Raw genomic sequence first — 57,671 nt, forward strand, 5'->3', positions numbered from 1 at the left:
GCACGGCAAGGACGTGCGCGGCATCCTGCGTGTGCACCAGTTCGACAAGGTGGAGATGTTCTCGTTCTGCCGTCCCGAGGACGCCGCCGAGGAGCACCAGCGGCTGCTCGCGATGGAGGAGGAGATGCTGGCCAAGGTCGAGATCCCGTACCGGGTGATCGACGTGGCGGCCGGTGATCTCGGGTCGAGCGCGGTCCGCAAGTTCGACTGCGAGGCGTGGGTGCCGTCGCAGCAGCGGTATCGCGAGGTCACGTCGACGTCGAACACCACCACCTTCCAGGCGCGCCGGCTCAACGTGCGGTACCGGGACGCGAACGGCAAGCCGCAGATCGCCGCCACCCTGAACGGGACGCTCGCGACCACCCGGTGGCTGATCCCGATCCTGGAGAACCACCAGCAGCCCGACGGCTCGGTGCGGGTGCCGAAGGCGCTCCAGCCGTTCCTCGGCGGCCGGGACGTGCTCGAACCCGCTTAATCAACAGGCAACCGGTCGGCTACCAATTGTCATAGATGCTGGTAGCCGATCGGGTGTACCGTTCTCCTTCCGCCCTCCGCGGGGGTCAGCAGACCCACGGAGGTTTCGATGAAGCCTGGTCTCCCCAAGCTGATCGCGACAGACCTGGACGGCACCCTCGTTCGCAGCGACGACACCGTCTCGGCGTACACCCATGAGGTCCTCGACCGGGTCCGGGCCGCCGGTATCCGGATCGTCGCCGCCACCGGCCGCGGCCCGCGTCTGACCTCGCTCACCCGCAACGACATCCGCGTCGCCGACTTCCTGGTCCTCGCCCAGGGCGGCTGGGTGCTCGACCTGGAGGACTCGCGCTACCTGCGTCAGGCCCGGCTGCCCGGCCGGGCGCTCGGTGAGGCGCTGGGCGCTCTCGAGTCGGTGGCCGGCCCACTCTCGGTGATGTTCGAGGCTCTGGAGCACGACGACTCCCCACTCTGGGGCGACTACGACCCGACCTGGCGTTATCCGGTCACCGTCGAGTCGAGGACCCGCGCCGAGTGCCTGTCCGGCGAGGTGATCAAGGCGTTCGCCCGTTCCTTCCAGCTCGACGTCGACGCACTGCTGGACCTGGCCCACCGGGTGGTGCCGGCCGATCTCGCGACGGTCACCCAGGCCGGTCTCGACTACGTGGAGATCTGCCCGGCGGGCGTCGACAAGGGCAGCGGCCTGTCGGTGGTCGCCGAGGCCGTCGGCGTCGACCCGTCGGACGTGCTGGTCTTCGGTGACATGCCCAACGACCTGCCGATGTTCGCCTGGGCCGGCTGGGGCCGCGTCGCCGTCGCCAACGCCCATCCGACCCTGCTCGCGGCCGCGGACGATGTGACGCTCGCCAATGACGAGGACGGGGTGGCGGTCTACCTGGACCGGCTATTGTCGAGGTGATGGGATCCTTCCGCCCGGTCGCCGCCGACACGTTCCGGCTCGTCGCCTCCGACATCGACGGCACGCTGATCACCAGCGAGCGCACCCTCAGCCCGCGCACCCTCGACGTCCTGAGCCGGGTCCCGGTTCCGGTGGTCGTGGTGACCGGCCGGCCGCTGCGATGGCTCGCCCAGCTCTACGACCAGTTGCCGGCCCCGCTCCCCGCGGTCTGTGCGAACGGTGCGGTCATCTACGACCCCCACACCGACGAGGTGCTGCGGGCGTCTCCGCTCCCGGTCGAGCTGCTGCTCGAGGTCACCAAGACCCTGCGTGACGCCGTGCCGGACATCTCGCTGGCCGTCGAGGTGGAGGACGGCCGCGCCTTCCTGCACGAGGACACCTGGACGATCCGCTGGGAGCACGACCACCGGGTGCGGGTGATCGCCTCGCCGGAGGAGCTCACCTCGGTGCCGGCGGTCAAACTGCTGGCCCGGTCCTCGACCGCGGACCCCGACGACTTCCTGGAGCTGATCAGCCGGACCCTCGGGGACCAGGCCGAGGCCACCCGTTCGTCGTCGTCCGCGCTGGTCGAGATCTCGGCGGCCGGTGTGACCAAAGCGGCCGGCCTCGCCTGGTATTGCGAGCGGGCCGGCATCACCGCCGACCAGGTCGTCGCCTTCGGTGACATGCCCAATGACATTCCGCTGCTGAGCTGGGCCGGGCGCGGGGTCGCGGTCGGCAACGCCCACCCGGCGCTGCGCGCGGTGGCCGACGACACGACCGGCACCAACGATGCCGACGGCGTCGCCGCATACCTGTCGTCCCTGTTCAACCTCTGATTCGGTACGGCCGCCGCCTGATCCAGTACGACCGGGCCACCGGTTCGCCTGATCTGTTGCGAACTGGCCGCCCGTCGCCGGACTTCCCGTCACCCCGCGCCTCAGCCCGGCGCCCGCGTTGCGGTCCCGGCTCCCGCGGATGTCGCGCGGGAGCTACGGGACGGCGATGGTTCGGCGGGTGACCAGTGACTCGTACCAGATCAGAGGTATTGACCGGTATTGCCGAGGATGTCGGACGGGCCCTGCTTGCCGGGGATGACGCCGCCGACCGGCAGGGCCGGGCGACCCGGGACGCCGCCGCGCATCTGCTCCAGCTGGAGGCGGGCGGCCATCTGCTGGGCGACCAGCGCGGCCTGGATGCCGTGGAAGAGACCCTCCAGCCAGCCGACCAGCTGGGCCTGGGCGATCCGCAGCTCGGACTCGCTCGGCGGGGTCTCGCCCTCGAAGGGCAGGGAGAGCCGTTCGAGTTCCTCGCGGAGCTCGGGGGCGAGGCCGTCCTCGAGCTCCGCGATGGAGCGCTGGTGGATCTCCCGCAGCCGGCCGCGGCTGGCCTCGTCGAGCGGAGCGGCCCGCACCTCCTCGAGCAGCTGCTTGATCATGCTGCCGATGCGCATGACCTTCGCCGGCTGCTCGATGAGGTTGCCCGGCTCCTCCGGCGTCAGTGAGCCGTCCGATTCGACCGTGCCCATCGGGCGGCCGTCGGGGCCCACGACGATGACGGAGCCGTCTTCCTTGTGCTCAGTAGTGCGGGTGTCGTCGGTCATGCGATCCATCTTTGCGCACGCCTTCGACCGATGCTCGTGTGGTTGGTGAGTTCAGGGACGCAGTTCGGCGACGGCACACTTGACGCTTCCGCCACCGCGCTTGAGCTCGGACAGGTCCACGTGAACCGGGAGGTATCCGGCGTTGCGCACCTTGCGCCCCATCGCCACGGCCTCGGTGTTGAGGATCACGTTCCGGCCGTCGCTGACCAGATTCAGGCCGAAGGCCTCGGCATCCTCGCGGTCGGCCAGCACCGCATCCGGGAAGAGCTGGGCCAGCACCCGCTGAGAGGCCGGGGAGAAGGCGCCGGGGTAGTAGGTGACATGCCGGTCATCCAGGGCGGCGAGCGCGGTGTCCAGGTGGTAGAAGGCCGGGTCGACCAGGCGCAGCGAGACCACCGGGCGGCCAAGCACCTCCTGGGCCTCGGCGTGGGCGGACGGCTCGGTGCGGAAGCCGTAGCCGGCGAGGACGATGCCGCCGTACGCGCCGGGCAGGTACGCGAAGTCGCCCTCACCCTCGTTGACGTGCTCCGGGGCGATGAACTTCCAGGTCTCCTCGGCCAGGTAGAACGCCTGGTGCGCAACGGCCTCGGCGGCGCGCTGCGGGTAGAGGAAACGGGCGCCGTAGACGGTGCCGTCGACGGAGAAGGCGCCGTTCGCGGAGTAGACCATGTCCGGCAGGCCCGGCTCCGGGTCCAGGACGTGCACGACGTGACCGAGGCCGGTGAGCGTGGTGCGGAGTTGCTCCCACTGCTTCAGCGCCAGGCCTGCGTCGACCGCGACAGTGGTGTCCATCCAGGGGTTGATGGCGTACTCGACCGTGAAATGCTCCGGGGGACACATCAGATATGTCCTGGTTCGCGGCAAGCGCTCCGTGTAGCTCATGAGGTTAAAGAGTAGGTAGGCTGCGTTGCAGCAAACAGCTCTGAATATTGCTCCTCGGAGGCGAATCGTTGCAGATGGACGCCGTCGACCAGCGAATCATTGCGCTGCTCGTCGCCGATGCCCGCGCTTCGTATGCCGAGATCGGCGCCAAGGTCTCGCTGTCGGCTCCCGCGGTGAAGAGACGTGTCGATCGACTTCGATCCACCGGGGTGATCAAGGGATTTACGGCCGTCATCGAGCCGTCCGCGGTCGGCTGGACCACCGAGGCGTTCGTTGAGCTCTTCTGCACCGGGCGGACCACACCGGCACAGATCACCGTGGCCACCCGCCGGCACCCCGAAGTGGTCGGCGCCTACACGGTCTCCGGGCAGGCGGACGCGCTGGTACACCTGCGGGCCGCCGACATCGGGCACCTCGAGCAGGCACTGGAGCGGCTGCGGGCGGAGCCGTTCGTGACCTCCACCCGCAGCATGGTCGTGCTGTCGCGGCTGGTCGAGACACCGACCGCGATCCCGCCGGTGACTCCCTAGAGATACATCCCCGGGCGGTGACCCTCGTTGTCCTCCGCCTTCGGGGCGGCCGGCTTGTCACCCTCGCCGAAGAACCGTTTGCCCCCGAACTCGCCGTGCAACCGGTCGTCCAGCTCGTCGGCGAGCCCCGTCATCACCTGCACCGCCAGCATCAGATGGGTCGGCTGGAAGTTGCGGCCGAACACCGGGATCGACGCCCACACCGTGTCCTGCGCGCAGTAGAGCCGGCCGATCGGCATGCGATTGGTCAGCTCGGAGAGCTTCACGTAGAGCTGCTCGGTCGGCTCCACCTCGGTGAGGATCGGGGAGAAGACGTCGACCAGGGGCGGGTTGTCACGCACCCGGACGAAGACCATCGCCGAGCCGGCCCGGATACCGATGTCACCGTCGGTGTCGACCTGAAGCTGGTCGACGGTGGTCTTGGACATGGTTGCCACCACCGTACGGACCCGCTCGTCCAGCGGCACCACGTCCTCGGCGACGCCGGCCAGCGCCCGTTCCAGGGCATCGCCGTCACTCAGCGCGTCCAGGGCGAGCTCGATGCTCGGCTCGTGCCGGGCGGTGCCCAGCGGGCTGGCGTCGATCGGCTCGTCCTCGTCGTCGTGCACCAGGTAGACGAGGAACGCCGGGTGCGGCGCGCCGTAGACGTCCCGCAGCGTCCGCGTGACGGCGGTGGCCAGCGGGGTGACCTTGTCCTGCGAGGTGCGCATGCCGAACGAGTCACCCGACCCGGCCAGCACACCGGGCGGCGACCAGCCGAGCGCGACCAGGTCGGCGACGGCCGCCCGATCCATCCGATACTCCTGGGGGAGAGCCGCGTTGCCGACCGCGAGTGCCTCGACGACACCGTCGGCCAGAACCCGGATGCTCACCGAGTAGACCGCCGTACCGGTACCGGAAGCGGTGGGGTCGAGGGTCACGTCGACATATGACCCCGGGGCCAGCGTCGGCAGCAGCCCGGCCAGGGCACTGGCGAACTCCCGCCAGGCCTGGGTGACCTTGGCCCGTAGGTCGGCCGTGGTCGGCTCGTCGAGCAGCACGCCCTCGTGTGTCTCGCCCGCGGCGCCTTCTGCCGTCATGATCGCACCTCCGTTCCCGTCACCCTATCGAGCGGCGACGGGCCGTGGACGCCCGTCCCATCCCTATCCCGAATGTCCAGGGTGGAAGCCGGATCGGCGGCCCTTCGACATCAGGTGCCGGGCTCGGCGCGGCGCAGAGCCAGAGCGCTGATCCGGGCCGCTGCCTCGCCCGGGTCCGCACCGGCGCCGACGGCGAGCCCCAGCAGGTACGCCGAAACCGGCGCCCCCGGCCGCAGGACGTTGTGCGCCACATCACGGGCCACGTCGAGCACGTCTTTCACCGGCACCGCGACCCCGTCGAGCCCCAACTCGGCGCTGACCTCGGCGACCCAGTCGTCCATCTCGCTCATCGGGCCCACTCCTCCGCGGTCCGCAGGTCATCGTCGGTGTCGCAGTCGAACCACGGCGGCGGTCCCGGCCGCCGCCAGGACACCTCGGCCACCCGGGCGTGCTCCAGCAGCGCACGGACCGGTGCGCCGGTCAGCCCGCCCCGCGCCTCGGCGACCCGGCCGAGTGCGGCCCGCAGCCCGGCCGTCCGCCACACCCCGCAGAGCGTCTGGAGGTGCCCGTCGGTGTCCCGGTAGACCGCGCCCTCCATCGGCGCCGACTCCAGAGTGAGTCGGAGGACATCGACCGCCTCGCCGGTCAGCAACGGCAGGTCGGCGGCGAGCAGAGCGGTGTAGGTGATGTGCGGGGGCACCAGGGCCAGGCCCGCGGAGGCGGCCGCAACCGGCCCACCACCAGCGGGTTCCTCCCTGGTGACGTGCACCGGAACCGGGAAGTCGGCAGGTATTCGCCCGACCACGATCCGGGGGTCGGCGTCGTGCACCGCCGCCAGGACCCGGGTGAGCATCGATTGGCCGGCCACCGTCAGGGTCGGCTTGTCGGCACCGCCCATTCGCCGTGCCGCACCACCGGCCAAGACCACCGCCGCGAATCCCCCCACGTGAGTACCGTATCCCGAGTGGGTGGCGGGTGTGACCACGCGTTCGGTTCGACGCCTTCGGGGGACCCCGTAAGCTCCCGCTATGAGCAGGACCGCCACTCGCCGCACGGTGGTGACCATCGATGTCACCACGCCGTCCGGCAGCCGGATCCGCCAGGATCACCTCGCCGCCGAGGAGCCGCTGGAGATCCGGGTGCGCAAGCGGCCGCTCGCAGTGACCATGCGCACACCCGGTCACGACATCGATCTGGCGATGGGGTTCCTGCTCAGCGAGGGCATCATCGGCGAGGCCACGGACGTGACTACGGCACAGCTCTGCGCCGGCACGGACACGCCCAACACGCACAACGTGGTGGATGTGGTCCTCGACCCCGGTGTGCCGCCGCCGGAGACCGATCCGAGCCGCAACTTCTACACCACCAGTTCGTGCGGGGTGTGCGGGAAGGCCAGCATCGACGCGGTGCGGACCCGGTCGCGTTTCGACGTCGCCGGTGACCCGCTGGAGATCCCGGCGATGACGCTGGCCGGGTTGCCGGCCAAACTCCGCGCCGCGCAGCGCACCTTCGACCGGACCGGGGGCCTGCACGCCGCCGGCCTGTTCACCGCGGCCGGTGACCTGCTGGTGCTGCGTGAGGACGTGGGCCGGCACAACGCGGTCGACAAGGTGCTCGGCTGGGCGCTGCGGGAGGGCCGGCTGCCGTTGACCGGGCACGTGCTGCTGGTGTCCGGCCGGGCCAGTTTCGAGCTCACCCAGAAAGCCTGGATGGCCGGGTTGCCGCTGCTGGCGGCGGTCTCCGCGCCCAGCACCCTGGCGGTGGAGCTGGCCGAGGAATCCGGCATGACACTTGTCGGATTCCTCCGCGAACCGAAGATGAACATCTATTCCGGGGCTCATCGCGTCACCGTCTGACCAGTTGTCGTTAACCCGCGTCGCCAACGCTTCGACGCATGCCGATCTCTCGCCGCACCCTGCTGACCTCGGCGGCCGGTGCCGCCACCGTCATCCCGCTGTCCGGCGCCGTCACGCCGAGCCGGGGCCCGCTACAGACCGACCCGTTCACGCTGGGCGTCGCCTCCGGTGACCCGTCCCCGGACGGTTTCGTGCTGTGGACCCGCCTCGCCCCGTCACCACTGGCCGAGGACGGTCTCGGCGGCATGCCGTACCGAACCGTGCCGGTGATCTGGGAACTCGCCGCCGACGAACGGTTCCGCAAGGTCGTCCGCCGGGGTGTCACCACGGCCCGGCCGGACCGCGCGCACAGCGTGCACGTCGAACTGGACGGGCTCGCGCCGGGCCGGGAGTTCTTCTACCGGTTCCGCGCCGAGCGCTGGATCTCGCCGGTGGGCCGGACCCGTACCGCGCCGGCGCGGTGGGCCCGTGAGGCGGCTCTGTCGATGGCGTTCGTGTCCTGCTCCCAGTTCGAGCACGGATACTTCACCGCCTACCGCCGGCTGGCCGAGGACGCACCGGACCTGATCCTGCACTTGGGCGACTACCAGTACGAGTACGCCCCCGACACCTACAACATCCCCGGCGGCAATCCGCGCGACCACCAGGGCCCGGAGACCGTGACGCTGGCGAACTACCGGCAGCGGCATGCCCAGTACAAGACCGACCCGGATCTTCAGGCGGCACACGCGGTCGCTCCGTGGGCGGTGGTGTGGGACGACCACGAGGCCGAGAACAACTGGGCCGACGAGGTGCCCGAGCAGCCCGACCCGAACTTCCTCACCCGCCGTGCCGCCGCGTTCCAGGCGTACTACGAGAACATGCCGCTGCGCCGGACCTCGGTTCCGAAGGGCATCGACATGCAGCTCTACCGGCGGTTGCACTGGGGCCGGCTGGCCACCTTCCACATGCTCGACACCCGCCAGTACCGCGACGACCAGGGCTGCGGTGACGGCTACAAGGACTGTCCCGCCGCCTCCGACCCGGCCCGCACCATCACCGGCGCCGAGCAGGAGGCCTGGCTGCTCGACGGTTTCCGCCGCTCCACCGCGCGCTGGGACATCCTCGGCCAGCAGGTCTTCTTCGGGCAGCGGGACAACGCCTCCGGCCCGCAGAAGGTGCTCAGCATGGACTCGTGGGACGGATACCAGGCCTCCCGGGACCGGATCACCCGTGGCTGGGTGGACGCCGGTGTCCGCAACCCGGTGGTGCTCACCGGGGACGTGCACGCGCACTGGGCCGACGACCTCAAGCTGGACTGGAACGACCCGACCTCGCGGACGGTCGGCACCGAACTGGTCTGCTCGTCCATCACCTCCGGCGGTGACGGGGCCGACGTGGCGAGCGGCAACCACAGCTGGGCGGCGTGGAACCCGCACCTGCGCTTCTACAACAACCAGCGCGGTTACGTCCGTACCCGGATCACCGGGGAGTCGCTGACCGCCGACTTCGTGGTGCTGCCGTACGTGACGACGCCGGGTGCCGCGGCACACACCCGGGCCACCTTCGTGATCGAGGACCGGGTGCCCGGCCTGCATCAGATCGCGGACAGCCCGACGCCGTCGGCGGCGCTGCGCTCGGCCGGTGAGCCGGTCGATCTCGGGGCGGAGACGGTCCGGCAGGAGACCGAGCGTCCCTGACCCTCCGGTCATCGCCGCCACCGCCGCACCATGTCCGGGGAGATGGCGAACCCGAGCAGTTGGTGCAGCATGCCGGCGAGCTGGTGGCCGGGCTCGGCGTCGAGGGCCCGGTCCACCGCGACCCGGGCCAGCGCGCCACGCCCCAGCTGCCAGGCGGTGAAGCCGAGCAGGCAGGCGGGCGCCGGAACATACACCGGCTCGACCCGGCGCAGCACGTCGGTCCAGAGGCCGACCCGCCACTCCTGCGGGCCGGCCCGGTCGACGGCGTAGTCCTCCACCGCGCGGTCGGTCAGCAGCACCCCGAGCCAGGCCGTCTCGGCGTCGGTGAGGACACCGCCGGAGCGGTAACGCTTCTCGGCCTCACGGACGGCGAGACGGCCGGCCTGCCGGACCCGTTTGGTGACCCCGTCGCCCTCCAGGAGGCCGTTGAAACGGCTGCGGGCGTGCTCGGTGGCGACGACCATCACGGCGCGCGCCGGCCCGTCCACCGGCGACAGCTGGGCGACCAGGTCACGGCGACTGGGCAGGGCCACCTGACCGAGGTAGGTCGCCTCGGCCGCGATCACGCTGTCCGACGGCAGGCAGGGTGTGCCCTCCGCCGGGCAGCAGGCCGGGTCGTCACACACATACGACCACCAGCGCCCCTCATGCACCCGGAGCACGTCGTCGATCTCGACCCCCACGGCCCGCAACGCCTCGGCGACCCGTACCACGGTCGGGGTGACCTGCTCCCGCGGGCCGTAGCCGACGATCACCACGAGATCCGGCTCCTGCCGCAGCACCCCGGCGGCCACCTCGCGCACCCCGGTCCGGATGTCCGTCTCGTCGAAGCCGGGCGGCGGGAGGTCGAAACACGCGCCGAAGTCGAGCTGGTGATCGCGCATGCCGACCACCGCGACGGTCTCGTGCGGGTGGTAACCCATCAGGTACGGCAGGACCGCGACGAGTTCGGCGGAGTTGCGGACGACGAGGGTGGTGTCGGCTCTCATGCCGGCCAGCGTGGCCGCCCGGCGAACCTCGCCGCAGGGCCGGATCCGAACCTGTGGACGACACGCCGGTTCGTCCACAGTCTCCGAACGGGGAATCCCTGGTGAACGGTTTCTACGACGCGGTCCTGCGACGCGTTTCTCTACGACGCGTTCGCTACGACCGGAAGGGCAACTCGTGCAACTCCAGGCCGTGGTGCCGGGGGTGGGTGTGCCGTTCCAGATCCATCGTCAGCTCGATCGACGAGACCACGTCGTACCCGGCCGCGTGCAGACTCCGGATCGCGTCGATGTTGCGCGACTCCGGAGAGATGGTCAGCGCGGTCATGTTGCGGTGCTTCGCCTCGGCCGCGACGTGTTGCAGCAGCTTGCGGCCGACGCCCTTGTGCCGGTGCGTGATGGTCACGACGACCGGGTCCACTTCGCCGGCCCGGCCCCGCATGATCAATCCGACCATCCCGATCACCCCGTCGTCGGCGTGGTCGGCCACCCACAGTCCGGAGAGGTCCAGCCGGGTGAGGTACTCCTCGAACCCGGCGCCACCGTCGTCCCGATGCTCGCCGTACATCTCGTTGTGTTGACGGGAAAGCTCTGCCCACAGACGCCGGCACGCGGAGTGATCACTCGGCCGGTACGAGCGCACGACGACAGGGGTCATGTCGCCATCTTGCCTCTAAATGGAGACGTACGTCACGGGAAGCGCAAGATAACCGGGTGGACATGGTGTACCTGCGCACGCACCCCCAGCATCTCCCGACATTTCTGACACATCAGCGCATTCGCGAGACACCCGTGCACTCGGGAGTCTGCTCGGCGAGCCGGCTGACCCTCGACGACGGCGCGTCGATCTTCGCGAAGACGTGGCCGTCCGGCCCGGCCCCGAACGGCATGTTCGCGGCCGAGGCGGCCGGTCTCGGCTGGCTGCGTGAGGCGGGGACGGTGCCGGTGCCCGAGGTGCTGGTCGCCCTCCCCGAGATTCTCGCGATGGAATGGGTCGAACCGGGCGAACCCACGCGGGAGGCCGCCGAACGCTTCGGCCACGACCTGGCCCGGCTGCACCGATCCGGCGCCGACGGCTTCGGGGCTGAGCTGCCCGGATACATCGGGCCACTGCCACTGGACAACACCCGCGGCGACTCCTGGGCGTCCTGGTTCGCGGAGCGGCGGCTGAGGCCGTACCTCAAGATGTCGGTTGATCGCGGAGCGCTCGAAAGCTCCGACCTCGCGTCGATCGAGAAGATCATCAACACCCTGCATCGGTACGGTGGAAGCGAACCGCCCGCACGCATCCACGGCGACCTGTGGCCGGGAAATCTCCTGTGGGCGGCGGACGGCCGTGCCTGGCTCGTCGACCCGGCAGCGCACGGCGGCCATCGCGAAACCGACCTGGCCACACTCGCCATGTTCGGCGGGGCCCCGCACCTGGCCCCGATCCTCGACGCATACCAGGAGGAATGGCCGCTGTCCGACGGCTGGCGGGAGCGGATCCCGCTGCATCAACTGCATCTGTGGCTGGTGCACACCGCCGCCTTCGGCAGCGCATACGGCTCCGGGGTACGCGCGGCGGTCGCCACGTTGTCCACAGGACGATATGGGTAGGGGCGATACGGCCCGCGAGCGGCTAGATTCGATTGGTGCGCATGTCCCGGAGACCAGCCGAGCCGCCCTGGGGGCACGCGTGACCGTGCTCGCTGACCGATTCGGTCGCATTGCCACCGATCTCCGGGTATCCCTCACGGATCGGTGCAATCTGCGCTGCACCTACTGCATGCCCGCCGAGGGCCTGGCGTGGATGCCGCAGCCGCAACAGCTCACCGACGACGAGGTGAAACGGCTCGTCCGCATCGCGGTCGAGCAACTCGGCGTCACCGAGGTCCGGTTCACCGGTGGTGAGCCGCTGATCCGGCGCGGCCTGGTGAGCATCATCGCCGATGCGGCCCGACTCGACCCCCGGCCCCGGCTGTCGGTCACGACGAACGGGATCGGCCTGGACCGGATCGCCGTGCCCCTGCGCGACGCCGGCCTGGACCGGGTCAACGTCTCGCTCGACACGCTCGACCCGGCCCGGTTCCACACGCTCACCCTGCGCGACCGGCACTCCGACGTGCTGGCCGGGCTGCGTGCCGCGGCGGACGCCGGTCTGACCCCCGTGAAGATCAATACGGTGCTGATGCGCGGGGTCAACGACGACGAGGCCCCGGCGCTGCTCCAGTTCGCGCTCGATCACGGCTATCAGCTGCGCTTCATCGAGCAGATGCCCCTGGACGCCCAGCATCAGTGGGACCGGCACGAGATGGTCACCGCCGAGGAGATCCTGGCCGCGCTGGAGCCGTTCGGCCTCCAGCCCGACAATGTTTCACGTGGAACAGCGCCGGCCGAGACGTGGCTGATCCCCGACCGTGTTGACGCCGCGGGCGAGCCGGCCCGGGTCGGCGTCATCGCCAGCGTGACGCGCCCGTTCTGCGGCGACTGCGACCGGACCCGCCTCACCGCCGACGGTCAGGTCCGCAACTGCCTCTTCGCCACCGAAGAGAGCGACCTGCGCAAAATCCTCCGCGCTGGTGCTCCCGACGAGGAGATCGCCGACGCCTGGCGGGCCGCCATGTGGGGCAAACGTGCCGGTCACGGCATCGACGACCCGACGTTTCTCCAGCCCGTGCGCCCCATGTCCGCGATCGGAGGCTGACCCGTTGCTCACGGTCCGCTACTTCGCCGGAGCCCGGGCAGCCGCCAACGGCACGTCCAGCGAGACGGTCGAAGCCGCCACCCTCGACGACCTGACCCGGGTGCTGAGCGAGCGCCACGGCGAGCGGCTGTCCATGGTCATGAAGGCCGCGAGCTTCCTCGTCGACGGCCTCACCTGCCACGACCGCGCGGCGCGGCTCCCGGCGGGGGCCACCATCGACGTCCTGCCACCGTTCGCCGGCGGCTGAGCCTCGGGCTTCGCGGAATCCGCTCCCGGCGCGGGCCACCGTCAACGTCCTAGTCTCATTTGTCGGCGGCTGAGCTTCCCGGCGCCGCGCCCCTCCTCCCGGCGCCGCACCCCTCCTCCCGGCGCCGCACCCCTCCTCCCGGCCGGGGCACTCTTGGTGTCCTGCCTCCTTGCTAGGGCGGCCGAGATCCCCGGGCTGCGGCCCTCATCCCCGATCGCAACGCCATCGATGTCTCGCCTGCCTGCCCGGCGGGCCGAGCTGCCGGGCGGTGGCCCTCATCCCGACCGAGGCAGTATCGGCGTCCTCCCTGTCTGCCCGGTGGCCGAGACTGCGGAGCTACGGGCCTCCTCCCGACCCAGGCGCCATAGATGTCCCCGCTGCCTGGCGGCAGCCGAGATTCCGGGGGCGAGCGGCACCGCAACGTCTCATCCCCGGCGCGAGCCTCTCGGAGCCAGGCGGCACCGCAGCGTCTCACCTTCGGCGCGAGCCTTTCGGGGACCAGGCGGCGGCGCAGCGTCTCACCTTCGGCGCGAGCCTCTCGGAGCCGGGCGGCAGCGCAGCGTCTCATCCCCGGCGCGAGCCTCTCGGAGCCGGGCGGCAGCGCCGCGTCTCATCCCCGGCGCGAGCCTCTCGGAGCCGGGCGGCAGCGCCGCGTCTCACCTTCGGCGCCCAGGCCTTAGTGGCACAGGCTGGCACTGTGACGTCTCGTCTCAGGGATCCTGACCTCCCGGGGTTGGGCGGCACCACGGCGTCCCATCCCCACCGGGGTCGTCTGTGCGCACACCCTTGCGGACCAACAGCCGCTGCTTTACCCCTCGGCACCGGGCCGACCTGGCGTCCATCAGAGGGTGTTCGGTGGCGGCGGTTTTGTCGTACCCCTCGGGCAGCATGTCGGGCGAGGCCTGAGGAGGTTGGGATGCTGGTTCATGTCGCGAGCCGTCGGCGGAAGCCGGAGTCGGTGCGGGCTGCGTTCCCAGGCGCCACTGTCATCGACGTGACCTCCAGAGGCCCCGAACCATGGGTGCGGCTGAGCCCGTTCTACCCGCACGGCGGGATCCCGGTGCCTCTCACGCCAGGGGCCGTCGCCGCCTCGGTGGAGGGCATCTGGCAGGCGCTGAAGGTCTTCGAGGAGGCCGACATCGACCCGGCCAAGCTGTCGGTCACCTCGATGACCGGGTTGAAGCGCACGGTCCGCCGGTTCGGGCCGGTCCGCGGGCACCGCGCCGGGCTGCACGGCGAGACCCTGCTGGACTATCCGACGGCCCGGCGGCAGATCTACCTCCCGGCCTATCGATGGGTCCTGGAGCATCGCCTGTCCGACCTGGTCGACCGCCTGCGCGAGCTGGCCGGTGGCGGTGTGGTCCTTCTCGACTACACCACCAACGGCGACCCGGCGGACACGTCGAGCCCGCTCTCCCACGCCGCGCTCCTCGCCCGCCACCTCACCGGCCGATGGCCCTCCGAAAGCCCGTCATGAGCCCGGTGAAGCAACCGTCATGGGCCCGGTGAAGGCACCGTCAGAGCTCGATGAGAGCACCGTCATGGGCTTGGTAAAGGAAGCACCATGAACCAGGCGGCGCACCGTCATCAGCTCCTCGCTGGAGGCGCTCATGAACCCGGTCAGGGGTCCCGGCCCTGCCAGGTGGTCACGCAGACCTCGTTGCCCTCACGGTCGGCCAGGACCCAGAAAGCGGGCGCCCTCTCGTCGGAGACCAGGTGGCCTCCGGCGGCGAGAGCCGCAGCGATGCGGTCCCGTGCCTCGTCGTGCGGAACGCTGATGTCGAAGTGGATGCGGTTGCGCTGGGGCCGCGGTTCGGTCATCCGCTGGAACCAGACGGCCGGCCCTTGGCGGAACGGGTCGATGAGCCGGTCCTCGGGCCCATGCCTGCCGGCTTCGTCGGCGTATCCGAGCACCGCCTTCCAGAACGGCCGCACCGACGAGATGTCCCGGGCGTCGATGGCGACCTCCCATTCCTGCACCGACCGCGCCGCCGCATCGGGACTCGGCGTGGTCGTCCGACCGAGGGCGTGGAGGGCGGCGGTGATCAGGCGGGCCAGCTCGGTATCGCGGGCGGTGACACCGCCGAATGCGCGGGGTCGCAAGGTCAGGATGACGTGGCCGGAGCGCAGGTCGATGCGCAGGTGCTCGTCGGCGTCGGCGTCACAGGCCTCGACAGCGCGGGTGGCCACATCGGCGGCCTCGGCCAGCGAACCGACCGGCACGCAAGTGCGCAGGGTGCCCAGCACGAAACGCCAGCCCTGGTCACCGACGGCCTCGGAGGCTTCACGCCGGCTCAGGAACCGTTCCATGCGGCCAGGCTTCCAGACCGGCCGCTGTCATGTCACCGGGCGGCCCCGCGAGGCCGGAGAGGCATACCGATGCTGAGACACCGCTGAGGACCGGGTGCGCCGCCGATGCCGGGAGATTCGGGCGGTGGAGGACACTTGGACGGGCAAGCTGAGGGGCACGGCCACGGGAGTGGGCGGCGGGGGAGGGTCTGGGTTGTTGGTGTTCTTCGCGGTGGTTCTGCTGGGCATCGGGCTGATCCACTACTACCTGTGGAAACGGCTCGTTCGTGATCCGCTGCGACCGGGGTGGGGCCGCCGTGCCGGGACGATCGTGGCGGTGGTGCTCTGCGCTCTCGTGCCGCTGACGCTGATCGGGGTCCGCGCCGGATACTTCACGTGGCTCTCGTGGCCCGGCTATCTCTGGGTAGCCGTGATGTTCTACCTGCTGGTGACACTTCTGGTCCTGGAGATTCCGCGACTGCTGCTGATGCGTCTGTGGGCGGGCTCCGGGCGTACCACCGGGAAGTCGCCCATCGAGACCAGCGGGGAGCCGGCACTGATCGGCACCGCCGGCGCGGCTGGCGGAGCCGGGGCGGGCGCGACGACCGCGACCGAGGCCGCTGCCGCCACACCGACCGCAGCCGAAACGCCGTCGCGGTCCGGAACCGAAACGTCACCGCAGGTGGTAACCGATACGCCGTCGCGGTCCGGAACCGAAACGTCACCGCGGGTGGTAACCGATACGCCACCGTGGGCCGGAACCGAAACGCCGCCGCGGGTGGGAACCGATACGCCGCCGCGCGCTGGAGCCGATACGCCCGCGAGCACCGGGTCGGTGGCCGGGGATCCGTCGCCGACCGAGAGGCAGGGGATCGAGCGGCGACTGCTCCTGGCCCGCGGCACCGCGATCTTCGCGGGCCTGACGGCCGCGGGCATCACCGGGTACGGGGTGAAGACCGCGACCAGTGCTCCGCAGATCGATCGTGTCCAGCTCCCGATGGCCAAGCTCCCCCGCGCGATGGACGGCACCCGGCTCGCGGTCGTCTCGGACATCCACATCGGCCCGCTGACCGGCGTGAACCATGCGCAGCGCATCGTCCAGGTGATCAACTCGGTCAACGCCGACCTGGTCTGCATCGTCGGCGACCTGGTCGACGGCAGTGTGGCCGAGCTGGGCCGGTTCGCCGCGCCGCTGGGCGGCATCGAGTCGCGGCACGGGGCGTTCTTCGTGACCGGCAACCACGAGTACTACTCGGGCGCCGAGGAGTGGATCAACGAGGTGTCCCGGCTGGGTATCCGGCCGTTGCGCAACGAGCGGGTGGCGATCAACGGGCTGGACCTGGCGGGTGTCAACGACCTGAGCGGCGAGGAGCAGGGCGACGCCCCCGATTTCGCCCGTGCGCTGGGCGACCGGGACACCGCCCGGCCCGTGGTGCTGATGGCCCACCAGCCGGTGGCGGCCGTGGAGGCGGCTCCCTACGGGGTGGATCTGCAGGTCTCGGGTCACACGCATGGTGGTCAGATGGCCCCGTTCAACCTGCTCGTGAAGCTTCAGCAGCCGGTAGTCTCCGGCTTCGGGGAGGTGGACGGCGTGCCGGTTTACGTGACCAACGGCGCGGGTTTCTGGGGCCCACCGGTGCGTGTGGGCGCGCCCCCGCAGGTCACGGTCATCGAATTGCGTGTGGCGTAACCCATCAAGATCGGTAAGTGTGTTTGAGCGTGGCGAAGCTTGGCGAGACCGACAGCCGTGACAGGATGCGGGGTGTGGAGGTCAGCACGGATACATATGTCGCGGACCTGCACATTCATTCGCGCTTTTCGCGGGCCTGTAGTCGTGATCTGACGCTGCCCAACCTGGCCTGGTGGGCGCGGCGTAAGGGCATCGCTCTTCTGGGCACAGGGGATTTCACCCACCCGGCCTGGTTCGAGCACCTCAGGGAGAGCCTGGAGCCGGCGGAGCCCGGCCTGTTCCGGCTCGTCGACGAGAAGCCGGTCACCAGGCGTCTCCCCGGGTCGTTGCGCGGCAGCACGCCGGCCCGGTTCATGTTGAGCGTGGAGATCTCGACGATCTACAAGCGCGACGACAAGACCCGCAAGGTGCATCACCTGCTCTACGCTCCGGACTTCGCGTCGGTGGAGAAGATCAACACGGCGTTGTCCCGGATCGGGAACCTGACCGCCGACGGCCGGCCGATCCTCGGGCTGGACTCGCGCGATCTCCTGGAGATCACCTTGGAGGCCGGCGGCTATCTGATCCCGGCGCACATCTGGACGCCGTGGTTCTCGGCGCTGGGCTCGAAGTCGGGGTTCGACGCGATCGCCGACTGCTACGCCGATCTGGCCGACCACGTGACAGCGGTGGAGACCGGCCTGTCGTCGGACCCGGCGATGAACTGGCGGGTCTCCGGCCTCGACCGGTACCGACTGGTCTCGAACTCGGACGCGCACTCGCCGGCCGCCCTGGCGCGTGAGGCCACCCTGTTCACCGGCACCCCGGACTACTTCGCGGTGAGGGACGGCATCGGTCTGGCCGGGACCCTCGAGTTCTTCCCGGAGGAGGGCAAGTATCACGCCGACGGCCACCGGGCCTGCGGCGTGAATTGGGAGCCCGCGAGGACACGCGCCGCGAACGGCCGCTGCCCGGAGTGCGGCCGCCCGTTGACGGTCGGCGTGCTGAGCCGCGTCGAGGACTTGGCCGATCGGCCGGAGGGCTTCCACCGCGACGACCACGTCGAGCACCTGATCCAGCTGCACGAGATCATCGGTGAGATCCACGGCGTCGGCCCGAAGTCGAAGACTGTCGAGTCCCAGCTGAACCACCTGGTCGCGACGCTCGGCGCGGAGCTGGACATTCTGCGTAAGGTGCCGGTCGACGAGATCGGTAAGGCCGGCGGCGACGAGTTGCGTGAGGCGATCACCCGGCTCCGGCGCGGCGACGTGCGACGGGTGCCCGGTTACGACGGCGAGTATGGCGTGATCACTCTGTTCGACCCGGGTGAGCTGCGCAACCGCAGCAGTGCCCCGCAGGTGGAGACGCTCTTCGACTTCCCGGCGGCTCAGCCGAAACCCAGGGCCGAGCCGGTGAAGGAGAAGGCGAAGACGAAACCGGCGAAGGAGAAGCCGGCCCCGCCGCCGCTGGCTCCGCCGCCGAGCCCGCACGAGCCGTTCGAGCCGATGCTCGCCGGGATGGAGGAGGTCGGCACCGGCCTGCTGGACCGTCTGGACGCGATGCAGCGGGTGGCCGCGTCGGCGCCGGGCGGGCCGCTGCTGATCGTCGCGGGGCCGGGCACCGGCAAGACCCGGACGCTGACGCACCGGATCGCGTACCTCTGTGCCGAGCTGGGGGTCTTCCCGGAGCGCTGTCTGGCGATCACGTTCACCCGGCGGGCCGCCGCGGAGCTGAAGGAGCGCCTGGAGTCGCTGCTCGGTGACGTGGCCGAGGACATCACCGTGGGCACGTTCCACTCACTGGGCCTCACCCTGCTGAAGGAGAATCCGAAGGCTGCCGGGCTGGGTTCGGGTTGGCGGATCGCCGACGAGCAGGAGCAGGCACAGGCCCGTGAGCAGGCCGGTGACGATGACACGGCGTACCGGAAGCTGCTGCGCCAGCAGGATCTGGTGGACCTGGACGACCTGATCAGTGTGCCGGTGACCTTGCTGCGCGAGGACCCGGCGCTGGTCGAGAAGTACCGCCGGCGCTGGCAGTGGATCTTCGTGGACGAGTATCAGGACGTCGACGATCTGCAGTACGAGTTGCTGCGCCTGCTCAGCCCGGCGGACGGCAACCTGTGCGCGATCGGCGACCCGGACCAGGCGATCTACTCGTTCCGTGGCGCCGACGTGCAGTACTTCCTCCGCTTCAACGCCGACTTCGTGGACGCCCGGCTGGTCCGGCTGACCCGCAACTACCGGTCGTCGGCCCCGATCCTGGCCGCCGCGGTGCAGGCGATCGCACCGACGACGCTGGTCAGTGGCCGTCGTCTGGACCCGGCCCGGCTTGATCCGGAGGCGTCACTGGTCGGGCGGTATACGGCCCGCAGTGTCGCCGACGAGGCCGACTTCGTGGTCCGGACGATCGACGAGCTGGTCGGTGGCCTGTCGCACCGTTCGCTGGACTCGGGCCGGATCGACTCCCGGGCCGCGGTCGCCGGCAACCTGTCGTTCTCGGACATCGCGGTCCTCTATCGCACCGACGCGCAGTCCGGTCCGATCATGGACGCGCTGTCCCGGGCCGGTATCCCGGTGCAGAAACGCTCGCACAACCGGCTGCGGGACCGTCCCGGTGTTCCGGAGATCGCCCGGGAGCTGCGGCACGCCGGCGGTGCCGGTGGGTCGCTGGCGTCCCGGGTGCGGGCCGCCGGCCAGGCGCTGGCCCAGCGGGTTGTGGCGCCGACCCTGGACGGCGAGCAGCTCGCCCCGGAGGACGTCCGGCTCGCCGCCGAACTGCTGTTGCCGCTGGCCGACCGGGTCGACGACGACCTCCCGCTCTTCCTTCAGCAGCTGGCGACGGGTGCCGAGGTGGATGCGCTGGACCCGCGCGCCGAGGCGGTGAACCTACTGACCCTGCATGCCGCGAAGGGCCTGGAGTTCCCGGTGGTGTTCCTGGTCGGGTGCGAGGACGGGCTGCTGCCGCTGCGCTGGCCGGGTTCGACACCGTCGGAGGAGGAGGTCGCCGAGGAGCGGCGGCTGTTCTTCGTCGGCCTGACCCGTGCCCAGGACCGTCTCTACGTGAGCCATGCGGCGAAGCGGTTCCGCCACGGCAGTGAGCGGGAGCAGTCCCCGACGCCGTTCCTCGACGTGATCGATTCCGGACTCTTCGAGAAACTGGGCGAGGCCACGCCCGCTCGTCCGAAGGACCGGCAGCTCAGGTTGCTGTAGCTAGAAGGAAGCCGACCAGCAGGGCGGGCCCGAACGGGATCGGCCGCCCTTTACGGGTCACCAGCAACCAGGCGGCGATCGAGCCGTTGAGCAGGTGGGCGGTGCCGAGGCAGACGGCCACCGCCGGCCAGCCCGCGAACCCGAGCAGGAACGCCAGTGCCGCCCCCAGTTTCACGTCGCCGAGGCCGAGTCCGTGCCCGGGTAACAGGGCGATCGCCAGATAGGCGGCGCCGACCAGCAGGCCTGCGGCCAGTGCCGGAACGATCCGGTCCGGCGCGAGCAGGGCGAGCGGGATTCCCCCGGCCAGCGCGAACATGCCGACCAGCCGGTCGGGCAGCCGCAGGCAGCCCAGGTCGATCATCGCCAGCAGCAGCCCGGGGATCGCCGCGAGCAGGTGCACGGGCAGTTGCGGCACCGGACCGAGAGCGGCCGCCAGCACGCCGGCGGCCAGCGCGAACGTCACCGACGGCCAGTGCCCACCGGCACCGCAGGCCGGTCCGGCGTGGATCCATCCGGCTGCTCCCGCTGGGTACGCCCGCCCGCACCGGCCGCACGCGGAGCGGGCCGGCGTTCCGAAGGGGACGGTCAGCCGATGGGCGATCCGGGGCAGGAAGGCCCCGGCCGCCGCACCGAAGAGCATCGACAAGATCACCAGTTGTGACGACACGAAGGTGAAAGGTATCCGATCGTCCGCCGCACGCTACGGTGGCAGGCGGCGCAGACCGCTCCCGGAGGGACCCCCGATGTCGCAGAACGGGCCGCACTCCGGCCAGTCATGGTCGAGCGGCGCCCCTGAGCAGCCATACGCCGAGCCGTCGGATCCGTGGGGCGGCCATGCGCAGGAGATCCCCCAGCAGCAGGCTTTCGCGCCGCCGCCGGAGTGGCAGAAACCCGAGTGGAAGAAGCCCCCGGCCCGTCGCGGGTTCGCGATGGGTGCCACGGTCGCCGCGCTGAGTGTGCTGATCGGCGGCGGCGTGGCCACCGCGGCCTGGTTTCTGCTGGGCAGCGAGAAGGAACCGGCGGACGGTGGCATGGCGGTGGCCACCACACCGGCCGTGCCCGGGGCGCGACCGCAGCCCAGTGCGGACGCCCGGTTCGCGGCGAAGGGTCAGTGTGTCCGCAACGAGGGCACGAACACGGAGCCGAAGCTGCGGATCGTGGTGTGTACGGCGAACACGTACGAGATCTTGAAGCGCGTCGACGGCCGTACCACGGGGGAGAGGGACGCGGTACGAAAGTGCGCGACCGTGCCGAAGTATACGAAGTGGTACTACTACGACACTGAGTACGACGACGTCGATTTTGTCCTCTGCCTGCGCGAGTATGAGCCCCTCTAGCGCTTTCTAGCGGCACAGCTAGACCAGCTTAGAGGGTGATATCGAGCGGACTCTAGCGCTGACGCTAGACAGCCCGATACGGTGCTACGTCATGGATCCGGTACGGAACCCGTACGCTCCCGGCGCTGGTCAGCGCCCGCCCGAGCTGGCCGGACGCGGCCGTGAGCTGGACGCCTTCGACGTGGTTCTGGAGCGGGTGGCCCGCGGCCGGCCGGAGCGGAGTCTGGTCCTGACCGGCCTCCGTGGCGTCGGCAAGACGGTGCTGCTCAACACGCTGCGGTCGGCCGCGATCGGTCGCCTCTGGGGCACCGGCAAGATCGAGGCACGACCCGATCAGTCACTGCGCCGCCCGGTCTCCGGCGCGCTGCACATGGCGATCCGGGAGCTGGCTCCACACCACCGCGATCCGGACCGGGTGGACGAGGTGCTGGGCGTACTCAAGGCGTTCGCGCTGCGGGCCAACGACGGCAACAGCAAGCTCCGCGACCGGTGGGCACCCGGCATCGATGTGCCCGCGGCCCGGGGGCGTGCCGACTCCGGCGACATCGAGATCGACCTGGTCGAGTTGTTCACCGACGCGGCGTCTCTGGCCACCGACGTGGGCACCGGGATCGCCCTGTTCATCGACGAGATGCAGGACCTGAGCGCGACCGACGTATCGGCTCTCTGCGCGGCCTGCCACGAGTTGTCCCAGCTGGGCGCACCGTTGATCGTGGTGGGCGCCGGGCTGCCCCACCTGCCGGCCGTGCTGTCGGCGGCCAAGTCCTACTCGGAACGGCTCTTCCGCTACGCACGGATCGACCGCCTCGACCGGGACGCCGCCGACCTGGCACTGGGCGTGCCCGCCGAGCGGGAGGGCGTGGAGTACGACCAGGAGGCGCTCGACCTGCTCTACGAGAAGTCCGGCGGGTACCCGTACTTCGTCCAGGCCTACGGCAAAGCCACCTGGGATCACGCGCCCCAGACGCCGATCACCGCGGACGACGTGCGGGTGGCCGCGCCGGAGGCGGAGGGTGAGCTGGCGGTCGGCTTCTTCGGCTCCCGGTTCGAGCGGGCCACCCCGGCGGAGCGGGAGTACATGCGGGCCATGGCGGCGCTCTCCGACGATCCGGGTAACGACATGGACGCCGCAGTGCCGACCTCCGAGATCGCGATCTCCCTCGGCCGCAAGCCGGCCAGCCTCTCCCCGGCCCGGGACGCGCTGATCAGAAAGGGACTCATCTACTCCGGCGAGCGGGGAACCGTCGCGTTCACCGTCCCGCACTTCGGCCGCTACCTCAGGACACAGCCGGTATGAGGGCGAGGTTGTGGGTATAACCGGGTGATGAGGCCCGTACGCACCGCAGCCCGTGCCCTGCTCGCGTCGATCTTCGTGGTCGACGGCATCCGCACCCTGAACCAGCCGGAGACCCGCGCCGACGCGGTCCGCCCGCTCACCGACCGGGTGACGCCGCTGTTGGAGCGGACCGATCCACGCCTGCCGACCGACCCGCTCACCCTGGTCCGGGTCAAGGCGGCCGCCGACGTGGTGGCCGGTCTGGCCCTCGCCACCGGGCGGTTCACCCGGCCGGCCGCGGCGGTCCTGGCGGCCGGGCTCATCCCGCACACCCTGACCGAGAAGGGCGACCGCGACAACCTGCTGCGCAATCTCGGCCTGCTCGGCGGGCTCCTGCTGGCCGCGGTCGACACAGAAGGTCGCCCCAGTCTTCATTATCGGACATCGCATGCGATCGACCGGAGCCAGCGGACGATGCGGCGCGCGGTGCGGACCGCCCGCCGGGAGGCCAAGATCGCCGCCGCCTCCGCCGTTGCAGCGCGCAGATTGCCCGGCTAACAACCTTATTGCGGCCTTTGCGTTAAAGCGGACGAGGGGCCGCGCGGTCGGTCAGCGCCTTCTAAGCTCGCTTCCGCTCGGCAACGCCCTGCCGCCGTTCCCTACCGCTGCGCTCTTCGCGTACGCGGGCGGGTCGATCGGCAGGACGTGCCGTGCCCGGGGACGAGACGGGGGTCGCGCCATGCCGGCAATCAGGAGAATCGCGCACAACGCCGCGCGCATGCGGTCCGGACTGTTCGCCGTCGGCGTGCTGGTCACGGCCGCGATCATCACCCATTACATCGAGCGGTACGGCCTGAGCACCCTCGCCGTCGAACACGAGGCGATCCGGGGCTGGCTGGCCGGGGACGGGCTCTACGCGTACCGCTCCCCGAAGAATGAAGCAGGCGCCGCCCTGCCCCCCGCACTCGCGCTGCTCATCGCGCCTCTCACCTTGTTGCCGTTGCGCACCGCCGGTGGGCTGCTCGCCCTCGGCGGACTCGCCGCACTCCTGCTCACCACCCTGGTCGTCGCCGGGCCGGTCGCCCGCCGGCATGGGCGGCGCCGCACCCCGTTCGTGCTGGCCGTGGCCGCCCTGGCGCTACTCGCCGAACCGGTCCGCGCCGCCGTCGGTCTCGGCCGCCCGGAACTCCTGATCCTCGCCCTGCTCGCCGCCGACCTGGTTGGGCTGCGCCGTGCGGCCCGGGTCCGAGACCGGTCCCTGGCCGCCCTTCTGCGGTCCCGCCGCTCCCCCCGCGCCCGCTCACCGCTCACCGGCCGCCGGTTCAGCGCGAGCCCGTTCGCCGACGGCCGCCCTCGCGGCTCCCGGATCGTCCACGCATTCCGGGCCACCCTCCGGCCGCACTGTTCGGGCGATCTGTCGGAATCATCGAAGCGCTCCGAGTCGACCCGGCGCGAGATCGGCCTGTCCGGCGGCGGCACCCTGCGCCGTCTCTGGACGAGCGGATCCTGGGCCGGCGCCGGCACCGGACTCGCCGTCACCTTCAGCGCGACGGCCCTCCTCTTCGTCATCTACCTGCTGGTCACGCGGCAGCGCCGGGCCGCGCTCACCGCCCTGACCACCGCGGCGGTGGTCACCCTGGGCGTCCTGGTCGCGGCTCCCACCGAAACCCTCACGTGGTACGGGACGACGATGTGGGAACTGGCCCGCCCCGCCCCGGTCAGCGACCTCGACAACCAGTCCCTGGCCGGCGTGATGGCCCGGCTGTACGGCTTCCCCGCCCCGCCCGTCCTCGTCTGGTTCGCGTTCGGCATCCTGCTCGTGGCCGTCGGCCTGATCCGGGCCCGCTCCGCCCACACCGAAGGCGACGAGGTGGCCGCCTTCACCCTGATCGGCCTGACCGCAGCCGTCGCGGGCCCGGTGACCACCGCCGCCGAGAGCCTGTGGCTGCTTCCCGCCATCCTGGTCCTCGCCGACGCCGGCGTACGCAGCCGCCTCGGCATCCGGGTACCCCGGTCGACCCGCCGCACCGGCACCGTCTACCTCGCCGCGGCCGGTATCGGCTACCTGATCCTGATCGCCGCGCCGGTCTGGTCGCTCCGCTGGAACGTGCCCGCGCTGGCCCTGATCCTGCTGGTCAACGTCCTCCCGTGGCGCCAGGGATCGCCCGCTATGCCGACCGTCCGCGCCGCTCCCCACCGCCGGGCGGCCATCCCCCTGCCGAGGGGCGGCTGAACCCCGTCTCCGGTTCACACCTGCTCACCACCGGCCCACAGCCGCCGATCCTCGTCGCTTTCGCCGGAACGCCGGGCGCGGCCGACGACAGCGGCTGGGAACCGGTCTCGTTTCCGCCGACGGGAACAGCACCGAGCTGCGGATATGCGGCGTTCACCGCCCCGAAGCGGCAGCCCCGAACCGGCTTCGACTGCACGGCCCGAGGCAGGCATCTCGGAGCGACAACGCTCGGCCGCACCGCCCGGGGCCGGGGTTCATCATGCGACAACGCTCGGCCGCATCGTCCCGTGGCCGGGACCTTCGTGGGCAACGATCGGCCGCATCGCACCGTGGCCGGGAACCTTCGCGGGCAACGATCGGCCGCATCGCACCGTGGCCGGGAACCTTCGCGGGCAACGATCGGCCGCGGCCAATGGTCTGCCTGCGACGACGGGAGCGCACGCAATGCTTATGTGGGCTGCTGTCATCGCCATGACCCGGTTTCACGCACACAGTCCGCGGATCGTGTGCGCCTATGCATGCCAGGACGTATCCGAGAGCCCACGTTCAGCGATTGTGTGCGCTGGCCAACGTCTCGAGCGCTGCCGTCGGCGACGCTGGGCACGTCGAGCATCGCGATCAGGACGGCTGGCGCGGCAGAACTCGCCGGGCCCGACCGTTCAGAGCTCACGCCGCTTCTGACGCCGACAGCTCTCCAGCCGTAGCGGCGGGCCACAACCGCCTGTGACACCGGCTCGCCGAGGCGGGCAACCGGTCAGGGGCAGTTGACCCATTCTTCGGTGCCGTCGAGGAAGACCTGGCGCTTCCAGATCGGCAGGCGGGCCTTGGCCTCGTCGACCAGGCGGCCACACGCCGCGAAAGCCGCTGCCCGGTGTGCTGTGCTGACCGAGGCGACAAGCGCTACGTCACCGATCGCCAGTGTGCCGATCCGGTGGGACACGGCCACCGCGTAGACGGCCGGGTCCGCGGCAATCTCCTCGGCCACCTCGCGCAGGATCGCGGTAGCGGTCGGGTGCCCCTCGTATTCGAGCAACGTGACACCGCGACCGTGGTCGTGATCGCGGACGACCCCCTGGAACGAGACGACCGCACCGGCCCGGGGATCGGCGACGGCGGCCTCGTGGGCGGCCAGGTCGAGCGGCTCGTCCACCACCGTGGCCAAGGTCACCACCCCGGCGACTGCCGAACCGGAGACACCAGCGGCCGAAGCAAAAGCACCGACAACCGAACCGGAGACGTCAGCAGCCGGAACAGAAGCACCGACAGCCGAACCGGAGACGCCGGCGGCCGGAGCATCGACAACCGAACCGGAGACGCCGGCGGCCGGAGTAGGAGCACCGTCAGCCGAACCGGAGACGCCGGCGGCCGGAGCGGGAGCATCGACAGCCGGCTCGGGGGCGTCCGTGGCCGGAGCAGGAGCATCGGCCGGGACGGGGCCGCCGGCTGGAGGGGAAACGGAGGGGGTCACGGGCGCTCCCCGGGCATCAGAGGAAGGGGCAGGAAGGGAACCGTGTCGCCGGCGGCAGCCCGGGTGCCGGGCCGGACCACGACGAAGCCGTGCGAGTTGGCCAGTCCGCGGAGCATGGCCGAACCGACGTGACCGGCCGGAACGGCGGTGCGGCCGGTCGGGTCGAGGGTGGCCAGCGCCAGGTGGGTGAAGCCGCCACGGCCGGCCACGTCCGCGCCGGCGGTGACCGACGGCAGGGGTGGGAGAGCCCGGCCCTGGAGGCCCGCGAGCAGCGGCGCCACCAGCGTGACCAGGGCGATCACCGCGGACTGCGGGTTGCCGGGCAGGCCGGCGAGGAAGCGGGACCGCCCGTCCGGGCCGGGGACCCTGGCCAGCAGCATCGGGAACCCGGGGCGTACGGCGACGGTGTTGACGATGTACGACCCATCGAGCTCGGCGAGCGCCGGATGCAGATGGTCGACCGGCCCGTGCATGGTGCCGCCGGTGGTGCAGACCAGATCGGCGGTGTCGAGGGCGACCCGGATCGCGTCCAGGTGGGCGGTGAGGGTGTCCTTGACCGGGCCCTGCACCGACTCCACGGCAGCGCCGTAGCGCCGCAGCCAGCCGGGCACCTGCGGACCCAGGGAGTCGCGGACCCGGCCTGCTCCGGGTGGCCCGGCGGTCAGCAGTTCGTCGCCGAAGACCAGCATCGCCGCGCGGGGCTCCGACCGTACCGAAAGAGTCTCGTAACCGCAGGTGGCCGCGACGCCGACGACTGCCGGGTCCACCGGTGTGCCGGCCGGGAAGAGTTCTTCGCCCTGACGTGCCTCCTCGCCCGGCAGCCGCCAGTCGGGGACGGTGCGCGGCTCGCCGGAGACGCGGCCGTCGGCGCCGGTGACCGAATCCTCGATCCGGATGAGGGCGGTGGCGTTGGCCGGCACCATCGCGCCGGTGGCGATCTCGACGCAGTCGCCGTCCGCGGTGAGCGGCGGTGGGGTGCCGCCGGCGAGCACACGACCGACCGGGCGCCATGGGCCGGGACCGCGCACCGCCCACCCGTCGATGCTCGATGTCGGGAAGGCGGGCAGGTCGGTCAGGGTGCGCAACGGCTCGGCAAGGGTCCGGCCGTCGGCCACGGCCAGCGGAATGCGCTCCGCGCCGCCGGCCGCGTCACGGCCGGCCTGATAGGCGAGCGTGCGCGCCAGTTCCCAGTCCACAGGGGTCGACTCGGTCACCGGGAAAGCCTAGCGCTCAGCGGCCGCGGGCCAGGGACGCGGCCCACCGGGTGGCGCCGACGGGAGGTCAGTGGTCGCCGCCTCTGATCTGGTCCACCGTGTGGACGAGCAGGGGGCCGAGCACGGCGAGCCCGTCCTTGGCGCCGCCGGTCGAGCCGGGCAGGTTGACGATCAGGGTGCGGCCGGCGACTCCGGCGAGTCCGCGGGACAGTGCGGCTGCCGGCACCCGGTCACGGCTGTGGGCGCGGATCGCCTCAGCGATGCCGGGGATCTCGAAGTCGAGCAGCCCACGGGTCGCCTCGGGGGTGCGGTCGGTCGGGGTGACCCCGGTTCCGCCGCTGGTCAGGACCACGTCGACACCGTCGGCGACGGCGGCGCGCAGGGCTGCGGCGACAGGTTCCCCGTCGGGTACGACGACCGGCGCCTCGTCCACATCGCAGCCGAGTTCGCGGAGGCCGGCGACCAGGCGGGGCCCGCTCGTGTCGGCGTAGACACCGGCGGCGGCCCGGTTCGAGGCGACGACGACTCGGGCCCGGATGGTCACGGCCGGTCCTCCGGGCGTACCCAGTCTCCGGTCTTGCCGCCTTCCTTGCGCAGCACCCGGATGCCTTCCAGGCTGGCCGCGGGGTCGACCGCCTTGATCATGTCGATCATCGCGAGGCCGGCCGTGGCGACGGCGGTGAGGGCCTCCATCTCGACGCCGGTCCGGTCGGCGGTCTTGGTGGTGGCGGTGATCTCGACGGTGTCGGCGGTGAGGTCCAGCTCGACCTTGACCCCGTGCAGCCCGATCGGGTGACAGAGCGGAATGAGGTCGGGGGTCCGCTTGGCTCCCATGATCCCGGCAAGCCGGGCGACCGCGAGGGCGTCGCCCTTGGGCAGGCCGTCGCGGCGCAGCAGGTCGACGACGTCAGCGGTGGTGTGGACGCGGCCGGCGGCGATGGCGCGGCGGTCGCTCACCGCCTTGGCGGACACGTCGACCATGCGCGCGGCGCCGGTCTCGTCGACGTGAGTGAGCTGGCTTTCCTGGGGCATACCGGGAGCTTAGTTCGCAACGCTGCCGCATTCGCTTCATACTCCGTCCACACTGCTCAGCGATGCTGCGGCCGGGTTGGGAAATAGAATTGTCGCGGCCTGAATGACGCGATTCTCATTGCGATGAGTTCCCATTCAGAAACTGTCCGTAACGGCACCTCGTCCTATTGTCGCATTCTGCGCATAGCGACACGATCCACTGGAATCAGACACCTATCTGGATCTAAATTCTCTCCTGTCAGGACGAGCTAGGACAAAAGGGAGGGAACGCCATGCGCGACAACAAAGAGTGGGGCTGAAACCGGTACTTTGTGCCTGGAGCGACGACCCGATCGCACTCGGCGACGACGAAGGACCGCATGTCTTTGCAACGCAGCGACGACAACGTGACCGATCAGCGGCTCCGGCTGCTCGTCGGTCTCGTCGTCGTGCTGGGGCTCGGCACCGTGGCGGGATTCGCGACATACGCCCTGCGTTACCCCGAACCGCTGCCGCACCCACTGGCTCTCCTCGGCCTCTGCGCCGCCCTGATGATCGCCAACCGGGTGAAGGTCCTGGTCCGGGTCAAGGCCAGCACCGACGCGACGACCTGGGGTGAGATCCCGGTCCTGGTCGGCCTGACGCTGCTACCGGCACCATGGGTGGTCTTCTGCGCCGTCGTCGCGATGACCCTGCTCCGCTGCCTGAACAGCCTCGGCCTCCAGAAATCCGTCTTCGGAGTGGCCAAGGAGGCCCTGACGACGGGCTCGGCGGCCGCCGTCTTCCTCGCCTTCGGCGTACGACCGGATCTGACCGGCCCGCCCTTCCCCGTCCTGCCCATCGTGGTGGCACTCATCACCTTCGTGGTGGTCGATCACCTGGTGTTCGTGCCGGTGCTGGTCACCGCCACCGGCAACGGCGTGCGCGAGGTCGCACTGCGCAACTGGGCCGGGGACATCATCTGCATGATCGGCGAGCTGGTCACCGCCCTGCTGGTCGTCGGCGTCCTGGCCACCGGCACCAATCCACTGCTCCTGCTGGTCGTCCCGCTCGTTGTGCTGTGCATGCACCTGTGGCAGTCCCGCAGCGTCCGCACCCGCGAGGAACGCGAATCCTGGCAGCGCCTCGCCAAGGCCACCGACGAGCTCAACGCCGTCGACCTCACCCAGGTCCTGCACTCGGCGACCACCCGGGCGGCGCAGATCTTCTCGGCCGCCGAGTCCGCGATCGACCTGGCCGGACGGACGGTTCGCGCGACCGCGTCCCAGGTCCTCGTCGACGGCCCGCGCCCGGTGAGCGGTGTCACACCACCGGACGAGACATCGGTCGACCTGGTCGCCCACGACGGCAGTGTCCGGGTCGGGGTGCTGCGCCTGCGATTCGGCGGGACGGTCCGGCTCACCGAGGTCGAGCAGTACAAACTGCGGACGTTCGCGTCGGCGGTGTGCACGGCCATCCGGAACGCGCAGGCGTACGCCGAACTCGCCCGCATCGCCGCCGAGAACGCGCATGCCGCCACCCACGACCCGCTGACCGGCCTGGCCAACCGCCGCCGGCTGTACGAGTGCGCCGAGCAGGTGTTCCGTTCGTCCGCCCAGGGCCTGTTCGCGCTGCTGCTGATCGACCTGAACCACTTCAAGGAGGTCAACGACACGCTCGGGCATGCCGCCGGTGACCAGGTGCTGCGGGAGGTGGCGGCCCGCCTGCGGGACTCGGCCGAACCCGGCGACCTGGTGGCCCGGCTCGGCGGCGACGAGTTCGCGGTGCTGTTGACCGGCCTGCCCACGCCCGCGCTGGCCGGGCACCGGGCGACCGGGATGCTCGCCACCCTCGACGCGATCATCGAGGTCGAGGGCATGCGATTGACCGTCGAGGCGGCCGGCGGCATCGCCCTGGCAGCCGGCACCGGCAGTGTCGAGGAACTGATGCGACGCGCCGACATCGCCATGTACCAGGCGAAACGTGCCGGCGAGCAGATCGTCGTCTACGCGCACGCCCGCGACACCGCCGATCTGGAACGGCTGATGCTCACCGGCGAACTCCGGCGGGCCGTCGCCCAGCACGAGTTCATCGTCGACTTCCAGCCGATCGTCGACCTGGGCACCGGCGAGGTCCTGGCGGCCGAGGCCCTGGCCCGCTGGCACCACCCCGACCAGGGCAGCCTCAGCCCGGTCCGGTTCCTGGAGACGGTCGAGCGGTCCGGCCAGCTGCCGGCGTTCGCCGACGCCGTTCTCGAGCAGTCGCTGATCGCCCGGCAGAGCTGGCGGGACGCCGGGTTCGACCTGCCGATCGCGGTCAACGTCTCACCACGCAGCCTGCTCGACCCGAGCTTCCCCGGCGCGGTACTGGCGCGGCTCGCCCGCCACGACGCACCCGCCGACCGGCTGGTGCTGGAACTCACCGAGACCCTCACCGTCAGCCAATTGGACGTGGTCGAACGCGCCCTGGCCGAGCTGCGCAACGCCGGCGTCCGGCTGGCGATCGACGACTTCGGCACGGGCGTCTCGTCGTTGTCGGTGCTGTCCCGCATCCCGGTGCACCAGCTCAAGATCGATCGTGAGTTCGTGGCCGGGGTGGAGACCACCGCCGAGGCCGCCGCGGTCGTGCGGACCACCGTCGACCTGGCTCGCAACCTGCACCTGACGGTGGTGGCCGAGGGCGTGGAGAGCGAGCCGCAACGGCGTGCACTCTGGGCTCTCGGCTGCGTGGCGGGTCAGGGGCACCTGTTCGCCCGGCCGTACTCGGCGGCACGTTTCCTCGGCATGCTGCAACGCGGGTCCGGCGGCCGGCCGGGCATGCTGGCGGCGGCCCTGCACGACGAGGGTTCGGTGGTGCGCCTACCTGTGCGCCGTCTGCCAAACTTGCCCGCGTGACCAAGAAGCTGGACCTGGCCCTCTACGCCCTCTCCGCGGTCTTCGCGCTGGTCACCGCTCTGACCTCGACCCTGCTGCCACATCGCGCGTGGGGGGCGGTGGCGGCCTGGGGCTATCTGACCGCCGCGCTGCTGGTCTACCTGGTCCAGCGCCGGGACCTGCTCGCCTGGGCGACCTGGGGGGCGGTGGCGCTGCTGCCGCTCGTGATCCAGTCGGTGCAGCGGGCCGGTGGGCGCACCGATCGGGCCCAGGAGGAGGTGCTCGTCGTCGAGCACATGGGCGAGTCGTTGCTGCACAGCGGCACGCCCTACCTGAGCCGTACCGAGATCGCCGCGATCCCGCTCGACGAGCGCCTTCTCGGCTATCGCCCTTATCAGCCCGGAATGTCGCTCTTCGGTGTCCCCCGCGCCCTTGCGGGCGACCACTGGTTCACCGACGCCAGGATCTGGTTCGCGATCATGACGCTGGTCACGCTCGGCGCGGCCGTCACCCTGGTCCGGTCGCTTCCCACCCCTTCAGCTGTACGACCTACGCGCTCGCCGTTCAAGCTGCTCCGCTCGACCGCCCCCGTATCCCAGGCCCCGGCCCCCGAGGCATCCGGTCCGGTCGCGCCCGTCTCGCCTGCCCTGGTCCGGGCGATTCAGGCGGCCACCGTCCTGCCGGTGACCGCACTGACGCTGGCGACCGGTGGCGACGACATCCCCGTCCTGGCCCTGTGTCTGCTGGCCCTGGCCCTGGCCGCGACCGGCCGTCCCGGCTGGTCCGGGCTGGCCGTCGGCGCCGCGGCCGCCTGCAAACTCTTCGCCCTGCCGGTCGTCGCCGTCCTGGTCGTCCACGCGGTGGCCACCGGAACGTGGCGCCGCCTGCTCCCCGGCGCCCTGGGCCTGCCGTTGCTCGCCCTGCTGCCACCGCTGCTCGTCGATGCGGACGCCCTGATCGAGAACGTCCTCCGCTTCCCCCTCGGACACGGTCTGGTCACCAGCCCCGCCCGGTCCCCGTTCCCCGGCTACCTGATCTCCCAGTCCCTACCCGGCGGCCGCTACATCGCCGTCGGCCTGCTCGTCTCCGCCGCCGCCGTGATCGGATTCCTGCTGCTGCGCCGCCCGCCACGGACCGCCTACTCCGCCGCCCTCTTCTGCGGATACGGGCTTCTCACCGCCATCCTGTTGATGCCGACGACACGTTTCGGTTACCTCCTCTACCCGGTTGCTTTGCTGCTCTTTGCACCAGTACTCAGCAAGGACACAGGTTCTTCGGCCCCACGGCATGACACGGCCTTGTACCGTCATTGAAATGCATATGACGTGTCCCAAGTGCCACGGCGAGATGCGGGTCTACGAGCGCAGCGGCGTCACGATCGACCAGTGCGGCGAGTGCCGCGGCATCTTCCTCGACCGCGGCGAGCTGGAGAAGCTGTTCGCAGCCGAGGCCAACTACAACCGCCCCCCGTCCGGTGGACAGGTTCCGCCGCCGCCCGCCCCCCACGCCCCGGGGCAGCCGATGCACCAGCAGCCCGGTTACGCGGCCCCGCCGCCCCCGCCTCCCTACGGGGCTCCGGCGCCGCACGCCTACCCGCCCGCGCCCGCTCCGGCCTACGGTCACCACGGCCACTACCGGCGCCCCGCCGCCTACGGTCACCACGGCCACTACCGTCGTCGCAGCTTCCTGCACAACCTCTTCGACTGACCTGAGCCGGCCGGCTCCGTCTCGCGGGCGTCCCGTCGGCGCTGCTGCTGCTTCCGGGCAGCGCGCCGTCGGCGTCCCTCCGGTACGCGCCGGTGGCTTACCACTGCGCAGCGGTAGCTCGCCGGTGCGCAGTGGAGCCGTGCACCGTGGAGTCGTGCGCCGTGGCGCCGCGGGCGGTGCTTCGGCGGTGTGCGGCAGCTTGCCGGTGTTCGCCGCTTGGTCGGTGCCTCACTTGCGCTCGCGCGGTCGATTCGGCTGACCGGTTCAGCAGCGCTCTGCGGTGGGAAGCCGCCGGTGAGGAGTCAGGCGATCTCTGCCGCCCGCATGTCCGCGGGCGCCGGGATCGACCGTCTCCCCACCGGCGGCTTCCTGCATTCCCGTGACACCCCGGCGGCCCGATCTTCCGGCCGCGATGCATCCCGTGCCGGTCACAGCGCGATCTCCGCACGCTCAGTGAATTCAACCCCGCTGCCGACCGCTCGAAGCGGTGCGGCCACCGATCCGACTCCGAGGGCGGGAACCAGCGGCTGACCCCCGCGGCTGGTGTGCCCCGACACGGCGGGGTCGGGTCACGCTCGGGTGATGTGGCACGGTGGGTGTCGTGTCGGATGATCCTGTCGACCTCGCCGGTCGTCTCGTTCGGGAACGGTTCCCGCAAGCTCACGCGGCCTTCCTCGGTGGGAGTGCACCGACCGCCCGCCGGACACCGTGGTCCGATCTGGACATAGTGGTCGTGATGGACGGGGAGCCGGCGTCCTTCCGGGAGACCCTGCGTCATGACGGGCAGCTCGTCGAGTGGTTCGTGTACACGCCGTCCTCGCTTCGGCACTACTGGCGGCAGAACGTGTCGAACCGCCGCACCCCGCTGTTGCGCATGGTCGCCGAGGGTGTGCCCCTGATCGGTGCGGACGGCCCGGCGCTCGCCTATCGCGCCGAGGCCGCCGCGATACTCGACGCGGGACCTCCCGTACCGGCCGCCGACCAGGTCGCCTTCCAGCGTTATCTGGTGACTGACCTCCTCGACGACCTACGGGGTTGTTCCGACCCGGTGGAGATCGCCTTCCTCGCCACCACTCTCGTCCTCGCCGTCTCGGATCTGCTTCTGCTGGCCGGCAACCGCTGGTCGGCACGCGGCAAGTGGCTTCCCCGCCGGCTGGCCGAGGTCGATCCGGATCTGCCGGGCCGGCTGATGGCGGCCCAGCGCGCCGTCCTCGCCGACGGCGACCGTGAGCCGCTGGTGGCGGCGGTGCTGGCCGTCCTGGACCGGGTCGGCGGCCCGCTTCAGGAGGGTTTCCGGCTGGCCGGTGAGGATCCGGGCAGATAATTTTCTGCCGCCCCGAGCTGGGCCTCGCGCACGCAGAGTCATGTCACCGTTCGAGGTAGCGCTCCACAGTGCTCGGTGGACCTGTGGAGATTCGCGAACTTCTCCGTACTGCTCGAATTGCGGAAGTGGTTTTGCTCACTCTAGGTAGTCACAAATCGGAGTCGCATCGTCACTGAAGAGTGAGCTATTTCGATAAGTCTCTCTTTTCGTGTGCGTTACGAAGTTGCTGGAATACGCAACGTCGCCGATCTTGGGTATTCTCACGTCCGCCCCTGTCGCGGCGAACGGAGGAACAACCGTGACTGAAACTGCCGATCCTGCGGCCGACCCCAACCTGCGTACCGACCTCGAAGACGTCTACGGCCGATACGAGGAGCTTCGCTCCGGGGTGGACGAGCTCCAGCGCAGCGTCGCCACCATGCAGGTCAGCGCCGAGTCCGAGACCGGTGAGGTGCGGGCCACTGTGGACGCCGACGGCAGGCTCGTCGACCTGCGGATCGACCAGGACGCCTGCCGCGAGTGGCCGGTCGACACGCTCGCCCGCGTCATCGTGGAAACCGTCCAGCACGCGTCGGCAGGAAAATCCCGGCAGATCGAACAACTGGTCGCCCATCACCGGTCCACCGACGACGCCTGACGCCCCGGAATACTGGAAAGAACGACACGGGACCGGAGCCACCCCGATCCCCTACTTCAGGGGTTGCTGAAGCCCCACACATTCAGTTTCGCCCCGAAATACCGCATACCAGGACCGGTGATCCCACCCCACGGTCACCGATCCACACTCCCCCCGCCGGGCCGCGGGTCCCACCGTCGACATCGCGCCCCGGCAATAGGCGCCGCCACGTGTTCTTCCCCGTAGCGGCTCTTTCCGGGCATCAACCCCGACGCCCGCTGTGCCTTTTCGGAAACGTCCACGAATCATTCGTGCCCATTAATCTCACGCATATCCCGCTTCGTCGATGGAAGACGAGTCTGCGGTCGCTGGTTCGCGACAGCCGGCGATGGGGCAGTGGCGCGTGAGCCGCCTTGTGGGCTCACGCTGCGGAGGCGTCGCGGGGTAGGCCCGCAACGGGCCGGGTGCGGTTGGGGACGCCTCCGAACGTACGAGATAGGGACTTTTCAGATCGCCATGTCGACGAACCGCGAGAGGTGCAGCTGCGCCGCCACCGTAATGGTGTCGGTCGGGCCGTTTCGGTGTTTGGCGACGATGAAGTCGGCCTCGCCGGCGCGTGGCGACTCCTTGTCGTAGTAGTCGTCACGGTGCAGCAGGATCACCACGTCTGCGTCCTGCTCGATCGAGTTGTGGACGGCGATGCCATTGGCAATGAAATTGTGTGCTCCGGCCACCGTCGCGTCATACACGGTCTCGACACCGTCAGGGGTGATCTCGACGATCTCATCCCAGGTGATGTCATTGGTGGCCAGCATCTCGAGCTCGCTGTCCTCGAGGACCCTCGCGACCCGGGCGATGCGGTCCGGGGACGGATCGTGCTTCAGCAGTGTGCTCCCGGAGGACTGGGTTGCCATGGTGGGAGCCAACTCGCGCTGTGTCATGTCGCGCTCGGCGAGGATGTCCCTGACCTGCTCCCACACTGCCCGCGGGACTGTGTCGACGTTGGTGTTCGCCTTTATGCCGTCCAGCCTCTGACGCAGGGTCTCGGCCGCCTCACCACGCTTGCCGTGCACGCCGATGACTCGGCAGAACGCCTCTTGATCGCCGACGCCGTCCACGTAGAGGTGATGACCGTCGCGATAGCCGGCCCGGCGGACCGTCATGATCCGGGACTGGATACCGAACCGCCACAGAAGTCGTGCCACATCATCCACGAGGCGACGACTGGTGGCTGCGTAGTACACCTGCCCGACCGGGCCCTCTTCACCTGTCGGCCGAAGCCGCACGGAACCGTCGGTCGCCCACAGGTGACGCAAGAACAGGGCGATCTGCTCTTTGGGAAGCGAGAAGACCTCGTCGGGCACGAACTTCTCGTGGCCCCGTTTTCCGAACAGCCCTAGGCCGTCCAGCCATGCCGCGATGGGATTGCGGCGGCCATCCGTCAAGCGGGACGGAGCCGGAAGTCGAAGACTGATGGACCCGGCGGCTGCGTGGTCGTCCCGGATGGCACTGATCCCGAAGTACTCCGCAGCGTCGGTCATCACCTGAAGGTTCGACTCGTCGACGCCGGCGTAGCCAATCGGCTGCCGCGCCACCATCGACCCATCACCGATCATGTGAGCAAGCAGGATCACCTGGCGGTTGTCCCACCGGGTGACGTGCTCGGGTGCGCAGACGTGGCGAGGAGCGGCGATCCGGCCGCCGACTGCCAGGTCACCGAGCGGCGTCCAGCCCTCATAGGTCAGGAACGGGTGATTGGCGGTTGCGCGAATCTCCCGCCCGGATGCGAGCCGCATCCGGAAGACCGGCTTCTCCCCCGTGCTGAAGACATGGGTGAGGTGGCGGCGTACATATTTCAGCCGCTCGTCGAGCGCCCACACGGGCACGTCCCGGGCCCCGGCCGCGAAAAGTTCCCCCATCGTGGTCTCGGCACCCGTGTCGGCACGCAGAACCCTCGTGTCGGCGGTGAGGCAGCCGGACTCACGCAGGTCGGACAACTGGGGGCGCTTGTCCGTCCGCTGCTCGGGACCACGGTTCAGCTGACTGACCGCGATCACCGGGCACTCGATCTCCTTGGCCAGCAGCTTGAGACCACGGGAGAGCTCGGAGACCTCCTGCTGACGGCTCTCCGTCTTCTTCGGCGAGGACATCAGCTGGAGATAGTCGATGACCAGGAGCCGGAGGTTGTGCCGCTGTTTGAGCCGGCGCGCCTTGGCCCGGATCTCCATGAGGTTCATGTTCGGTGTGTCGTCGACGAAGATCGGCGCCTGACTGATCTCGCCCATCCGGCGGGCCAGCTTGGTCCAGTCGTCGTCGGAGAGCTGGCCCGAGCGCAGGGTGTGCAGAGGCACGCGGGCCTCGGCGGAGAGCAGGCGCATCACCATTTCGATCTTGCTCATTTCGAGCGAGAAGATGGCGCTGGCATGACCGTGCTGGATCGCCGCGTTACGGGCGAAGTCCATACTCGCGGTCGACTTGCCGAGACCGGGACGGCCGGCCACGATGATCAGCTGACCGGCATGCAGACCGTTGAGCAGGCGGTCCAGATCCTGGAAGCCGGTCGGGACCCCGGTCATCATGCCACCGGACGCGCCGACCGCCTCGATCTCGTCGAGGGTCGGCTGGAGCATGTCGCCGAGGGCCGCGAAGTCCTCGCTGACCCGTTTCTCGGTGACGTCGTAGATGGCCTGCTGCGCCAGGTCGACGATGTCGTCGACGTCACGGCCGCCGTTGCCGCCCGTGCCGTAACCCAGCTGCACGATCTTGGTGCCGGCCTCGACCAGACGGCGCAGGATGGCGCGCTCGGAGACGATCCGGGCGTAGTAGGAGGCGTTCGCCGCGGTCGGCACGCTCTCGATCAGGGTGTGCAGGTAGGGCACACCGCCGATCCGCTGCAGGTCGCCCAGGTCGGCGAGGGCGGCCGCGACGGTCAGGGCGTCGGCCGGCTCACCGCGGCCGTAGAGGTCCAGGATGACGTCGTAGATCGTCGCGTGGACCGGCCGGTAGAAGTCGCCGACCTTGAGGATCTCGACGACGTCGGCGATCGCGTCCTTGGACAGCAGCATGCCGCCGAGCACACCCTGCTCGGCCGCGACGTCCTGTGGGGGCGCCTTGTCGAACGAGCCGCCCTCGTATCCGCCTCCGCCGCCGCCCTTGTTCCCGCCGCCCTTGTTGCCGCCGCCCCCGTTGGAGTTGCCACCACCGGAGCCTCCACCGGATTGGGACGGCGGCCGCGACTCAGGCCTCGCGTCGTCGGTGATCGACACCGGTTTCCCCCTCCACTCGGCCATGGGCCGCCTCGCGATCGAATCGCCTCGGTACAACTCCTTCGACTGATCCCGGATGGGATTCAGTGGTTCGCTGAAGGTCGAAGTCCGCTCGTGAGGCTGGACCACTGTACGAACCCGGCCGCCACCAGCCCAACTGCCGCGGTGGACGAGCCTTGGGACAACCTGTGGACATCCCCGGTGACTCTGTGGGTAGCCCTGTGCACACGTTGTGGACAACTCTGGGGACAGCGAACCCGAGCAGGGGATTCGTCGTCCCCACCTGTGGAGGGCAGAAACAAGTCAGGATCTGCGGAAATAACTACTCGGGTGAGCAAGCAGTCGCACTGAGGCGTTGCGGTTCCGCTTCGGGCACGTCACCCTTTCCAGGTGGACCAACGGGAGTGGGACTACGGGACCCGCATGTCGCGCCCTCGGCGCGCTGCGGGATCTTGGCCCACCCGGGAGCCGGAGATCGAGGAGCCGGAGCCGCGCTGGGCCTCTCTGACCGACACCGGAAGCATGGCGCCGAGTGACGAGGCTCTCGCCTGGCAGCGCCGCGCCGACGACTGGGCCCAGCAGGCCGAGGTCGAGCCGTACGGCGGTGGTGGCCAGGCCATCGAGCCGGCGAACCGGTGGTCCTCCGAGGTCACCCCCACCGGCCGCCCGACCTTCCCGGCCGACGGCGTGGGCTGGCGCACCGAGACCGCCGAGTGGCGGGCCACCGGGGCCCGCTGGCGGCAGACCACCGAGTGGCGCTCCTCCACCGGCTCGCACGTCTGGCGGTCCACCACCGAGGCGTGGCGTGCCGAGGACGAGGCCGCCGAGCGGGACAAATCGTCGATCCCGGGCACCGCGTGGGAGACCGGCTCCGACCGGGAGACCCCGTCGTGGCGTCAGTCGCCGGCGGTGGAGCAGTCCGGGACCACGCCGTCGTGGCGTCAGCCCGCCGCCGAGACGCCGTCCTGGCGGCGCACCGAGCCGGACACCTCGTCGTCCTGGCAGCGCCGTCCCGACCTGCCGGCCGCGACCACGCCGGTCGAGCAGACCCCGTCGTGGCGGCAGCCGTCCACCCAGATGCCGACGTGGCAGCAGCCGTCCACGCAGACCCCGGCCGGTCAGACACCGTCCTGGCAGCAGCCGCAGCAGACGCCGTCGTGGCAGCAGCCGTCGACACCGGCAGCGCAGACACCGTCCTGGCAGCAGCCGTCCGCACAGGCACCCCAGACTCCGTCGTGGCAGCAGCCGTCCGCCTCGACACCTCAGACACCGTCGTGGCAGCAGCCGTCCGCCTCGACACCTCAGACACCGTCGTGGCAGGAGCCGCAGACCCCGTCGCGCCGCCGGGCCGCCGACACCGGCACCTGGTCCACCGCGGCCTCCACCGGCTCGACCTGGAGCGATCAGGCCAGGCCCGGCCCCGGGGAGAACACCACCGGGCTGACCCGCTGGGAGCGCACCGACGCACCCGGCTGGCAGCGGTCCGCCGCCGAGGACGCCCGTCACCTGGTCCGTGAGGACGACCGCGCGGCCTGGCGCCAGGACGCCGGCTACGGTGACCGGCCCACCCGGGTGGGCCGGCGGCGTGCCGCGGAGGCCGATCCGGCGCCGTCCGGCGGTAGCGGCTGGTCGAGCGGGTCGTCGGCGGACAACTGGGCCGATCACACCGACACCGGCAGCATCCCCCTCGTCCACGATCAGGACGAACCGGCCGCCTGGGGCGCACGCTCCGAGGCACCCTCCCGGCGCGACCGGCGACGACAGGTCGAGGAGGCCCGCCCCGAGCCGGCCCGCCCGGAACCGGCCGCCCGTCGCACGGCCGGTGCGGAGCGCCGGCGGTACAACGCCAATACGACGAACTGGCGCGAGGACACCGCCTCCTGGGATGCCGACCAGGACACCAGTAACTGGACCCGCGATCCCGACACCGGCCAGTGGAGCCGTGCCGAGGACGATCCGCGGGTGCTGGCGTGGCGCGCCGAGGCGGCCCGTCGCGAGGCCATGAAGGCCGAGCCCGAGGCGCCCGGTCGCCGGACCCGGCGGGACGAGCCGGTCGGCGGTGTGCCCGGCGGGCCGCTGCCGAGCAGTTCGATCCCGGCGGGCAACACGAGCGGGGCCGGCTGGTCCGCGGGCAGCGCCCCGGGCGACGAGGGTCGTTCCGGCCGCCGTGGCCGCCCTGACGAGCCGTTCCCCACCGACGGCTATTCCGGGGGCCGCCGGCGTGCCACTGAGCCGTCTCGTGGCGCTGAGCCGCCCTGGGCCGCTCAGCCGCCCCGGACCGCGGAGTCGGCCCGCGCCGCCGCGGAGCCGCTGAATCCCCAGGCGTGGCAGGCGGCACCCGAGCCGCGGCAGAGCCGGCAGTACCGCCGTCTCAACCCCGACCCCGACGGTTACGGCGAGCCGGGTCATCCCGGTGACGGCGCCCGACCGGGATCCGGCTACCCCGGTGACGGCGCCCGATCGGGATCCGGCTACCCCGGTGAGGGCACGCGGTCCGGACCCGACTACCCGGGTGACGGCGGCCGTCCGGGAAACGGCTATCCCCGTGAGGGTGGCCGCCCCGGCCCGACACCGCCGCAGTGGTCGGAGCCGGCCGAGCCGGAGCCACGCCGGCGGGCCTACCGGGACGAGCCGGCGGCCGAATCACCCCGCTGGCAGGACACCGGATACGGCGGAGATCAGCGTGGGCTGCCCCCCGACGGCGGTTACGGGCAGTCTCGCCCGGAATCACCGCGCAGTGGTTTCGGCAGCGCCGCACGGGAACTGACGGCCGGTCCGTCGGCCCAGCCGCAGCGGCCCGCCTACGGCGGCGGTCAGCGTGAGCTCCCGGCCGGTCCGTCCGCTCCGCAGCAGCAGCCGGTGTACGGCGCCCGCGAACTGCCGGCCGCACCGTCCGGCGCGCCGTCCTGGGCCGACCAGGAGCGCCGCCAGCGGCCGGAACCGCAACGACCGGCGAGCGGCCAGTCCTGGCTGGACGAGGAGCGGCAGCAGCGCCAGGCGCCGCAACGGCAGCCCTACGGCGGTGGCCCCGCCTCCGAGACGTCCTGGCTCGACCAGGAGCGCCGGCAGCAGCCACAGCGTGGTCCGGCGTACGGCGGCCCGGGAATCCCGGCGCAGCCGTCCTCCTACGACGTGCCGCCGGAGCAGCAGCGCCGTCCCGGTTTCGGGTCGGCTCGGGCGCTGCCGGCGGGTACCTCCGCCCCGACGTCCGGGCCGGCCTGGACCGAGCAGCAGAAGCCGGCGTACGGCAATGCCCCGGTCTCCGATGACCTGTCGGCGCGCTGGCCCGATCCGCTGACCGACACCTCGTCCCGGCGTGGCCGGGGCGACCGTGACGATCCTCCGCCGCCCTCGGGAGGCGGCTTGGGTGACCGTCCGCCACTGGCGGACTGGCTCGCCGCCGAACGCGCCGGACGGCGCGGGGCCGATTATCGAGGCGCCGGGCAGGACGGTGAGACCGACTGGCGCCGAGAGTTGTCCCGCCAGAACGAGCTGGCCGAGGGCGAGTCACGCCGTTACGACACGTCGGACTTTCCTCCCTTTCGGCCAAGCGGTTCGGCCGCGGTCGACGGATCGTCGAACCTGGCCCTGAGTGCCACATCGGTGATCACCGCGCCCGGCGCGGCGGGCGCCGGTGGTGTGGCGGTGGAGGAGGACACGTCGTGGCCTCCCCGGCGGGGTGCCGGCGCGTTCCAGGGCACCGGCTCCTACGAACGTCGCCCGATGGGCGGCGACTTCCTGCTGAACAAGCAGAACGACCTGCTCGCCACCGAGGACGAGGAAGAGGAGCAGGAGGACACGGGTACGCCGCTCGCCGCGGTCGGCTACACCGTCGTCTGGTACGGCGTACCGGTCGTGCTCTTTGTGCTGGGCATCTTCCTGGTCAACAGCGGCCAGAACGGGCACGCCCTGGACACGCTGGCCGACGCCGCCCCGGGATTCGGCATCGCGCTGGTGCTGAGCATGATGGTGGCGTACGGGTTGCGGACCGTCACGACGGCCTGGAAGTCGGCGAGTGTCGGCCTGGCCGCGGCCGTGGTCGGCGGCGGTCTGGCCACGGTCCTGAGTTCGGCCATCACCGGCAACAGCCTGAGCTGAGACGACAACGAGAACGGCGCGCCGGGCGAAGGCCCGACGCGCCGTTTCGGCGTAGTACGACGACTACTTGGCGGCCACCACGTTCACCGGGAACGTCGCGGTCACCTCGGGGTGCAGCTTGACCTGCACGTTGTACGCCCCGGTGGTCTTGATGTGACCGGGGAGCTCGAGGCGACGACGGTCCAGGGCGGGACCACCGGCGGCCTTGACGGCGTCGACGATCTCGGCCGGGGTGATCGAGCCGAACAGACGGCCACCGTTGCCGGAGCGCGCCTTCAGCGTGACCTTGAGGCCGGCCAGCTGGCCCTTGACCTCGTTGGCCTGGCCCAGGTCACGGATCTCACGAGCCTCGCGGGCCCGCTTGATCACGACGACCTGCTTCTCGGCGCCCTTGGTCCACTGGATCGCGAACCCCTGCGGAAGCAGGTAGTTGCGGCCGTAACCGTTCTTCACCTCGACGATGTCGCCGGGAGTGCCGAGGCCGGAAACCTCCTGCGTAAGGATGATCTTCATCTCGGGTCCCCCTCTCAGCGAGCCGTGGCCGTGTACGGCAGGAGCGCCATCTCACGGGCGTTCTTGACCGCGCGGGCGATCTGCCGCTGCTGCTGGGAGGTCACACCGGTGACGCGGCGGGCACGGATCTTGCCGCGGTCGGAGATGAACTTCCGCAGAAGCGCGGTGTCCTTGTAGTCGATGTAGGTGATCCCGTCCTTGTCGAGCGGGTTCACCTTCTTCTTCGGCTTGCGAAGCGCCGCAGCCTTAGCCATTGCTCAAACTCCTGTTGGTGATCTGGAGAGCCCTAGGGGCTCAGAAGGGAGGCTCGTCGTCGAACGAGGAGTTGCCGCCACCGCCGGAGCGGTTGCCGCCGGACGCCGGTGCAGCCGTGGCCCAGGGGTCGTCGAAGTCGTTGCTGTTGCCACGACCGCCACCACCGCTGTTGTTGCCACCGTTGCCACCGGACTGCCGGTTGCCACCGCCGCCACCACCGGAGCCGAAACCGCCTCCGGAGTTGCCGAAGCCACCGCCACCGCCGGACCGGACCGCTTTCTGCACCGTCGCCGTGGCGTAGCGCAGGGACGGGCCGATCTCGTCCACCTCGAGTTCGTAGGAGGAGCGCTTCTCGCCCTCTTTCGTCTCGTAGGACCGCTGTCGCAGCCGGCCCTGCACGATCACCCGGGCGCCGCGCTGCAGCGACTGGACGACGTGCTCGGCGGCCTCACGCCAGATGTTGCAGGTGAGGAAGAGCGCCTCGCCGTCTTTCCACTCGCCGCTCTGCCGGTCCAGCGTCCGCGGCGTCGAGGCGATCCGGAACGAGGCGACACCCGCGCCCGAGTTGGTGTAACGCATCTCAGGGTCGTTGACCAGGTTGCCGACGACCGTGATTACGGTTTCTCCAGCCATGAAACTTCTCCTCGCCGCTCGTGTCGTTGATGCAAAGGGTCTCAGGACCCTCTGACAAAAACGGCTCAGCGGGTCTCGGGACGGATGACCTTGGTGCGCAGGATGGACTCGTTGAGCCGGAGCTGACGGTCCAGCTCGGCCACGGCCTCAGGCGTCGCCTGCAGGTCGACGACCGCGTAGATGCCTTCAGCCTTCTTGTTGATCTCGAACGAGAGCCGGCGACGGCCCCAGACGTCGAGCTTCTCCACCGAGCCACCCGCGGTCCTGATCACGTTCAGGTACTGGTCGAGCGACGGAGCAACGGTGCGCTCCTCGAGCGAAGGGTCGAGGATCACCATGAGTTCGTAATGACGCAAGACGTTCTCACCTCCTGTGGGCTGTGCGGCCACGGTCTCTCCGTGGCAGGAGGTCTTGTGTCGCTCGCAGCAGAAAGCCGTGGGAGATAGGAGCCCACGGCGAAAACACTGCGAACCGAGCCAGCATACCCAGGTGGGGCGTGTGACCCAAAAACGGCGACCCCGTCCGTGGGACGAGGTCGCCGATGGTGGAGCCGCGGGGCGTCCGGCCCGATTCGTTGGGTGGGACCTGGGGAGGAACGACCACACCGATGAGGTTGGACGCGTACGCCCCGCGGAGCTTTCAAAGAGGAGCTTACGCCATATTTGTACGTGATGCACGTTGCGACACGATTGCCCGAATCGCGGCGGTTGCCACGCCGAGGATGCAGACCAGCGCGGTGAGCCCCAGCAGTCCCAGCGGATGTCCGTCCTCGATCCGCCCGACCGCGGCCACCGGCTGAGCCGCGTCGAGACCGGCCGGCCCGGTCGTCTCCACCGGCACGACGGCCCCGCCCTCGTCGGCCGTCGTGGCTGTCGGCGACACGGCACGGTCGTCGTCGGCCGACGGCGAGACGGCACGGTCCTGCGACGGTGCCGGCGGAACCACGGGCGTCCGGCCCCCCGGAGGCATGCCGGCGAACGCGGGTGCGCCGATTCCGGCCGTACCCCGCGGGCTCTTGCCGTTGATCCTGGGGTCGACGCCGGTCTGCGGTGACTGCGCCGCGGTGGCCGAGGCCCGTCCGGCGGCCGCGGCCCGCAACCCGGCCGCCTTGCGCGCCGCGCGCCGGGAGTCCCTGGCGGAGGTACGGGTGGGCTCCGACACCGGAGCGACGGAATCCGGCAACACCGAACCGGAGGTACGCGACGGTACGCCGGACCCGGTCGCCGGCTTCGACATCATCGTCGAGACCCCGCCCGGTGGCTCCGGAGTCGGCCCGGGATCCGCGAACGCGGCCGACGGCGCCGCCGTGACCAGCATCGGCAGTACGTCCTCGCCGAACGAGCACTCCGGGGTGAGCATCACCGGCGTGGTGCCGCGCCGGAACACCACCTCGGCCGCGCCGTCGGCGGGGATGATGCCCTGCGGCGAGCCGGCCAGCCGCAACTGCGCGTCGTGGCCGGTCTGGTTGACCACCCGGATCACGCTGCTGGCCGGCACCGTCAGCGCCTCGACACTCGGCCGCGAGCCGCAGGACAGCCCAAACATGCCGATACCGCCGAAACTCACCTGGCGGCCGTTGGCGTCGAACTGGTCGGCGCTGGCCGTGCCGTTCGAGAGCAGTGGAGCGCCGAAGATCAGGGCACTCAGCCCGAGCGCCGCCATCCGATATCGGAACTGCCGCGACATGCACCATCCCCCAGTTCAACACCGGCTCGCGCCGGCATCCGTCAGCAAAGATCAATGGAGGTAACGACTCGCTGTGGAGCGCGGTGACGCGGAGGAAAGCGTCGTACCCGCGTCGTAGGCTCGTCCCATGCGCATCGGAGCCCACGTCGATTCCGCCGACCCGCTGGCCGAGGCCGCCGCCCGCGGCGCCGAAGCCGTGCAGTTCTTCCTGACCGACCCACAGAAATACAATTCGCCCAAACCACGCGAGGACGCCGAGCGGATCCGGGCCTCCGAGGTGGACGTCTACGTGCACGCGCCGTACATCATCAATGTCGCGTCGCCCAACAACCGCATCCGCATCCCAAGCCGCAAGCTGCTCATGGCCCATGCCCGCGCCGCCGCCGAGCTGGGCGCGAAAGGCCTGATCGTGCACGGCGGACATGTCGGTGCGGGCGCTGATCTCGAGGCCGGCTTCGTGAACTGGCGGAAGGCCTTCGAGTATGCGGAGAACGACGGCGGCCTGCCGCTCCCGGTGCTGATCGAGAACACCGCCGGTGGCGACAACGCGTGTGCCCGGCGGTTCGACGCGCTGTCCCGGCTGTGGGAGGCGGTCGGCTCGTTCGGGGCCGGTTTCTGCCTGGACACGTGCCACGCGTTCGCCGGTGGGGAGGACCTGGTCGGCATCGTCGACCGGGTCAAGGCGATCACCGGGCGGATCGACCTGATCCACGCCAACGATTCAAAGGGTGGATTCGACTCGGGCCAGGACAGGCACGACAACCTCGGGAGTGGGAAGATCGACACCGAGTTGGTGGTCGCCGCCATCCGCGCCTCGGGAGCTCCGGCCATTGTGGAGACCCCCGGTGGGGTCGAGGGGCAGACCGCTGACATCGCCCTACTGCGGGAGCGGGCGGGCAACTGAAGCACCGCCCCCGGGGAGGGTCATGACCGAGCAGCCGCAACCGATCGCGCCCGCTTCCGCGCCGGCTTCTGCGCCCGCGGAGCCGGTGGCGCGCGATCCGCGTCCGGCCGCTCCGCGCCGCCGATTCGGCCTTTTCCGTAAGAAGTCGGTCGCGGTGCCGCCGGCCTCCGCGGGGAAGGCGGCGCCCGGTGACCCGGCCGTCACCACGACGTCGGCCGCCGCGGAGAAGGCAGCGCCCGGCGACCCGGCCGTCACTACGGCCTCGGCCGCTGCGGCGAAGGCAGCGCCCGGTGAGCCGGCCGTCACTACGGCCTCGGCAACCGCGGAGAAGGCAGCGCCCGGTCACTCGGCCACCGCCACGGCCTCGGCAACCGTGGAAGAGGCTGCGCCCGGCCATCCTTCCGCCGCCACGGCGTCGGCGACGGCGGAGAAGGCTGCGGAGCCGCTCACCCGGACCACCAAGGCCGAGGGATCCACGGGATCCGGGCAATTCCGGGATATCGGTCAGTCCGTAGTGGACGGTGTGCCTGCCGGGCCGCTCAAGCCGGACGAGGTGGCGGCGAAGAAGCCACGCAAGACCCTGCCGACATCCAGACCACCCGGCGTGCCGGCGGACCCGTGGACCGTTTTCGCCCGGACCCAGGATCAGCAGCCGGGCCGGATCCGTCGCGGCCTGCGGGCCGGGCTCCGCGGATTCATCCACGAGTACGCCCTGATGGTCTACACCGCCTGCCTGCTGGCCGTCGCGATGACCTGGCCGGCTCTGCGCTACCCGTTGCACACCCTCCCGCAGGATCTCGGCGACCCGTCCCGACAGGCCTGGCAGGTCTCCTGGGTCGGGCACATCCTGATCACCGATCCCGTACGGCTGTGGCAGGCCAACGCCTATTTCCCGGCGGCCGACGGTCTCGCGTTCGGCGACAGCCTGCTCGGCTATGCACTGGCGGGGATGATCGGCACCGGCCCGGCCGCCGCCGTGCTGCGTTACAACATCCTGTTCGTGCTGGCCCACGCCCTACTGGTGATCGGCGCCTACGCCCTGGTGCGCCAGCTCGGCGCCCGGCGCACGGGCGCCGCGGTCGCTGCCGTCGCATTCGCCTACGCGCCGTGGAGGCTGGCGCAGGAGGGCCACCTAGACATCATCTCGGCCGGTGGCATCCCGCTCGCCCTCGCCATGCTGGCGCGGGGGCACGGCTACTCCCTGCGGCACGGCTTCCGGGCCGAGCGCCGCAACGCCCTCTGGGCCAGCTGTGGCTGGCTCGTCGCGATCTGGCAACTCACCCTCGGCTTCTCGCTGGGCATCCCTTTCGCGTACGTGCTGGGCCTGCTCCTGATCGCCCTGATGTTCGCCTCGGCGATCCACGCGCTCCGCGGTTTCCTCCGCTATCGGAGAGAGCGGAGGGATCGCCGTGAAGTGGCCACCCTGACCGCTCCGGTACCCGGTGCAGCCCCCGCCCCGGCGCTCGGGAAGGACGCCGCACCGGCACCCGGCAAAGACACCGCACCCGCAACCGGCAAGAAAGCCGCCGCCGCAAGCGGGGAAACCGCAACCAGCAAAGACACGGCCCCCGGCCCCGGCAAGGAAGCCGCCACCGCGACCGGGGGAGACACCGCTCCCGCGGCCGGTAAGGAAACCGCCCCCGGACCTGGCAAGGAAGCCGCCACCGCGACCAGGGGACATTCCTCGCCCGCCGCCGGCAAAGACACCACGCTCCCACCCGGCAAGGAAGCCGCCGGCCCGACCGGCGGAGACACCGCTCCCGCGATCGGCAAGGAAGCCGTTCCCGGGGCCGGCCGAGACGCCGCTCTCGTGGTCGGTTCGAACGCTGATCTTGTTGCCGGCAAGAAGGACGCCGCTCCCACGCCCGCGAAGACGGTTGCCGCTCCCGCGCCAGCAAAGAAGGACGCCGGTTCTGCGCCCGCGAAGAAGGACGCCGCCGATCCGCAGGCCAAGGACGTCGTACCCGCCGCCGGCAAGAAGGACACCGTGGTACAGCCGGCCGTGGCTCCGGCCCGGATGGACGTTCTGGAGAGCCCACCCCGGAAACAGAGCTGGCTACGGTTCTTCCGCCGGCCGGTTCCGGTGCGAAGGACGCCCCGGTGGAAACCGCTCGTCGGGGTGCTTCTCACCAACGTCAACATCATGGGCGCGACGATCTTCGCGGCGACCGGCATCCTGATCGCGGTGCCCTACCTCCGGGTCGACGACAGCGGCTCCCGCCTCCAGGAGATCGACTTCTTCTCGCCGCCGTTGCAGGGTCTGCTGATCGGCCCGGCCGAGTCCCGCGTCTGGGGCGCCGCGCACGAGACACCCCGTTCCACACTCGGCTGGGCGGCCGAGATGTCGCTGCTTCCCGGCTTCGTCCTGTACGCGCTGGCTCTCGCCGGTCTGTTCCTGTCGATCTGGCGGTTCCGGCATCGGCTGGTGCTGCTCACCGGCCTGGCCGTGGCGATCATCCTCACTCTCGGCACCACCTTCTTCGACGGCCGCTGGACCTACCTGCCGCTGTTCGGCCACTTCCCGGCCTCGTTCGATCTGCGGATCCCGGGCCGCCTCATGCTGTGGGTGACCCTGCTGCTGGCGATCCTGGCCGCCGGTGCGGTCGACGATTTCGTCCGCCGGGCCGAGCATCTGGCGGCCCAGCGGATCCCGCCGTGGCCGGGGCCGTGGCTTCGGCTGGCAACCCTGGTCCCGCTGTTCCTGGTGGCGCTGGAGGGCTGGAACACGACGGCCCACCCGATAGTCCCGCCCCAGCCGGCGGCGATGCGCACCGTGTCCGGACCGATGCTCGTGCTGCCGACCGCCGAACTCACCGACCAGACCGTTCAGCTGTGGAGCACCACGAAGTTCCAGGACATGGCGAACGGCGGGGGCGGCTTCGGCGCTCAGGCGCAGAGTGAGCTACGTGCCAAGGTCGCCGGTTTCCCGGACGCCACCAGCATCGACTACCTGGACTCGATCGGTGTACGGCGGGTGCTGCTGCTCAGCGACCACATCGCCGGTACCTCGTGGGAGAACGCCGGCGACCTGCCGGTGGACAACCTCGACATCCGGCGCGAGGACGTCCCCGGCGCCGTCGTCTTCTACCTGAACTAGCCGGCCGGCCCGAGACAACGGGCCCGGCCCCAACCAGCCGCCCGGCCCGAAGCAGTGAGCTGATCCGAATAGCGAGCGGGCCCCAACCAGCCGGCCGGCTCGAATTGGCGACCTGACCCGAATCTGCGAGCCGGGCCGAACCAACCGCCTGGCCCCAACCAGCGAGCCGGGCCGGACCAGCTTTCTAACCGGCGGGCAGCGGTGCCGCCGGCTCGTCCTTGTGGACCCGCTGCGGGGCCTCATCCGACGGACCCATGCCGAAGAAACGGCGCAGTCCGGTGATCCACGGATGCTCCGGCCCGTCGAGCGGACCGGCGTCCGGGTCGCGGCCGTCGTACGTCTCCCGCACCGCGTCCAGTTCGGGCCGCCAGATCTCGCGCACCACGAGACCGCACAGCACGGCCACGGTCACCAGGCGGAACGTGGAGGCGAGCACGAAGGTGCCCTCGGGGATGACCGCGGTGCCGCCCGCGCCGATCAGCTCGGCGTAGAAGGCGGCGAGGTAGCCGATCTCGGCGACCGTCCAGACGAGGACCGCGCCCCACTTCGGGCGGGCGAGGACGACCAGCGGGAGCAGCCAGAGCACGTACTGCTGGGACCAGACCTTGCTGAAGATCAGGAACGCGGCCACGACGAGGAAGGCGAGCTGGCTCAGTCGCGGACGGCGGGGTGCGAGCAGGCCGAGCAGCAGGATCGCCAGGCAGGAGAGGCCGAAGAGCGCGTACGACAGGTGGTTGAGCGTGGGCACGTGGTCACTGAGCCACTGGAACGGCCCCTGGTCACCGGCGTTCCCCGAGTTCCATTTGCTGTCGATGTAGCGCCCGATATACCAGAACGTGCCCCAGTCGATCGGCCGCTCGTCGTTGAGGCGGAAGAACCGCAGCCAGCTCTCATGCCAGAGGATCATGACCGGCAGGTTCACCAGGAGCCAGGTGACGCCGGCGGCCAGGAACGAGCTGATGAACGCCCACAATCGGCCGGTGCGCAGCGCCAGGATCAGGATCGGCCCGAGAATGAAGACCGGCCACAGTTTGGCCGCCGCGCCGAGGCCGAAGAGGACACCGGCCCAGGCCGGGTACCGCTTCACCCACAGGTAGAGGCCGAGGGCGAAGAACCCGATCGCCAGGAAGTCCCAGTTGATCGTGGCGGTGACCAGCACGATCGGCGAGACCGCGAAGATCGCGGCGTCCCAGGGCCGGCGCCGGCGCAGCGCCAGGATGATCCCGATGCTCATCACCGCCAGGATCGAGAGCACCAGGGCGTTGATGTTGTAGAACCAGCTGCCCTGGTTGATGTCGGGGTGGGTCTCCCCGTACGAATGCACCGGCAGCCCCAGCGCGCCCATGAAGTATCCGGTGACCACCGGGTATTCGACCGGGTGGTCCCGGTAGGGGACCTTGCCCTCGTTGAGTCCTTCGGCGAAGTAGAGGGCCAGCACGTCGGTGTAGCAGTACCGCGTGTACTGGACGTTCTTCTGCCAGTTGCCGTCCATGCAGGGCGACTTCTGCACCCAGGAGAGCGCCAGGACCAGGCAGGCCAGCGCCATCACGATCCGCGGGGCGGTCCAGAACCGGCCCGGTTGGGCGTCTGGCCGCACGGCGTGGGCGCCGAGCGGCCCGCCGATGGCTTCGGAGAGTCCCCGCACGAAGCCGTCCGAGGTAGCGCTCGAGACGTCAGGCCGGTCGGTGGGCGGTAGGGCGCTCATGTCTTGGCATCATGCCGCATTCGTACCCCTGAAAGGTGACCGGCCACGTCCGGCACACCGATCTTCATCAGACACACAGGCACACCAGAAAAACAGAGCGGCGCCCACCTGTACGAGGTGGGCGCCGCTCTCAGTCACGGGCGCTAATCGTCGTCGTCTCCGTCGCCGTTACCGCCGCCGTTGCCACCGTTGTTGTTGCCGTTGGGGCCGTTCCCGTTGTTACCGGGGCCGTTACCGCCACCTACCTGGCAGAGGATGTTGGTCGGGTCGAGCTGGCAGAAGCCGCTGTTCGGGTCCTGGGTGACCGGGGTCTCCACCTGGACCGGCTTCGTGCCGTTGCCCTTGGTGTCGTCACCGGTCTTGATGCGCTCGGGGAACTTCTCCTCGTCCCACTCCATCGCCTCGGCGGTGGTCTCGATGAACTCTTCCCAGATCGCGGCAGGAGTGCCGGATCCGAACATCGGATCGCCGTTCTTCTCCTTCAGCGAGACCCGCTTGCCGGCGCCACCGACCCAGACGGTCGCGGCGAGCTGCGGGATCCCCCCGACGAACCAGGTGTCACCGTTCAGGCTGTCGCCGTCGACCTCGATCTCCCAGGTGCCGGACTTACCGACCGACTCGTGACCGCTGATCGTGTTCTTGGCGGCCTTCGGGATCTCCTTCAGCACGCCGAGCAGGTTGGACATCTGAGCCTCGTCGAAGACCCGCTTGCCCTTCTGCGGGGCGGTGTAGAGGATCTTCTCCTCGCCGGTCTTCGGGTCGCGCTGCTTGACCTGCTTGACGAAGTGGGCGTCGTGCCGGACACCGCCGTTGACGATGGTGGCGACACCCTGCGCGTGCTCCAGGGGAAGAACCCGGTACTGACCGAAGGCGACCTCGGTGTGGAAGTCGCTGCCCAACTTCGCCTTCGTCAGGTCGATCTTCTTGCCCTTGTCGGTCCACATCGTCTCGACGCCGGCATCGCGGGCGGCTTCGATGACCTTGTTCGGGCCGAGCTCGTCCGCGATCCAGTAGAACGGGAAGTTGTACGACTTGATCGTGGCCGTCTCGAGGTCACAGAAGGCACCCCGGCCACCACAGATCGCTCCCGGATCCGCACCGGCGTTGCTGATCTTTCCGCCTTCGGGCTTCTCCTTGTTCACGTCCCAGACGGTGTTGAAGGAGTAGTCCGCCTTCAGGCCGGCCGCCAGCGTGTAGATCTTGAACGTCGAACCCGGGGACTGACCACCGGAACCGTCGTCCGGCACACCGTTGCCGTTGCCGTCCATGTAGCCGGCGTAGTCGATGCCGTTCGGGTCGTCGCCGCCGTAGTAGCCGAGGACCTCGCCGCTCTTCGGGTCGATGCCGATCACCGCGGCCTGGTAGCTGTCCTTCTGCTTGTACATCGGAGACGTCTTGCTCAGCCGGGAGCCGGCCTTCTCCGCCGCCGCCTGCACCTTCGGGTTGATCGTGGTGGTGATCGTGTAGCCGCCCTGCTTGAGCTTCTCCTCGCTGAGGCCGATCTTGTTCTGAAGCTCGTAGGTCACCTGTCGCGTGACCATTTCCACCGGCTTGTTCTCAGTGGTGTTCTTCTTACTGGTCTTGAGCGGCTTGGCGGTCGGGAACTTACGCTCGTCCCACTGCTTCTGGGTGATAGCGCCCAGCTTGAGCATGTTTCCGAGTGTGTATTCCCACCGCTTCTCGGATTCGGCGCGGCTGGTCTCCGGGTCGTAGCCCGGGTGCGTGTCCGTCGCGTACGGCTGCTTGATGATCGAAGCGAGCACCGCGGCCTGGTAGACGTTGATCTCGTTCTTGGCGCCCTTGAACACCGAGGCACCGAAGTAACCCTGCGCCGCCGCCTCGGCCCCGTACTTGCCACGGCCGAGGTCGATGTAGTTCAGGTACATGCCGAGGATCTCGTCCTTGGAGTACTCCGACTCCAGCTTGCGAGCGATGACAGCCTCGCGCAGCTTACGGCTGTAGCTGATCTCCTTCTCTTTCGCGACGTACCGCGCGTACTGCTGGGTGATGGTCGACGCACCCTGCAGTTCACCACCGGTGAAGTTGTTCCACGCCGCGCGGGCGATGCCCTTCATGTCGATGCCGTTGTGGCTGCGGAAGTTCATGTCCTCCGCGGCGATGACGGCGTTCTGCATGTTCGGGCTCATCTTCTGGTACGGCACGTTGATCCGGGGCGACCCGGTCTTCTCCAGCACCGAGCCGTTGGCGAGCAGGATCGTGTTCATCTGCGCCTCGGGCTGAGGCGTGGGCAGCTTCACGTCGTCGAAGAAGTACGTGCCGCCGACGATGCCGACGCCCAGCATGATGACCAGCACCGCCGCGGCCGCGGTCAGGATGTTGGCACGCCGGTACTTCTTGTCGGCCTTGCTGCGGCCCTTCTTGCCACCGCTGCCGCCGGAGGAGCCACCGGATCCGCCACCACCGCCGGGGCCACCCGGACCACCTGGACCGATGGGACCACCCGGTGACACGGAGGCACGACCACCGACCGGGGCGGCACCCACCGAGGCACGACCACCGACGGCGGCCGACCCCACTGAGGCACGACCACCGACCGGGGCGGCGCCCACCGAGGCACGGCCAGGGGTTGCGGAGCCCACGGAGGCCGAGCCGACCGATGCCCTGGCAGCGGGAGCAGAGCCCACCGACGCCCGCCCCGACGAGCCCGGAACGGAGGCGGCACCGGATGGACGCCGGTAGGCGTCCGGCGCGGGCTTGCCCTCGTTGCGTGGATCGTCGCCGGGCGTGGAAGCAGCGGACGGCCCGGGCACTTGTACCCGGGCTCGTGCGGACTGCGATTCGCCGTACGCGTTCATTCCCTCACACCTACCGGTCGCGGGGGCGCGGTCAGAAGGCCCGGACGAGCCGTCCCGACACTGCGCCACGAGCGGGCGTCGTGGGCTGCGGTCCCGGCAGCCCCCATGTCATGTGTCTGTGATGACCGAAATCCGGTCTCGCACTCGTACACGTTAGCGAGATCGATCCGGTTCATACCCGAGCCTCCTCGCTGTGTGACGACTGACCTGTCCGGTGGGATCCCCCTCCACCGGACGAGACCATAACGTCGCTGTGCAACATCTCCTCCGCGGTGAGCCCGTCACGGCCCAGAACGAACCTCTCGATGAGGTGGTTCCACGCGCACGAGCGGCACACCTCGACGACGAAGACCTGAAACTCACGCAGCGTCATCGCGAGCACGGGCAGGTCGGCCAATTTGCGGGCCTGACCAGCGGACTGCTTGAGCTCGTCGCCATAGACGTAATGCACCAGTGTCAGGTTGTCCCGGCGGCAGATCGGGCACCGTTCGTCGGTCGGCTCGCCATGGAACGTAGCGGCGTTTCTCAAGTAAGGAGACGCGTCGCACACCTCTAGCGCACCGATCCGGCCGTTTTTGACGTCACGCAGGACTGCTCGCCTCTGTAGCGAGTAGTCGACAACCTGCCGCTGCGTGCGCATGGCGAAGAGAGTACGCGGTCCCCGCTCTGACGGCGACAGTCATCACACAGCGTGGCGTGGCGACTGCACAGGATGCCCGAGTTGCGGAGTAGAACCAGCCGATCTACGGTTGCGATGTATCGGGTCGATACATCGGGACACAGTTCGAGGGAGGGCCAGTGCTGGAATTGGCGATCCTCGGTCTCCTTCAGGAGGCCCCGATGCACGGTTATGAGCTCCGGAAGGAACTCGCCACCAAACTCGGCACGCTCCGCGCCGCGATCAGCTACGGCACTCTGTACCCCACTCTGAAGCGGCTGAAGCTCGCCGGCTGGATCAGTGAGGCGGAGGCCAGCAGCGACATCATTCCCCCGATGACCAGCAAGCGGGGGCGGGTTGTCTACAAGATCACCGCGGAAGGCAAGGAGCACTTCGCCGACCTGCTCACCCAGACCGGCCCGGAGACCTACGACGACGCCGGCTTCGGAGTGCACTTCACCTTCTTCTCGCGCACCGATCGCGCCACCCGGCTCCGCATCCTGGAGGGCCGGCGCCGGCGCATCGAGGAGCGCCGGGAAGGACTGCGCGAGATCCTGGCCCGCGCCGCCGACCGCCTCGACGCCTACACCCTGGAGCTGCAGCGCCACGGTTTGGACGCGTGTGAGCGCGAGGTCCGCTGGCTCGAAGAGCTGATCACCAACGAGCGCTCCGGTCGTACCCCCGCTGTCCGTCAACGCACGGAAAGCACCCCAGAACCCCCGCGTCCGCACCTGGACCGGCCGTGATGAACAACAAGGAGGCAAACGCGATGGGTTCCGTCCGCGTCGCCATCGTCGGTGTGGGTAACTGCGCCTCGTCCCTCGTGCAGGGCGTGGAGTACTACAAGAACGCCGACCCCAACGACCGCGTTCCGGGTCTCATGCACGTGACCTTCGGCGACTATCACGTCTCGGATGTGAAGTTCGTCGCGGCGTTCGATGTGGACGCCAAGAAGGTCGGCATGGACCTCAGCGAAGCGATCGTCGCCAGCGAGAACAACACCATCAAGCTGACCGACGTGCCGCCGACCGGCGTCACCGTGCAGCGCGGCCCGACCTTCGACGGCCTGGGCACCTACTACCGCGAGATCATCGAGGAGTCGACGGCCGAGCCGGTCGACGTGGTGCAGGCCCTGAAGGACGCCGAGGTCGACGTCCTGGTGTCCTACCTCCCGGTGGGCTCGGAGGAGGCCGACAAGTTCTACGCGCAGGCCGCCATCGACGCCGGTGTGGCGTTCGTGAACGCGCTGCCCGTCTTCATCGCCTCCGACCCGGAGTGGGCGCAGAAGTTCACCGACGCGGGCGTGCCGATCGTCGGCGACGACATCAAGAGCCAGGTCGGCGCCACCATCGTGCACCGCGCGCTGGCGAAGCTGTTCGAGGACCGCGGTGTCGAGCTGCTCCGCACGTACCAGCTGAACTTCGGCGGCAACATGGACTTCATGAACATGCTGGAGCGCAACCGCCTGGTCTCCAAGAAGATCTCGAAGACCCAGTCGGTGACCTCGCAGATCCCGCACGAGATGATCAAGAGTGACGTGCACATCGGCCCGTCCGACCACGTGCCGTGGCTCGACGACCGCAAGTGGGCGTACATCCGTCTCGAGGGCCGTTCCTTCGGTGACACCCCGCTGAACGCCGAGCTCAAGCTCGAGGTGTGGGACTCGCCGAACTCGGCCGGCGTGATCATCGATGCGGTTCGCGCCGCGAAGATCGCGAAGGACCGCGGCATCGGCGGCCCGATCCTCTCGGCGTCGTCCTACTTCATGAAGTCCCCGCCCGTGCAGTACAGCGACCACGACGCCCACGCGGCGGTCGAGGCTTTCATCGCGGGCGAGATCGAGCGCTGACGCTCGAACCTGCTTGATTCAGGCCGGCTCCGGAAACGGGCCGGCCTGAATCAGCTCCAGGCCCGTTGCAGGGCGACCGCGGCCTCCAGCTCCAGCAGCTGGCGCTTGCGGTCCAGGCCGCCGCCGAAGCCGACCATCTTGTTGCCGGCGCCGACCACGCGATGGCACGGGACGATCACCGGGATCGGGTTGCGGTTGCAGGCCGTACCGACGGCGCGGGCCGCTCCCGGGTCGCCCAGCGCGGTGGCGATCGCCCCATACGTGATCATCTCGCCGTACGGGATCCGGGCGATCTCCGCCCAGACCGCCCGCTCGAACTCCGAGCCGCCCCGCAGGTCGAACGGCACCGTGAAGTCGGTCCGCTCCCCGGCGAAGTAGGCGCGCAACTGCCCGGCCGCGGGATGGTCGGTGGACGGGCCGGGCCGGGCGGCGAACCGCACGCCCACCACGGCCGGGCCGTCGACGACGAGACCCAGCGGACCGATCGGCGACTCGATGACGAACATGCGCCCCAGTCTGCCCGAACCACCCGAGCTTGACGGCGTCCGCGACGGCCGCGAGGACCCGTCGACATGCGGCGCCCCCGGGCAGGACGCGACCGTCACGGCGCCCGGGGAAAACGAGATGCAAAGATCCGGATCCCTTGCGCGTCGTGTACGGCGGAGGTGACCGGTGAGGCAGTCGCTCGAAGACGAGTTCACCGCATTCGTCGCGGAACGGGGGCAGGCGCTGCTCCGGATCGCGCACGCGCTGACGGGGGATCGCGAAACCGCACAGGATCTGGTGCAGGGCGCGCTGGCGAAGGCATACGCGCGGTGGCCGCGGATTCACAGTGATGCCGAGGCGTACGTACGAAAGATCATCTATAACGACCGGGCATCCGCCTGGCGCCGGCCCGCGCGCCGCAACGAGGTGTTCGTCGCCGAGGTGCCGGACCGGGCCGCCGAGCGCCGCCACGACCAGGACGTCACCGACCGGCTCACGGTCCGCAACGCCCTGCTGTCGCTGCCGGCCCGGCAACGTGCCGTGCTGGTGCTGCGCTACCTGGAGGACCGTTCGGTGGAGG

50 protein-coding genes (2 of these 50 cut by a window edge) are annotated in these 57,671 nt (G+C 70.1%); 27 read left to right on the forward strand and 23 right to left on the reverse strand.

From position 1 onward, the window contains the following. The 3 genes from serS to BC793_RS38295 all read left to right on the forward strand — a co-directional run. Positions 1 to 475: the 3' portion of a serine--tRNA ligase gene (gene serS, locus BC793_RS38285; protein WP_109601508.1), read on the forward strand. It extends 779 nt beyond the left edge of the window; 475 of the gene's 1,254 nt are visible here — the last part of the coding sequence; the start codon falls outside the window, past its left edge; its stop codon occupies positions 473 to 475. A 108-nt stretch (positions 476 to 583) separates the two neighbouring features. Continuing rightward, entirely contained in the window at positions 584 to 1,393 is an 810-nt protein-coding gene (locus tag BC793_RS38290) for an HAD family hydrolase (RefSeq protein ID WP_109601509.1), read from the forward strand. Beyond that, positions 1,393 to 2,211, forward strand: coding sequence for an HAD family hydrolase (locus BC793_RS38295; RefSeq protein WP_109601510.1), 819 nt, complete (start codon positions 1,393 to 1,395; stop codon positions 2,209 to 2,211). The genes BC793_RS38290 and BC793_RS38295 overlap by 1 nt, the downstream gene beginning before the upstream one ends. A 200-nt stretch (positions 2,212 to 2,411) precedes the next feature. On the opposite strand, the gene BC793_RS38300 is transcribed toward BC793_RS38295, so the two are convergent. Both BC793_RS38300 and ddaH read right to left on the reverse strand, forming a co-directional pair. Next, the gene (locus tag BC793_RS38300; protein WP_109601511.1) at positions 2,412 to 2,975 is read right to left on the reverse strand and encodes a bacterial proteasome activator family protein; all 564 of its coding nucleotides are present in this window, start codon (positions 2,973 to 2,975) and stop codon (positions 2,412 to 2,414) included. A gap of 51 nt (positions 2,976 to 3,026) precedes the next feature. Next, entirely contained in the window at positions 3,027 to 3,857 is an 831-nt protein-coding gene (gene ddaH, locus BC793_RS38305) for a dimethylargininase (RefSeq protein ID WP_109601512.1), read from the reverse strand. A gap of 68 nt (positions 3,858 to 3,925) precedes the next feature. Between ddaH and BC793_RS38310 the strand changes: the two genes are divergently transcribed. Continuing rightward, the gene (locus BC793_RS38310) at positions 3,926 to 4,387 is read left to right on the forward strand and encodes an Lrp/AsnC family transcriptional regulator (protein ID WP_109601513.1); all 462 of its coding nucleotides are present in this window, start codon (positions 3,926 to 3,928) and stop codon (positions 4,385 to 4,387) included. Here BC793_RS38310 and BC793_RS38315 read toward each other — a convergent pair. The 3 genes from BC793_RS38315 to mobA form a co-directional block, all read right to left on the reverse strand. Next, positions 4,384 to 5,466 (reverse strand): T3SS (YopN, CesT) and YbjN peptide-binding chaperone 1, encoded by a 1,083-nt coding sequence (locus BC793_RS38315; protein WP_109601514.1) that lies wholly within the window; start codon positions 5,464 to 5,466, stop codon positions 4,384 to 4,386. The genes BC793_RS38310 and BC793_RS38315 overlap by 4 nt on opposite strands. A 110-nt stretch (positions 5,467 to 5,576) precedes the next feature. Further along, entirely contained in the window at positions 5,577 to 5,816 is a 240-nt protein-coding gene (locus BC793_RS38320; RefSeq protein WP_109601560.1) for a DUF6457 domain-containing protein, read from the reverse strand. Further along, a complete protein-coding gene (gene mobA, locus BC793_RS38325; RefSeq protein WP_239170526.1) occupies positions 5,813 to 6,412 on the reverse strand; it encodes a molybdenum cofactor guanylyltransferase in 600 nt (199 codons plus the stop codon). Before mobA ends, BC793_RS38320 begins: the two co-directional genes overlap by 4 nt. An 82-nt stretch (positions 6,413 to 6,494) precedes the next feature. Between mobA and fdhD the strand changes: the two genes are divergently transcribed. Both fdhD and BC793_RS38335 read left to right on the forward strand, forming a co-directional pair. After that, on the forward strand, positions 6,495 to 7,322 hold the full coding sequence (gene fdhD, locus BC793_RS38330) for a formate dehydrogenase accessory sulfurtransferase FdhD (RefSeq protein ID WP_109601515.1): 828 nt from the start codon (positions 6,495 to 6,497) through the stop codon (positions 7,320 to 7,322). Positions 7,323 to 7,360: 38 nt separating this feature from the next. Continuing rightward, positions 7,361 to 9,001 (forward strand): alkaline phosphatase D family protein, encoded by a 1,641-nt coding sequence (locus BC793_RS38335; RefSeq protein ID WP_109601516.1) that lies wholly within the window; start codon positions 7,361 to 7,363, stop codon positions 8,999 to 9,001. Positions 9,002 to 9,009: 8 nt separating this feature from the next. On the opposite strand, the gene BC793_RS38340 is transcribed toward BC793_RS38335, so the two are convergent. Beyond that, a complete protein-coding gene (locus tag BC793_RS38340) occupies positions 9,010 to 9,990 on the reverse strand; it encodes a DUF4192 domain-containing protein (protein ID WP_109601561.1) in 981 nt (326 codons plus the stop codon). Positions 9,991 to 10,144: 154 nt separating this feature from the next. Further along, positions 10,145 to 10,645 carry a GNAT family N-acetyltransferase gene (locus BC793_RS38345; protein ID WP_109601517.1) on the reverse strand — a complete coding sequence of 167 codons (501 nt, stop codon included), beginning with the start codon at positions 10,643 to 10,645 and terminating at the stop codon, positions 10,145 to 10,147. Between the two features lie 56 nt (positions 10,646 to 10,701). On the opposite strand from BC793_RS38345, the gene BC793_RS38350 reads away from it, so the two are divergent. The 4 genes from BC793_RS38350 to BC793_RS38365 all read left to right on the forward strand — a co-directional run bounded on the left by BC793_RS38350 (position 10,702) and on the right by BC793_RS38365 (position 14,397). Then, positions 10,702 to 11,586, forward strand: a complete 885-nt coding sequence (locus BC793_RS38350; RefSeq protein WP_109601518.1) for a fructosamine kinase family protein — start codon at positions 10,702 to 10,704, stop codon at positions 11,584 to 11,586. A 79-nt stretch (positions 11,587 to 11,665) separates the two neighbouring features. Next, a complete protein-coding gene (gene moaA / locus BC793_RS38355) occupies positions 11,666 to 12,673 on the forward strand; it encodes a GTP 3',8-cyclase MoaA (RefSeq protein ID WP_239170527.1) in 1,008 nt (335 codons plus the stop codon). A 4-nt stretch (positions 12,674 to 12,677) separates the two neighbouring features. Continuing rightward, positions 12,678 to 12,920, forward strand: a complete 243-nt coding sequence (locus BC793_RS38360; RefSeq protein WP_109601520.1) for a MoaD/ThiS family protein — start codon at positions 12,678 to 12,680, stop codon at positions 12,918 to 12,920. Between the two features lie 916 nt (positions 12,921 to 13,836). Then, on the forward strand, positions 13,837 to 14,397 hold the full coding sequence (locus BC793_RS38365) for a DUF6939 family protein (protein WP_109601521.1): 561 nt from the start codon (positions 13,837 to 13,839) through the stop codon (positions 14,395 to 14,397). Between the two features lie 143 nt (positions 14,398 to 14,540). On the opposite strand, the gene BC793_RS38370 is transcribed toward BC793_RS38365, so the two are convergent. Beyond that, positions 14,541 to 15,230 (reverse strand): VOC family protein, encoded by a 690-nt coding sequence (locus BC793_RS38370; protein WP_109601522.1) that lies wholly within the window; start codon positions 15,228 to 15,230, stop codon positions 14,541 to 14,543. Positions 15,231 to 15,423: 193 nt separating this feature from the next. Here BC793_RS38370 and BC793_RS38375 point away from each other — a divergent pair, with 193 nt between their 5' ends. After that, complete coding sequence (locus tag BC793_RS38375; RefSeq protein WP_109601523.1) at positions 15,424 to 16,899, forward strand: metallophosphoesterase; 1,476 nt, start codon at positions 15,424 to 15,426, stop codon at positions 16,897 to 16,899. Positions 16,900 to 16,964: 65 nt separating this feature from the next. Next, on the forward strand, positions 16,965 to 20,087 hold the full coding sequence (locus BC793_RS38380) for a UvrD-helicase domain-containing protein (protein ID WP_109601562.1): 3,123 nt from the start codon (positions 16,965 to 16,967) through the stop codon (positions 20,085 to 20,087). Here the strand turns inward: BC793_RS38380 and BC793_RS38385 are convergent. After that, on the reverse strand, positions 20,074 to 20,754 hold the full coding sequence (locus BC793_RS38385) for a prepilin peptidase (protein WP_239170528.1): 681 nt from the start codon (positions 20,752 to 20,754) through the stop codon (positions 20,074 to 20,076). The genes BC793_RS38380 and BC793_RS38385 overlap by 14 nt on opposite strands. 76 nt (positions 20,755 to 20,830) lie before the next feature. Between BC793_RS38385 and BC793_RS38390 the strand changes: the two genes are divergently transcribed. From BC793_RS38390 to BC793_RS51890, 4 genes are all read left to right on the forward strand, one after another. After that, on the forward strand, positions 20,831 to 21,424 hold the full coding sequence (locus BC793_RS38390; RefSeq protein WP_109601524.1) for an LppU/SCO3897 family protein: 594 nt from the start codon (positions 20,831 to 20,833) through the stop codon (positions 21,422 to 21,424). A gap of 91 nt (positions 21,425 to 21,515) precedes the next feature. Next, the gene (locus BC793_RS38395) at positions 21,516 to 22,721 is read left to right on the forward strand and encodes an AAA family ATPase (protein WP_109601525.1); all 1,206 of its coding nucleotides are present in this window, start codon (positions 21,516 to 21,518) and stop codon (positions 22,719 to 22,721) included. Between the two features lie 27 nt (positions 22,722 to 22,748). Then, positions 22,749 to 23,258, forward strand: coding sequence for a DoxX family protein (locus BC793_RS38400; RefSeq protein ID WP_109601526.1), 510 nt, complete (start codon positions 22,749 to 22,751; stop codon positions 23,256 to 23,258). A gap of 181 nt (positions 23,259 to 23,439) precedes the next feature. Beyond that, a complete protein-coding gene (locus BC793_RS51890; RefSeq protein ID WP_282959007.1) occupies positions 23,440 to 24,933 on the forward strand; it encodes a glycosyltransferase family 87 protein in 1,494 nt (497 codons plus the stop codon). A gap of 754 nt (positions 24,934 to 25,687) precedes the next feature. On the opposite strand, the gene BC793_RS38410 is transcribed toward BC793_RS51890, so the two are convergent. The 4 genes from BC793_RS38410 to moaC form a co-directional block, all read right to left on the reverse strand. Further along, positions 25,688 to 26,104: a molybdenum cofactor biosynthesis protein MoaE gene (locus tag BC793_RS38410; RefSeq protein WP_109601527.1), complete on the reverse strand. Its 417-nt coding sequence runs from the start codon at positions 26,102 to 26,104 to the stop codon at positions 25,688 to 25,690. Between the two features lie 293 nt (positions 26,105 to 26,397). Next, positions 26,398 to 27,615, reverse strand: a complete 1,218-nt coding sequence (locus BC793_RS38415) for a molybdopterin molybdotransferase MoeA (protein WP_109601528.1) — start codon at positions 27,613 to 27,615, stop codon at positions 26,398 to 26,400. Between the two features lie 67 nt (positions 27,616 to 27,682). Beyond that, a complete protein-coding gene (locus BC793_RS38420; RefSeq protein ID WP_109601529.1) occupies positions 27,683 to 28,183 on the reverse strand; it encodes a MogA/MoaB family molybdenum cofactor biosynthesis protein in 501 nt (166 codons plus the stop codon). Then, positions 28,156 to 28,647 (reverse strand): cyclic pyranopterin monophosphate synthase MoaC, encoded by a 492-nt coding sequence (gene moaC, locus BC793_RS38425; protein ID WP_109601530.1) that lies wholly within the window; start codon positions 28,645 to 28,647, stop codon positions 28,156 to 28,158. The genes BC793_RS38420 and moaC overlap by 28 nt, the downstream gene beginning before the upstream one ends. 359 nt (positions 28,648 to 29,006) lie before the next feature. On the opposite strand from moaC, the gene BC793_RS38430 reads away from it, so the two are divergent. The 5 genes from BC793_RS38430 to BC793_RS38450 all read left to right on the forward strand — a co-directional run bounded on the left by BC793_RS38430 (position 29,007) and on the right by BC793_RS38450 (position 35,146). Further along, complete coding sequence (locus BC793_RS38430; RefSeq protein WP_109601531.1) at positions 29,007 to 31,499, forward strand: putative bifunctional diguanylate cyclase/phosphodiesterase; 2,493 nt, start codon at positions 29,007 to 29,009, stop codon at positions 31,497 to 31,499. Then, entirely contained in the window at positions 31,496 to 32,791 is a 1,296-nt protein-coding gene (locus BC793_RS38435; RefSeq protein WP_109601532.1) for a glycosyltransferase 87 family protein, read from the forward strand. Before BC793_RS38430 ends, BC793_RS38435 begins: the two co-directional genes overlap by 4 nt. 1 nt (position 32,792) lies before the next feature. Then, a complete protein-coding gene (locus BC793_RS38440; RefSeq protein ID WP_109601533.1) occupies positions 32,793 to 33,185 on the forward strand; it encodes a TFIIB-type zinc ribbon-containing protein in 393 nt (130 codons plus the stop codon). A 601-nt stretch (positions 33,186 to 33,786) separates the two neighbouring features. Then, positions 33,787 to 34,509 (forward strand): nucleotidyltransferase domain-containing protein, encoded by a 723-nt coding sequence (locus tag BC793_RS38445; protein WP_109601534.1) that lies wholly within the window; start codon positions 33,787 to 33,789, stop codon positions 34,507 to 34,509. 298 nt (positions 34,510 to 34,807) lie between these two features. Beyond that, positions 34,808 to 35,146: a YbaB/EbfC family nucleoid-associated protein gene (locus BC793_RS38450; protein ID WP_109601535.1), complete on the forward strand. Its 339-nt coding sequence runs from the start codon at positions 34,808 to 34,810 to the stop codon at positions 35,144 to 35,146. 485 nt (positions 35,147 to 35,631) lie between these two features. On the opposite strand, the gene BC793_RS38455 is transcribed toward BC793_RS38450, so the two are convergent. Beyond that, positions 35,632 to 38,391 (reverse strand): replicative DNA helicase, encoded by a 2,760-nt coding sequence (locus BC793_RS38455; RefSeq protein WP_109601565.1) that lies wholly within the window; start codon positions 38,389 to 38,391, stop codon positions 35,632 to 35,634. A 390-nt stretch (positions 38,392 to 38,781) separates the two neighbouring features. Here BC793_RS38455 and BC793_RS38460 point away from each other — a divergent pair, with 390 nt between their 5' ends. Continuing rightward, positions 38,782 to 42,489 carry a hypothetical protein gene (locus BC793_RS38460; RefSeq protein WP_146246648.1) on the forward strand — a complete coding sequence of 1,236 codons (3,708 nt, stop codon included), beginning with the start codon at positions 38,782 to 38,784 and terminating at the stop codon, positions 42,487 to 42,489. A 63-nt stretch (positions 42,490 to 42,552) separates the two neighbouring features. On the opposite strand, the gene rplI is transcribed toward BC793_RS38460, so the two are convergent. From rplI to BC793_RS38485, 5 genes are all read right to left on the reverse strand, one after another. Continuing rightward, positions 42,553 to 43,002: a 50S ribosomal protein L9 gene (gene rplI / locus BC793_RS38465; RefSeq protein ID WP_109601537.1), complete on the reverse strand. Its 450-nt coding sequence runs from the start codon at positions 43,000 to 43,002 to the stop codon at positions 42,553 to 42,555. A 14-nt stretch (positions 43,003 to 43,016) separates the two neighbouring features. Next, complete coding sequence (gene rpsR, locus BC793_RS38470) at positions 43,017 to 43,256, reverse strand: 30S ribosomal protein S18 (protein ID WP_007073789.1); 240 nt, start codon at positions 43,254 to 43,256, stop codon at positions 43,017 to 43,019. A gap of 40 nt (positions 43,257 to 43,296) precedes the next feature. After that, a complete protein-coding gene (locus BC793_RS38475; RefSeq protein ID WP_109601538.1) occupies positions 43,297 to 43,890 on the reverse strand; it encodes a single-stranded DNA-binding protein in 594 nt (197 codons plus the stop codon). Positions 43,891 to 43,955: 65 nt separating this feature from the next. Next, positions 43,956 to 44,246: a 30S ribosomal protein S6 gene (gene rpsF / locus BC793_RS38480; RefSeq protein WP_014448192.1), complete on the reverse strand. Its 291-nt coding sequence runs from the start codon at positions 44,244 to 44,246 to the stop codon at positions 43,956 to 43,958. Between the two features lie 295 nt (positions 44,247 to 44,541). Then, positions 44,542 to 45,576 (reverse strand): hypothetical protein, encoded by a 1,035-nt coding sequence (locus BC793_RS38485; RefSeq protein WP_109601539.1) that lies wholly within the window; start codon positions 45,574 to 45,576, stop codon positions 44,542 to 44,544. 127 nt (positions 45,577 to 45,703) lie between these two features. Here BC793_RS38485 and BC793_RS38490 point away from each other — a divergent pair, with 127 nt between their 5' ends. Together BC793_RS38490 and BC793_RS52965 are read left to right on the forward strand one after the other, a co-directional pair. After that, on the forward strand, positions 45,704 to 46,480 hold the full coding sequence (locus BC793_RS38490; RefSeq protein WP_109601540.1) for a deoxyribonuclease IV: 777 nt from the start codon (positions 45,704 to 45,706) through the stop codon (positions 46,478 to 46,480). 22 nt (positions 46,481 to 46,502) lie between these two features. Beyond that, entirely contained in the window at positions 46,503 to 49,577 is a 3,075-nt protein-coding gene (locus BC793_RS52965) for a hypothetical protein (protein ID WP_373871292.1), read from the forward strand. A 184-nt stretch (positions 49,578 to 49,761) separates the two neighbouring features. On the opposite strand, the gene BC793_RS38505 is transcribed toward BC793_RS52965, so the two are convergent. From BC793_RS38505 to BC793_RS38515, 3 genes are all read right to left on the reverse strand, one after another. Further along, positions 49,762 to 51,282, reverse strand: a complete 1,521-nt coding sequence (locus BC793_RS38505; RefSeq protein ID WP_109601541.1) for a glycosyltransferase family 87 protein — start codon at positions 51,280 to 51,282, stop codon at positions 49,762 to 49,764. A gap of 143 nt (positions 51,283 to 51,425) precedes the next feature. Then, positions 51,426 to 53,819 (reverse strand): transglycosylase domain-containing protein, encoded by a 2,394-nt coding sequence (locus tag BC793_RS38510; protein ID WP_282959008.1) that lies wholly within the window; start codon positions 53,817 to 53,819, stop codon positions 51,426 to 51,428. Between the two features lie 451 nt (positions 53,820 to 54,270). Next, entirely contained in the window at positions 54,271 to 54,738 is a 468-nt protein-coding gene (locus tag BC793_RS38515; RefSeq protein WP_109601543.1) for a DUF5318 domain-containing protein, read from the reverse strand. A 158-nt stretch (positions 54,739 to 54,896) separates the two neighbouring features. Between BC793_RS38515 and BC793_RS38520 the strand changes: the two genes are divergently transcribed. Both BC793_RS38520 and BC793_RS38525 read left to right on the forward strand, forming a co-directional pair. Continuing rightward, entirely contained in the window at positions 54,897 to 55,502 is a 606-nt protein-coding gene (locus BC793_RS38520; RefSeq protein ID WP_109601544.1) for a PadR family transcriptional regulator, read from the forward strand. A gap of 23 nt (positions 55,503 to 55,525) precedes the next feature. Next, the gene (locus tag BC793_RS38525) at positions 55,526 to 56,605 is read left to right on the forward strand and encodes an inositol-3-phosphate synthase (RefSeq protein ID WP_109601566.1); all 1,080 of its coding nucleotides are present in this window, start codon (positions 55,526 to 55,528) and stop codon (positions 56,603 to 56,605) included. 50 nt (positions 56,606 to 56,655) lie between these two features. Here the strand turns inward: BC793_RS38525 and BC793_RS38530 are convergent, their stop codons facing one another. Continuing rightward, positions 56,656 to 57,111, reverse strand: a complete 456-nt coding sequence (locus BC793_RS38530) for a methylated-DNA--[protein]-cysteine S-methyltransferase (protein WP_109601545.1) — start codon at positions 57,109 to 57,111, stop codon at positions 56,656 to 56,658. 166 nt (positions 57,112 to 57,277) lie between these two features. On the opposite strand from BC793_RS38530, the gene BC793_RS38535 reads away from it, so the two are divergent. Further along, positions 57,278 to 57,671: the 5' portion of a SigE family RNA polymerase sigma factor gene (locus BC793_RS38535; protein ID WP_109601546.1), read on the forward strand. 119 nt of this gene lie beyond the right edge of the window; 394 of the gene's 513 nt are visible here — the first part of the coding sequence; its start codon is at positions 57,278 to 57,280; its stop codon lies off the right edge, out of view.

The organism is Actinoplanes xinjiangensis (assembly GCF_003148685.1).
Taxonomy (GTDB): domain Bacteria; phylum Actinomycetota; class Actinomycetes; order Mycobacteriales; family Micromonosporaceae; genus Actinoplanes; species Actinoplanes xinjiangensis.

What these genes read in the sequence shown, in the direction of transcription:
- BC793_RS38400 (WP_109601526.1), top strand. Translation starts at nt 22,749, where the DNA reads ATGAGGCCCGTACGCACCGCAGCCCGTGCCCTGCTCGCGTCGATCTTC.
- BC793_RS38525 (WP_109601566.1), top strand. Translation starts at nt 55,526, where the DNA reads ATGGGTTCCGTCCGCGTCGCCATCGTCGGTGTGGGTAACTGCGCCTCG.
- BC793_RS38290 (WP_109601509.1), top strand. Translation starts at nt 584, where the DNA reads ATGAAGCCTGGTCTCCCCAAGCTGATCGCGACAGACCTGGACGGCACC.
- BC793_RS38505 (WP_109601541.1), bottom strand. Translation starts at nt 51,282, where the DNA reads ATGAGCGCCCTACCGCCCACCGACCGGCCTGACGTCTCGAGCGCTACC.
- BC793_RS51890 (WP_282959007.1), top strand. Translation starts at nt 23,440, where the DNA reads ATGCCGGCAATCAGGAGAATCGCGCACAACGCCGCGCGCATGCGGTCC.
- BC793_RS38320 (WP_109601560.1), bottom strand. Translation starts at nt 5,816, where the DNA reads ATGAGCGAGATGGACGACTGGGTCGCCGAGGTCAGCGCCGAGTTGGGG.
- rpsR (WP_007073789.1), bottom strand. Translation starts at nt 43,256, where the DNA reads ATGGCTAAGGCTGCGGCGCTTCGCAAGCCGAAGAAGAAGGTGAACCCG.
- BC793_RS52965 (WP_373871292.1), top strand. Translation starts at nt 46,503, where the DNA reads ATGACCGAGCAGCCGCAACCGATCGCGCCCGCTTCCGCGCCGGCTTCT.
- BC793_RS38335 (WP_109601516.1), top strand. Translation starts at nt 7,361, where the DNA reads ATGCCGATCTCTCGCCGCACCCTGCTGACCTCGGCGGCCGGTGCCGCC.
- BC793_RS38340 (WP_109601561.1), bottom strand. Translation starts at nt 9,990, where the DNA reads ATGAGAGCCGACACCACCCTCGTCGTCCGCAACTCCGCCGAACTCGTC.
- BC793_RS38380 (WP_109601562.1), top strand. Translation starts at nt 16,965, where the DNA reads ATGCGGGGTGTGGAGGTCAGCACGGATACATATGTCGCGGACCTGCAC.
- BC793_RS38430 (WP_109601531.1), top strand. Translation starts at nt 29,007, where the DNA reads ATGTCTTTGCAACGCAGCGACGACAACGTGACCGATCAGCGGCTCCGG.
- BC793_RS38475 (WP_109601538.1), bottom strand. Translation starts at nt 43,890, where the DNA reads ATGGCTGGAGAAACCGTAATCACGGTCGTCGGCAACCTGGTCAACGAC.
- BC793_RS38490 (WP_109601540.1), top strand. Translation starts at nt 45,704, where the DNA reads ATGCGCATCGGAGCCCACGTCGATTCCGCCGACCCGCTGGCCGAGGCC.
- moaC (WP_109601530.1), bottom strand. Translation starts at nt 28,647, where the DNA reads ATGCCCCAGGAAAGCCAGCTCACTCACGTCGACGAGACCGGCGCCGCG.
- BC793_RS38300 (WP_109601511.1), bottom strand. Translation starts at nt 2,975, where the DNA reads ATGACCGACGACACCCGCACTACTGAGCACAAGGAAGACGGCTCCGTC.
- fdhD (WP_109601515.1), top strand. Translation starts at nt 6,495, where the DNA reads ATGAGCAGGACCGCCACTCGCCGCACGGTGGTGACCATCGATGTCACC.
- BC793_RS38530 (WP_109601545.1), bottom strand. Translation starts at nt 57,111, where the DNA reads ATGTTCGTCATCGAGTCGCCGATCGGTCCGCTGGGTCTCGTCGTCGAC.
- BC793_RS38295 (WP_109601510.1), top strand. Translation starts at nt 1,393, where the DNA reads ATGGGATCCTTCCGCCCGGTCGCCGCCGACACGTTCCGGCTCGTCGCC.
- ddaH (WP_109601512.1), bottom strand. Translation starts at nt 3,857, where the DNA reads ATGAGCTACACGGAGCGCTTGCCGCGAACCAGGACATATCTGATGTGT.
- BC793_RS38345 (WP_109601517.1), bottom strand. Translation starts at nt 10,645, where the DNA reads ATGACCCCTGTCGTCGTGCGCTCGTACCGGCCGAGTGATCACTCCGCG.
- BC793_RS38485 (WP_109601539.1), bottom strand. Translation starts at nt 45,576, where the DNA reads ATGTCGCGGCAGTTCCGATATCGGATGGCGGCGCTCGGGCTGAGTGCC.
- BC793_RS38395 (WP_109601525.1), top strand. Translation starts at nt 21,516, where the DNA reads ATGGATCCGGTACGGAACCCGTACGCTCCCGGCGCTGGTCAGCGCCCG.
- BC793_RS38365 (WP_109601521.1), top strand. Translation starts at nt 13,837, where the DNA reads ATGCTGGTTCATGTCGCGAGCCGTCGGCGGAAGCCGGAGTCGGTGCGG.
- BC793_RS38315 (WP_109601514.1), bottom strand. Translation starts at nt 5,466, where the DNA reads ATGACGGCAGAAGGCGCCGCGGGCGAGACACACGAGGGCGTGCTGCTC.
- BC793_RS38440 (WP_109601533.1), top strand. Translation starts at nt 32,793, where the DNA reads ATGCATATGACGTGTCCCAAGTGCCACGGCGAGATGCGGGTCTACGAG.
- BC793_RS38390 (WP_109601524.1), top strand. Translation starts at nt 20,831, where the DNA reads ATGTCGCAGAACGGGCCGCACTCCGGCCAGTCATGGTCGAGCGGCGCC.
- BC793_RS38370 (WP_109601522.1), bottom strand. Translation starts at nt 15,230, where the DNA reads ATGGAACGGTTCCTGAGCCGGCGTGAAGCCTCCGAGGCCGTCGGTGAC.
- BC793_RS38515 (WP_109601543.1), bottom strand. Translation starts at nt 54,738, where the DNA reads ATGCGCACGCAGCGGCAGGTTGTCGACTACTCGCTACAGAGGCGAGCA.
- rplI (WP_109601537.1), bottom strand. Translation starts at nt 43,002, where the DNA reads ATGAAGATCATCCTTACGCAGGAGGTTTCCGGCCTCGGCACTCCCGGC.